The 49,390-nt window shown below is 70.1% G+C and carries 33 protein-coding genes and 10 pseudogenes; 16 read left to right on the top strand and 27 right to left on the bottom strand.

All coding sequences use genetic code 11. The annotated features are described in order from the left end of the window. Positions 1 to 627 precede the first annotated feature (627 nt). Together EEJ42_RS54125 and EEJ42_RS03470 are read left to right on the top strand one after the other, a co-directional pair. A pseudogene (locus tag EEJ42_RS54125) lies at positions 628 to 1,719 on the top strand (integrase core domain-containing protein). A 177-nt stretch (positions 1,720 to 1,896) separates the two neighbouring features. Beyond that, positions 1,897 to 2,052: pseudogene (locus EEJ42_RS03470) on the top strand (IS110 family transposase); the annotation flags it as partial. A gap of 62 nt (positions 2,053 to 2,114) precedes the next feature. Here the strand turns inward: EEJ42_RS03470 and EEJ42_RS03465 are convergent. Then, a pseudogene (locus EEJ42_RS03465) lies at positions 2,115 to 2,312 on the bottom strand (recombinase family protein); the annotation flags it as partial. Positions 2,313 to 2,541: 229 nt separating this feature from the next. After that, positions 2,542 to 3,132: a TetR family transcriptional regulator gene (locus EEJ42_RS03460; protein ID WP_123098549.1), complete on the bottom strand. Its 591-nt coding sequence runs from the start codon at positions 3,130 to 3,132 to the stop codon at positions 2,542 to 2,544. A gap of 73 nt (positions 3,133 to 3,205) precedes the next feature. Between EEJ42_RS03460 and EEJ42_RS03455 the strand changes: the two genes are divergently transcribed. The 5 genes and pseudogenes from EEJ42_RS03455 to EEJ42_RS03430 form a co-directional block, all read left to right on the top strand. Then, positions 3,206 to 4,006, top strand: a complete 801-nt coding sequence (locus tag EEJ42_RS03455) for an SDR family NAD(P)-dependent oxidoreductase (protein WP_123098548.1) — start codon at positions 3,206 to 3,208, stop codon at positions 4,004 to 4,006. Positions 4,007 to 4,138: 132 nt separating this feature from the next. Next, complete coding sequence (locus tag EEJ42_RS54445) at positions 4,139 to 4,657, top strand: maleylpyruvate isomerase N-terminal domain-containing protein (protein WP_123098547.1); 519 nt, start codon at positions 4,139 to 4,141, stop codon at positions 4,655 to 4,657. Then, positions 4,594 to 4,944, top strand: coding sequence for a hypothetical protein (locus EEJ42_RS03445; RefSeq protein ID WP_184502914.1), 351 nt, complete (start codon positions 4,594 to 4,596; stop codon positions 4,942 to 4,944). The genes EEJ42_RS54445 and EEJ42_RS03445 overlap by 64 nt, the downstream gene beginning before the upstream one ends. 799 nt (positions 4,945 to 5,743) lie before the next feature. Further along, positions 5,744 to 5,878, top strand: a pseudogene (locus EEJ42_RS03435) (IS5/IS1182 family transposase); the annotation flags it as partial. Between the two features lie 101 nt (positions 5,879 to 5,979). Next, positions 5,980 to 6,204 (top strand): annotated as a pseudogene (locus EEJ42_RS03430) (transposase); the annotation flags it as partial. A gap of 32 nt (positions 6,205 to 6,236) precedes the next feature. On the opposite strand, the gene EEJ42_RS03425 reads toward EEJ42_RS03430, so the two are convergent. Genes EEJ42_RS03425 through EEJ42_RS52330 form a run of 3 tightly spaced genes read right to left on the bottom strand, consistent with a single transcriptional unit; the run spans position 6,237 to position 7,199 of the window. Continuing rightward, positions 6,237 to 6,743, bottom strand: coding sequence for a transposase (locus EEJ42_RS03425; protein ID WP_246096004.1), 507 nt, complete (start codon positions 6,741 to 6,743; stop codon positions 6,237 to 6,239). A 19-nt stretch (positions 6,744 to 6,762) separates the two neighbouring features. Then, positions 6,763 to 7,101, bottom strand: a complete 339-nt coding sequence (locus tag EEJ42_RS03420; protein WP_246096003.1) for a helix-turn-helix domain-containing protein — start codon at positions 7,099 to 7,101, stop codon at positions 6,763 to 6,765. Next, on the bottom strand, positions 7,047 to 7,199 hold the full coding sequence (locus EEJ42_RS52330) for a helix-turn-helix domain-containing protein (protein WP_246096007.1): 153 nt from the start codon (positions 7,197 to 7,199) through the stop codon (positions 7,047 to 7,049). The genes EEJ42_RS03420 and EEJ42_RS52330 overlap by 55 nt, the downstream gene beginning before the upstream one ends. A 904-nt stretch (positions 7,200 to 8,103) precedes the next feature. Between EEJ42_RS52330 and EEJ42_RS03415 the strand changes: the two genes are divergently transcribed. Beyond that, entirely contained in the window at positions 8,104 to 10,152 is a 2,049-nt protein-coding gene (locus EEJ42_RS03415) for a cytochrome P450 (RefSeq protein ID WP_148081836.1), read from the top strand. Continuing rightward, complete coding sequence (locus tag EEJ42_RS03410; protein WP_123098544.1) at positions 10,149 to 10,976, top strand: class I SAM-dependent methyltransferase; 828 nt, start codon at positions 10,149 to 10,151, stop codon at positions 10,974 to 10,976. The genes EEJ42_RS03415 and EEJ42_RS03410 overlap by 4 nt, the downstream gene beginning before the upstream one ends. A 269-nt stretch (positions 10,977 to 11,245) precedes the next feature. Here the strand turns inward: EEJ42_RS03410 and EEJ42_RS03400 are convergent, their stop codons facing one another. Beyond that, positions 11,246 to 11,521: a hypothetical protein gene (locus EEJ42_RS03400; RefSeq protein ID WP_123098542.1), complete on the bottom strand. Its 276-nt coding sequence runs from the start codon at positions 11,519 to 11,521 to the stop codon at positions 11,246 to 11,248. Positions 11,522 to 12,102: 581 nt separating this feature from the next. Here EEJ42_RS03400 and EEJ42_RS03395 point away from each other — a divergent pair. Both EEJ42_RS03395 and EEJ42_RS54440 read left to right on the top strand, forming a co-directional pair. After that, positions 12,103 to 13,500, top strand: a pseudogene (locus tag EEJ42_RS03395) (ISL3 family transposase); the annotation flags it as partial. Positions 13,501 to 13,588: 88 nt separating this feature from the next. Continuing rightward, positions 13,589 to 13,759, top strand: a pseudogene (locus EEJ42_RS54440) (transposase); the annotation flags it as partial. Between the two features lie 468 nt (positions 13,760 to 14,227). Here EEJ42_RS54440 and EEJ42_RS03390 read toward each other — a convergent pair. From EEJ42_RS03390 to EEJ42_RS52320, 3 genes are all read right to left on the bottom strand, one after another. Beyond that, complete coding sequence (locus tag EEJ42_RS03390) at positions 14,228 to 14,992, bottom strand: tyrosine-type recombinase/integrase (RefSeq protein ID WP_184502913.1); 765 nt, start codon at positions 14,990 to 14,992, stop codon at positions 14,228 to 14,230. After that, positions 14,961 to 15,353 (bottom strand): site-specific integrase, encoded by a 393-nt coding sequence (locus tag EEJ42_RS03385; RefSeq protein ID WP_123098539.1) that lies wholly within the window; start codon positions 15,351 to 15,353, stop codon positions 14,961 to 14,963. Before EEJ42_RS03385 ends, EEJ42_RS03390 begins: the two co-directional genes overlap by 32 nt. A 720-nt stretch (positions 15,354 to 16,073) precedes the next feature. Continuing rightward, positions 16,074 to 16,433: a hypothetical protein gene (locus EEJ42_RS52320; RefSeq protein WP_246096002.1), complete on the bottom strand. Its 360-nt coding sequence runs from the start codon at positions 16,431 to 16,433 to the stop codon at positions 16,074 to 16,076. Between EEJ42_RS52320 and EEJ42_RS53720 the strand changes: the two genes are divergently transcribed. From EEJ42_RS53720 to EEJ42_RS03360, 4 genes and pseudogenes are all read left to right on the top strand, one after another. Continuing rightward, positions 16,432 to 16,554 carry a hypothetical protein gene (locus EEJ42_RS53720; protein ID WP_281291388.1) on the top strand — a complete coding sequence of 41 codons (123 nt, stop codon included), beginning with the start codon at positions 16,432 to 16,434 and terminating at the stop codon, positions 16,552 to 16,554. The genes EEJ42_RS52320 and EEJ42_RS53720 overlap by 2 nt on opposite strands. Positions 16,555 to 16,613: 59 nt before the next feature. After that, positions 16,614 to 17,804, top strand: a complete 1,191-nt coding sequence (locus EEJ42_RS03370; protein WP_123098538.1) for a S1 family peptidase — start codon at positions 16,614 to 16,616, stop codon at positions 17,802 to 17,804. A 192-nt stretch (positions 17,805 to 17,996) separates the two neighbouring features. Continuing rightward, positions 17,997 to 18,908 (top strand): hypothetical protein, encoded by a 912-nt coding sequence (locus EEJ42_RS03365; protein WP_123098537.1) that lies wholly within the window; start codon positions 17,997 to 17,999, stop codon positions 18,906 to 18,908. Between the two features lie 71 nt (positions 18,909 to 18,979). Continuing rightward, a pseudogene (locus EEJ42_RS03360) lies at positions 18,980 to 19,246 on the top strand (transposase); the annotation flags it as partial. A gap of 98 nt (positions 19,247 to 19,344) precedes the next feature. On the opposite strand, the gene EEJ42_RS03355 reads toward EEJ42_RS03360, so the two are convergent. The 7 genes and pseudogenes from EEJ42_RS03355 to EEJ42_RS03325 form a co-directional block, all read right to left on the bottom strand. Beyond that, a complete protein-coding gene (locus EEJ42_RS03355; RefSeq protein ID WP_123098536.1) occupies positions 19,345 to 20,886 on the bottom strand; it encodes an FAD-dependent monooxygenase in 1,542 nt (513 codons plus the stop codon). 64 nt (positions 20,887 to 20,950) lie between these two features. Next, positions 20,951 to 21,583 (bottom strand): TetR/AcrR family transcriptional regulator, encoded by a 633-nt coding sequence (locus tag EEJ42_RS03350; protein ID WP_123098535.1) that lies wholly within the window; start codon positions 21,581 to 21,583, stop codon positions 20,951 to 20,953. A 396-nt stretch (positions 21,584 to 21,979) separates the two neighbouring features. Beyond that, positions 21,980 to 22,798, bottom strand: coding sequence for an IS5 family transposase (locus EEJ42_RS03345; RefSeq protein WP_123098534.1), 819 nt, complete (start codon positions 22,796 to 22,798; stop codon positions 21,980 to 21,982). Between the two features lie 189 nt (positions 22,799 to 22,987). Continuing rightward, complete coding sequence (locus tag EEJ42_RS03340) at positions 22,988 to 24,121, bottom strand: integrase core domain-containing protein (protein WP_123098533.1); 1,134 nt, start codon at positions 24,119 to 24,121, stop codon at positions 22,988 to 22,990. Positions 24,122 to 24,185: 64 nt separating this feature from the next. Continuing rightward, a pseudogene (locus tag EEJ42_RS03335) lies at positions 24,186 to 24,329 on the bottom strand (TIGR03943 family putative permease subunit); the annotation flags it as partial. Continuing rightward, positions 24,326 to 25,285, bottom strand: a pseudogene (locus EEJ42_RS03330) (permease). The pseudogenes EEJ42_RS03335 and EEJ42_RS03330, both read right to left, overlap by 4 nt. A 220-nt stretch (positions 25,286 to 25,505) precedes the next feature. After that, positions 25,506 to 26,594, bottom strand: coding sequence for a saccharopine dehydrogenase NADP-binding domain-containing protein (locus EEJ42_RS03325; protein WP_123098532.1), 1,089 nt, complete (start codon positions 26,592 to 26,594; stop codon positions 25,506 to 25,508). Positions 26,595 to 26,692: 98 nt separating this feature from the next. On the opposite strand from EEJ42_RS03325, the gene EEJ42_RS03320 reads away from it, so the two are divergent. Beyond that, the gene (locus EEJ42_RS03320; protein WP_123098531.1) at positions 26,693 to 27,613 is read left to right on the top strand and encodes an NAD(P)/FAD-dependent oxidoreductase; all 921 of its coding nucleotides are present in this window, start codon (positions 26,693 to 26,695) and stop codon (positions 27,611 to 27,613) included. A 50-nt stretch (positions 27,614 to 27,663) separates the two neighbouring features. On the opposite strand, the gene EEJ42_RS03315 is transcribed toward EEJ42_RS03320, so the two are convergent. The 11 genes from EEJ42_RS03315 to EEJ42_RS03265 form a co-directional block, all read right to left on the bottom strand. Continuing rightward, positions 27,664 to 29,667, bottom strand: coding sequence for a condensation domain-containing protein (locus EEJ42_RS03315; RefSeq protein ID WP_123098530.1), 2,004 nt, complete (start codon positions 29,665 to 29,667; stop codon positions 27,664 to 27,666). Beyond that, positions 29,664 to 31,079, bottom strand: a complete 1,416-nt coding sequence (locus EEJ42_RS03310) for a class I SAM-dependent methyltransferase (RefSeq protein ID WP_123098529.1) — start codon at positions 31,077 to 31,079, stop codon at positions 29,664 to 29,666. Before EEJ42_RS03310 ends, EEJ42_RS03315 begins: the two co-directional genes overlap by 4 nt. After that, positions 31,076 to 32,467 carry a class I SAM-dependent methyltransferase gene (locus EEJ42_RS03305; RefSeq protein WP_123098528.1) on the bottom strand — a complete coding sequence of 464 codons (1,392 nt, stop codon included), beginning with the start codon at positions 32,465 to 32,467 and terminating at the stop codon, positions 31,076 to 31,078. Before EEJ42_RS03305 ends, EEJ42_RS03310 begins: the two co-directional genes overlap by 4 nt. Before the next feature lie 23 nt (positions 32,468 to 32,490). Next, complete coding sequence (locus tag EEJ42_RS03300; protein WP_123098527.1) at positions 32,491 to 33,954, bottom strand: ABC transporter ATP-binding protein; 1,464 nt, start codon at positions 33,952 to 33,954, stop codon at positions 32,491 to 32,493. Beyond that, positions 33,951 to 34,745 carry an ABC transporter permease gene (locus EEJ42_RS03295; RefSeq protein WP_221179312.1) on the bottom strand — a complete coding sequence of 265 codons (795 nt, stop codon included), beginning with the start codon at positions 34,743 to 34,745 and terminating at the stop codon, positions 33,951 to 33,953. Before EEJ42_RS03295 ends, EEJ42_RS03300 begins: the two co-directional genes overlap by 4 nt. A gap of 5 nt (positions 34,746 to 34,750) precedes the next feature. After that, complete coding sequence (locus EEJ42_RS03290) at positions 34,751 to 35,710, bottom strand: ABC transporter permease (RefSeq protein ID WP_123098525.1); 960 nt, start codon at positions 35,708 to 35,710, stop codon at positions 34,751 to 34,753. Continuing rightward, a complete protein-coding gene (locus EEJ42_RS03285; RefSeq protein WP_123098524.1) occupies positions 35,707 to 37,266 on the bottom strand; it encodes an ABC transporter substrate-binding protein in 1,560 nt (519 codons plus the stop codon). Before EEJ42_RS03285 ends, EEJ42_RS03290 begins: the two co-directional genes overlap by 4 nt. A 28-nt stretch (positions 37,267 to 37,294) precedes the next feature. Further along, positions 37,295 to 43,975 carry a type I polyketide synthase gene (locus EEJ42_RS03280; RefSeq protein WP_123098523.1) on the bottom strand — a complete coding sequence of 2,227 codons (6,681 nt, stop codon included), beginning with the start codon at positions 43,973 to 43,975 and terminating at the stop codon, positions 37,295 to 37,297. Further along, positions 43,972 to 47,943: a non-ribosomal peptide synthetase gene (locus EEJ42_RS03275; RefSeq protein WP_123098522.1), complete on the bottom strand. Its 3,972-nt coding sequence runs from the start codon at positions 47,941 to 47,943 to the stop codon at positions 43,972 to 43,974. The genes EEJ42_RS03280 and EEJ42_RS03275 overlap by 4 nt, the downstream gene beginning before the upstream one ends. Before the next feature lie 98 nt (positions 47,944 to 48,041). After that, positions 48,042 to 48,800 (bottom strand): class I SAM-dependent methyltransferase, encoded by a 759-nt coding sequence (locus EEJ42_RS03270; protein WP_221179311.1) that lies wholly within the window; start codon positions 48,798 to 48,800, stop codon positions 48,042 to 48,044. 106 nt (positions 48,801 to 48,906) lie between these two features. After that, a partial coding sequence (locus EEJ42_RS03265) for a GTP-binding protein (protein WP_148081835.1) occupies positions 48,907 to 49,390 on the bottom strand: 484 nt, incomplete at its 5' end.

The raw sequence follows: 49,390 nt of genomic DNA, 5'->3' as shown, positions 1-49,390 counted from the left end.
AGTACTGACTACCCACCTGGCACTACTTCCTCTGGAACCTCACGTCCCAGTCTCCAGGTGTCCAGTCACAAGGGGAAGCTTCAGAGTGCGGATTCGATCGGGCTGGGAACGTGGCGGTCGCCCTCCGGTACGACCGAGGATCGCAAACTTAGACCACGCAGGAAATTACTTGGTGTGGTGGTCGCTTTGTAGGGCTGGAATTGATGGTTGTGGCTGCGGTCGGCTTCGCCATTGCGGACGTCCCCGATTTCCTGCCTGCCGTGGTCAGCCTCGGCTCCCCGCGGTGGAGGCCCTGACTCGGTCACGCTGCTCGCCACTGATAAGACTGGCACCTGCTCGAGGGCCGGATGGTCGCGGAAGGGCTGCGGACGCCTTGGGTGAGGCGACCGTCACCGGCCCCGGCTGAGGCCCCGAGGGGCACCTCGTGTGCGACGGTCAACTTGACCGCGGGTGCCGTCCGAAGCGAGGGCCCGGGTCTCCCCGGTGATCACAGAGCGTCGTAACTCCACCATCACCAGAACCTCTTCGTGCTCTGCTGCCGAGTCACCCCTGAAGGGTGTCTCTATTGCCGTACGGTGGCTGACCTGGGGCTTTGAGATCTTCCGATTCTGGGCATGATTACTGATCGTGGGCCTGCGACTGCTCTATCTGATCTTCTACCGGCTACTGGGCTGCCTTCTTCTGCTGGGCCGTTCGTCCGCAGCGAGCAACGCCGAGGTCCTGGCGCTTCGTCATGAGGTCGCTTTGCTGCGCCGACAGGTTGAGCGGCCGCGGATCTCGTGGGCCGATCGTGCCGTGCTCTCCGCTCTTGCACGGCACCTGCCGCCCGCTCTACGCCGCCATCGGCTGGTCACCCCCGGCACGCTGCTGACCTGGCACCGCCGTCTGGTGCGCTGGAAATGGCGCCAAGCACCGGTCAGGCCCGGCCGGCCACCGTTGCCGGAAGAGATGGTCGCCCTCATCCAGCGCCTGGCGAGGGAGAACCCGACCTGGGGGTACGTCAGAATCCAAGGCGAGCTGCGACGGCTTGGTCATCGGGTCGCCGCTGCCACGATCCGACGCGTCCTGCGCCGCTCCGGTCTACCGCCCGCACCGCGGCGCGCATCCCAGCAGACCTGGCGTTGCTTCCTGCGCTCCCAGGCCCACACGCTGCTGGCTTGCGACTTCATGCACGTGGAGACCGTCTTCCTCAAACGTCTCTAGGTTTTCTTCGTTATGGAGATCGCCACCCGGCGCGTCCATGTCCTGGGCGTCACCGCCCGCCCCACCGGCGTTTGGGTCACCCAACTCGCCCGCAATCTGCTCATGGACTTTGAGGACAGAGCCGGGCACTTCCGGTTCCTTATCCGTGACCGGGACAGCAAGTTCACCGCCGCATTCGACGCAGTCTTCGCGTGCAACGGCACTGCCGTCATCCCGACTCCGCCGCAAAGCCCCCGATCAAACGCGTTCGCCGAACGATGGATACGCACAGCCCGCGCCGAATGCACCGACCGCCTCCTCATCACCGGGGAACGACACCTGCGCACGGTCCTCACTGCGTACGCCGAGCACTACAACACCGGGCGGCCCCACCGCAGTCTGGACCTACGCGCCCCGGACGACGACCCGAACATCATTCCTTTACCCGCTGGCACGGTCAGGCGCCGACAGGTACTCGGTGGACTGCTCAACGAGTACCACACCACGCAACAGGAAAGGCCCAGCTCAGCAGCTTGATCGGAATATTGACACCCTTCACCGAGAGCAACTACCTCCCTCGCCGACCACCACACTGCGCCGCTGACCGACTTGAAAACGCACGACGGCTGTTCCAGAGCCGTGTCCTTGGTGGCCTGATCAATGAGTACAGGTACGCGCCAATGACCAGCAGTGACGCGTTTCTGAACGGCACACCCGAACAGGGACTTCTACCTCAAGAAGCGCGGGCGAAGGACGCAAGCACGTTCAAGCCGTGATCGCGCTCGCCCGTCGACGCGCCAGCGTCCTGTGGGCACTCCTGCGCGACAATCGGGCATTCCCTCGGTTCCGCCGGTCGCGCAGGCAGCTTGACCGGTGGCGGACGCGTGGATGGAGCCAGCCCGTGCGGATCGGCCCAGCAGGCTGCCGCACGCCTTCAGCTCGGGGCGCACGTCGTTCTTGCCGGACCTCTTGTCGGCGAAGCTACGGCGGCAGCCCGCGACGTCGAGTGCGTCGACCTGGCAGTCGAGCTTCTGTCCGCCGGTCGACACCCGCGCGTAGCCGATCGGGATGTCGGTGAGGACGGCGCGTGAGGGGGTGATGAGTTCGGACGGTTCCAGGGGCGCGTTCATGCCCGGGGTCTCCTCAAGAAACGGTGCCCGGCTACATCCGTCAGCCCGACTCGCTCGCCAACACACTCCGCAACAACCCCCCTGCGTCGGCCTCCCCGAAGAGCCGTCCTGCCACACCCCCTCAGTTTCGTCCCCGGCCGTCTTTCTGTGCTCATGAGGTGCTCTGTGGGTTCTTGGCGGTCGCACGGGGCAGTAACGTCTTCGGTGTGCGGGCGGGCGTGGCCGCGTTTCAGGCGGGCCGGCGGATGGCGTGCACGGCTGTGTCGTAGAGGTCGAACAGGTCGACCCGCCCGCCGAGGCGCACCCACTCCTGGTTCGCTGCCTGGAGGCAGGTGATCGCCGTGGCCGCGATCGCGCGCGCTTGGAGGGCGCGGTGGTCGGAGTTGGGCAGTCGGGGCTCGATCAGTGGTGTGAGCAGGTCTTGCCAGCGCGCCTGCTTTTCGGCGTGGCCGGCGCGCAGCGACTCGTTGTCGAACAGGAGGGTGATTATCTCGAGCCGGTGCTCGGGGGTGGTCTCGATCTCCTCGATCACCTGGAATGCCGCGCGCAGCGACGCCCAGCAGTCCTCGTCGGCGGGGCGCTGCGCGAAGCGCTCCGCGATCAACTCGCCTTGTTCGGACAGGCCGCCGAGCGCGAGGTCTTCCTTGCTGGGGAAGTAGTTGAACAAGGTCCGCCGGGAGACGCCCGCTGCGGCGGCGACCTCCTCCAGTGTCGTGTTGTCGTACCCCTGGGCGGCGAACAGCTCGACAGCGGTTCGGGCGAGCAGGGATCGGACCACGGAGCGGGTCTGCTCACGAATGGATGTCTGTTTCCGGGCCATGCACCCATTGTACAAGCATTCATTCCATGTAGTTATTTGCACTCAGTGCAAAGTAGTGCCTAGGGTGTATGGCATGACAAGGATCGACTATCGCCATCAGACCGTCATCGTCACCGGGGCCAGCTCCGGCCTCGGCGCGGAGTTCGCGCACCAGTTGGCCCGCCGCGGCGCGAACCTCGTGCTCGTCGCACGCCGGGCGGACCGACTCCAGAGCCTGGCCGACGACCTCACCCGCACCCACGGCGTCACGGTGACCGTCATTGCCCGTGACCTCGGCCTGCCCGACGCCGGCCGCACACTGCGCGCCGAGCTCGAATCCCGCGGCATCTATGCCACCGGACTGGTCAACAACGCGGGCTTCGGCACCCACGACGCCTTCCGGGACGAGAATCCAGAGCGCCTGCAAAGCATGATCGCGCTGAACGTCGCCGCCCTCGTCGACCTCAGCCGCGCCTACATCGACCCGCTGACCTCCGTCGGCAACGGCTTCCTGATCAACGTCGCGAGCCTCCTGGGCTTCCAGCCGACCCCGTACCTGAGCGTTTACGGCGCCACCAAGGCATTCGTGCTCAGCTTCACCGAATCGCTGTGGGAGGAGACCCGCGGCACTGGCCTGCGCGTCCTCGCCGTGTGCCCTGGTGCGGTGGAGACCGAGTTCTTCGACGCTGCCGGCAGCCAGTCGGCCGACTACGGATCGAAACGGGCCACCGTCGACGACGTCGTGAAGACGGCCCTCGACACCCTCGACCGCCGCTCTGCACCGCCATCAGTCATCACCAACGGCCGCGGCCTCGCCCTCGCCAGCAAGATCCTGCCACGGCGCCTGGTCGTCCGCGCGATGGGGTGGATGGCACGACGCGCCATGCACGCGTAGCTCCACTCATCGCCAGACCGCCACGGGCGTGGGGACCATCGGTACAGCCGTGGCGCTCGGCACTTGATCTGGGGCGTCGATGGCGGGCGCGGACCCGGATGACACGGAGTTCCTCCGAGAGAAGAGAACGGCATGACCGATCGCCTCCCCGCAGCAGACCTGCGGAACATCGTCGCCGCCCTGCGCATCGAACGCACGGAGATGCTCGACTTCACCAGCAGCCTCAGCGATGAGGAATGGGCGGCACCCAGCGCCGCGGCGGGATGGCGCATCGCCGACATCGTCGCCCACATCGGCGCGACAGCAAGGAACTGCTACACGCCCCCCCGGACTGGATACGCTCCGCGCTACCAGCCTCGAACAACTCAACGAAGGCCCCGTCGACCGGCGACGCGGCTGGAGCCGGGCACAGGTCATGGCCGAGTACACCCGCGCCACCCGCCGAGCGACCACGCTCCTCGACCTCATCCGACGCACCCCCACCACCCGGCTACGCATACCGCTCATCGAACTCGGACGCTATCCCTTGGGCCTGTTGATCGGCGGCGCCCTCGTCTTCGACCACTGCACGCACCTGCGGCCACGACATGGCGCCAGCACTCGGCCGGCCCACGCCGCCCACCGACGCCGACCGGATGCGAGCGGTCCTGACGTGGATGCTCGCCGTGCTGAGCAATCAGGTCGGACAGGCGCCGGTCGCCGGGCTCGAGGCCCGTGTCGCCCTGACGCTCACCGGCCCCGGCGGCGGAACATGGTGGATCGATGAGGCAGGCGTGCTGGCCCCGTCCAACGGCCCGGTCGCCGCGCACATCACCACCCCCGCGCTGACCTTCCCCGACTGGGGCACCCAGCGGTCATCGTGGCGCGACCACGACGTGACCGTCACCGGCGACACCGAACTCGCCACCCATCTCCTCGACGCCGTCAACATCATCTGACCGCATCGTCCGGGTTGACTCGGTCATTGAGACTCCTCGCGAGGGGCCCGCTCCGCGCAGGCGGAGGTGTCCCGCTGGTGTGCGTGCCGGAGGTCCACGTGCTCACGTCCGCGCCGCGTACGCGGAGATGCACCGGGGACGACGCAGCGGATATCGGTGCAAACCGGGTCCGCTCCCTGCATGCGGAGATGCTCCGAACAACACCGACTCCGCCGTGCCTGGGACGAGTCCCCTCCGCGCCCGCCTGGATATTCCGTACGGTTGCCGATCATCGGAGTGAGCGCCCCGAGTCTGCTGCTCAGCGCGATCATAGCCCGCACGGGCATGCCGACCCACCCTGTGCCGCTCGAAAAGTCATCGTCGCAGGTGGGAGAGGTACGGTCAGTCCGCTGGGATGATGTCCTCCGTGATCGTGTCCTTGCTGTACAACGTGACCCGGAAGCTGCTGACCGTTCCATCGGTGCTCCTCCGTCGCGGGACGGCGGAGAACGCGGAACTGCTGGTGCTGCGGCACGAGAACGCGGTCCTGCGTCGCCAGCCGGCCGGGCCGGTCCGCTACGAGCCTGCCGACCGGTTCTGGTTCGCCGCTCTGTCCGGGCTGATACCCCGACGCCACTGGCGTGAGGTGTTCCCTGTCGGCCCCCGGCACTCTGCTGGCCTGGCACCGCAGGTTCATCGCCGCGAAGTGGGACTACACCGCGCGCCGACGCACCGGACGTCCACCCGCCCGGACAGCGATCCAGGTCCCACCTGGCGCGAGTTGCTGACCGCGCAAGCCGAGGGCATCATCGCGGCAGACGCCGAATCCGCCATCGCCCATCTCCACGGCCCGCGTCGCTTACGTGTGCGCTGGGAGTCCCGGGACGACATGCACGACGCCTTTCTCCAACTCGCTCAGTGCATGGCCCTCACCCGCAGACTCGCAGCTTTCTGAGAGGGCGATACGTGAGCTGATGTCCGGTTTGCGGTCGCCTGATCGTGTGGCTCTGCGGCGTCCGGCCTGGTCGGGCGGCTTGGCCGTGTCGGGGTGGCCGGGTGAGTGGACGCAAGCCGTACCCGAGCGACTTATCGGATGAGCAGTGGGCGTTGATTGAGCCGGTGATCGCGGCATGGAAGGCCGGGCACCGGTCGGTCGGCGGGCATAGGGGCCGGTACGAGATGCGGGAGATCGTGAACGCGCTCCTGTACCAAAGCCGGACCGGCTGCCAGTGGGACTACCTCCCGCACGACCTGCCGCCGCGCGGGGCGGTGTACTACTACTCAGGTTGAACTCGTACAGTCCGGCTGCGTGGTCACCAGGGTTCGATGATCAGGCCGGTCCCGGTGAGGCAGCCGTCGATCAGGTGGGGTCTAAACTGGATCTTCTTGAGCTTGCGTTTGACGATGCGGACGAGTCCACCGAGGTCGGTGGCGACGAAGTTGGCGATGGCGCGCTTGAGGAGCGACCACACGCCTTCGGCGGGGTTCAGTTCCGGTGCGTATGACGGCATCTGGAAGATCCGTAACCAGTCCTGGTGCTCCTCGGCGAATGCGGCGAGCTCCTTGGCCAGGTGGACGTTGAGATTGTCCCAGCACCACACGAGCGGGGCGTTCAGCTGCTGGTGGGCAGTGACGATCAGGTCCCGGTACTCGTGCCAGGCGAACGTCTTCGGCTCGCCCTTGCGGCCATGGTAGACGTGCAGCCGGTAGAAGAGGTGCGGGCGGCTGCCGGGCCGGAAGCAGACGGCGCCGGCGATGTTGACCCGGCCGTTTCCCCGGCCCGCACCCGCACCACCGGCCGTGCTCCTCGCGGTGCCCAAGTGCGGCCTTTCGGCGGTTTCAGCCCTTGGCCTGCCTCGTCCTCGAAGCAGATGTAGGCGACCAGGTCCGCCGCGGTCCTTTTAACCGCGGCCACACCTCGTCCTTCCACATCTTGATGGCCTCCTCGTCCCGCTCGATCGCCCGACGCACCGGGACCTGGCAGGACCAGCCGTGCCGTTTCAGCAGCTTGGCCACTCCCTGAACCGTGTAGACCTTGTGGAACAGCCTGCCGATCAGGGTCCTGATCCGGCCCAGCGTCCACCGCTGGTCATCACTGAAGCCATGAGCCAGCGGTCCCCGCTTCAGCTCCGCCTCCAGCCGATCCCACTCCCGCACCGACAGCCGCTCGCGGGACACGGCCCCTTCGACTTCAGCGCCGCCGCCCCGCCTTCGCACCAGGCCCTGCGCCACCCCCGGACCGTGCGCTCCGTGACCCGCAGATCTGCCGCGATCACCGTGGCCTCGGCCTTGCCCGAGTCGTCTGCACCGCAGTGATGCACGGTTTCGCCGACGCTGGCGGCCACCCGCGTCTCCTCGCGCGGCGACGCCGCCTATCCCGTCCCCGAGCGGGTTCTACGAGTCCACGGGCGACGCCGACCTGGGGTGCCGCCGACTGGCCGGGGATCAAAAAAACTAACTGATCAGTCCGGATTACTCACAGCGAAGATGCGACACAGCTTCTCACCCCACGCGCCCGGCTCGCCCACCCCACGCCCTTGCGCCGCGGACACTGACACCCACCACGGTGCAGTCGCGTAGCCCTCGGAAGGATCAGAAGTGCCGTTCTCAAGACAGCGCAGCTGAGTGGGGTGTACCGCTCCACGACAGCCGCACCGACTGCAGATACCACTCCACCGCAGTAAGCCCGCCCATCCTCAACAGCCCACCAGGGAAAAACCCCAACCTGACATGCCGTCACTGACACCAACCCACCGACACCAAACCGGCACATCGCACCGAGACACTCGCCACCGCATCTGCACTCGTACGAGTGAAGATGCTTCAGGGCTGCATGTGCACCCCTGGTCGATGGCGGCCTGAAGTCACGACCCCGGACGGCTCACCAAAGCCGTTGTCGCCGCGCAATGTAGGCCCCCGACTCGAAGAACGGAGAGGGCACGTCATGACCACCGTCGACAGCTCGATATTGAGCAGTCAGTTCTGGTTGCCCTGGTGGGATCGGTGACGGAGGAGCCAATGGCGAGCAGTGGTGTCACGGATCGTGTGATGTTCGACCTTCCGGATCTGTCGTTCCCCCTCACGGGCGCCTTCCCCCGTGATGACGCCCTTGACCTGGTGCGTGAGGTATGCGAGTGGAGTCACCTGCACGGGCTGGTAGGTCCGCGGGGGCGGGACCGAATGGAGACCTCCGGGATCCTGGATGTCGGGTTGGCGTTGACGGGAGGAGGGGAACAGGAGCGCGCGCTGCTGCTGATGCAGTGGTTCGTCTGGACGCTGGTGCTCGACGACCGGGTTGACGACGGGCAGTGGGCCGATGACGGCGTCCTGAAGCGGTTCGCGCAGCGGGCGCTGTGCGTTCTCCGTGGCCGGCATGATGCCGACGGCGCTGATGAGGACCCCATGCTGAAGGTCCTCGCGGAGGACCTTCTGCCGCGGACGCGTCGCCTGCTCGCCTCAGGTAAGGAAGCAGCCTTCGTCGGTCACGTGGGTCGTCACCTGGAAGCGCAGTGCCGGATGGTCGGCCATCGAGTGGGACAGGCGGACACGCTCGTGCTGACGCTGGAGGAATATCCGGCGTTCCGGGCCGATCTGTTCGGCGTGGACATCCTCTTCGACCTCATCGAGTTGGTGCACGAGCTGCAGCCGCCGAACACCGGCGTGCTGGGGGCCGGCGTCTCCCGATTGCGCGCTTGTGCCGGCGATGTCCTGGGCTGGGTGAACGACCTGTACTCCCTGGAGAAGGACCTGCTGCTGGGTGAGCACGCGAACTTGGTCAAGGTCGCCCACCGCCAGTGGGGCTGCTCCTGGCAGCAGGCTGTCGACGGGGTCCGTGACATGATCTGTGACCGGGTCTCGGCGTTCGAGAAGGAGAGATCGCAGCTCCCCGGGACGGGCGGGGAGGCGGCCGAGGTCCGGCGGCTCGCCGAGGTGCTGGCCGCAGCGATGGCTGACGTCCTGGCCTGGCACCAGACCTCCAGCCGCTACCACTGGCACGGCCGGCCCGTGGCGGCGGTCGACACCCGGCGCACTCCGCCGAGTCTGATGTGGACGCAGTTCGAGAGGGACCCTTTCCCCGTGTACGCGCGGCTGCGTGCGCATTTTCCCCTCATGCGCGATGAGCCCTTGGACGCATGGGTGGTCAGCCGTTACCGCGACGTCCGCGCCGCTCTGTGCGATCCGCGCTTCACCTCGGACAACTACTCCTGGCAGAGCGGTCCGATGGTGGGGCGCATCCTGCTGGAGATGAACGGCTCGGAACACACCGCGCACCGGGCGGTGATGTCCCCGGCCTTTCGTGGCCGTGCCCTGACCGCCCTGCGCGGGGCCGCCTTCGATGCTGCCGAGGAACTCGCCGGCCGGGCCGCTGAGGAGGTCCGCCTGCAGGGCAGCACCGACCTGGTCACCTCGTTCTGCCAGGGACTGCCTATCCGCGTCATGACGGCTGTCCTGGGCCTACCGGTCGACGACGCGCCGCGACTGCGGCCCTGGTACAACGCGGGCATGTCCTTCGTGGCCGACCACCGGCAGGACCCGGCCACCCTCCAGCGCGGCCTGGACGCCTCAAAAGCCCTTTTCGCCTACCTGGAACCGCATATCGACGCCCGGCGGGCCGAGCCCGGCGACGACCTCCTTTCGGCACTGTGCACGAGAGAGATCGACGGTCGGCTGCTGACCGACCGCGAGGTTCAGGGGACGTGCAGCCTTCTGCTGGCCGCCGGGGCCGACACCAGCGAGAAGGCCCTCGCTCTCTTCCTCACCAACCTCGTCGAACACCCCGATACGCAAACCGCCGTGGCGGACAGCCCGGACCTGCTGGAGGCAGCCTGGGCCGAGTCGCTACGCCGGGACCCGCCCACGCACGTCATCGTGCGCCAGACCGCTCAAGCCGTCGACCTACCCAGCGGCACCGTGCCGGCCGGCTCCACCGTCGCCTGCCTGCTGGCATCCGCCAACCGTGACCCCGAGTTCTTCTCGGACCCCGACCGTTTCGACGTCCACCGCCCCGAGCGGATAGACAGGGAATTCGCCGCTTCAGCCACCCACCTGGCCTTCGGCGCGGGCCGGCACTTCTGCCTCGGAGCCCACCTGGCCCGCCTTCTCGGCCAAACCGTCTCGGTCCTGCTCCGCCACTTGCCGGGACTGCAGTGGGCCGACGGCTTCACGCCCGTCCCACACGGGCTCATCAGCAGGACGACCCCCCACCTGAAGGTCACGGCCCGGCTATGACCCAGCACACCGATTCCTCCGATGAGCAACCACGGCGCCGCGGGTCGCAGGACTATCCCCAGGGCGTCTTCGCACACCGGATCACGACCGAACTCGACCGGCTCCTCACCCTGCAGGCTGACTGGGACGTCACGACCCAGCGCATCATCCGACGTCTGCACCCTGAGCCCGGCTGGGACTGCCTGGAGCTGGGCGCCGGAGCAGGATCCATCGCCCGCTGGCTGGCCGGTACCTGCTCCCATGGATGCACCACAGCCACCGACATCGACACCGGTTACCTGTCCGGCGACCTGCCCGGAAATCTGCACGTCCTGCGCCATGACGTCACCCGCGACGACTTCGCGCCGAGCAGCTTCGACCTCATCCATGCCCGGGCCCTGTTCGTCCACATCCCCGCCCGCCAGGAGATCCTGACCAAGGTCGCGCGCTGGCTCAGACCCGGTGGGTGGCTCGTCGTGGAGGACCCCGACGTCTTCCCCGCCCAGTCTTCACCCCACCCGCTCTTCCGCAAGGTCGCGCTCGCCGGCGCCGATCTCCTCAGCAGCACCCTGGGAACCGACTTGCGCTGGCCGAGGACCCAGCCCACCCCCCTCCTCCAGGCCGGACTCACCCAGCCCGGACTGCACATCGGTGTCGGGACCGTCGGTGACCACAGCCCGTCCCACCAGCTGTGGCAAGCCACCTTCAACCAGATCCGCCCCGCGCTCCTCGAACGGAACCTGCTCACTCCCGACGAGGCGGTAGAACTCGAAGTCCTCGTCACCTCCCCCACCTTTCTTGACGCCTGCCTGGCAACAGTTTCCGCATGGGCGCGACGTGCTTAGCCTCAACACCAGTGACTTAACTGGTCGTGGCTCTTGCTCTGGTTGCTGGGTTGATCGGGGCGGTGCGCCAGTGTGGAGCGATGGTGACGGCGTCTGCTGCGGAGCGGGTGGGCTGCGGCCAGGCGAAGTGCTCGTCTCGTTTGACCCCGAGTTGGACACCTTGCGCTTGACGACGCGAGGGTTGGAACGTTTGCAACGCCTCGCCGGATATCTGAACCGAATCAACGACTCAGGACACTAGGCGCCATGCCCCTTACCGGTGCTGTTGTTCAGGGGGTGTCGCCCGACCAGTTGAAGCGGCTCGGGTCGCCGGGGCGCGGGTCGTACAGCGCGCGGCCGCCGGGGAACTGCCCGAGCTCGGTGGGCAGGGCGACACCGGTGTCGATCTCATTCTGCGTCCAGCCGGTGACGTCCAGGAGCAGCCCGTCCAGCGGCCCGCCGACGAGTTCGACGTAGGTCTGCCCCGCCCTCGGGCTCGGATTAGGGTCGTCGTAACCGTGACCGTAGACCCGGCCGCGCAGCAGCTGCTCATCGTCGCCGTCCATGTCTTTCAGCGTTTCAGCCGCCACCGACAACGCCAGCGCCCGTCGCGGCGTCGGTCCGCTGACTGCGGCGTCGGTGGACTTCTGCCCGCAGTCGGCGCACACGGAGGTGCCAGGCCTCGCGCTCGGCCGCTTGTTGTGCGGCACGGCGACGTTCCTCCGCTCCGGGCGGCGGCCCGGCGGAGGCGATATCACCGCCCAGCCGCCCCCGTCTCGTATCTGGCCTCTTCGCCTCGGCTATCGCGCAGGGAAGAGGTGTCGTCGTCACAGGCCAGGATGCCCAAGGGGTCTGACGTGCAGGAATCAGCAGTGTCCGATTTGGGGGGGGCTCACACCTCCGGTCACACCTTCGGTCCCCCGCTCGGTGCAACCGCCCAGCCAACGGTTCAGCCAACCTTCGGTGCAACCCCCCAGTAAGGCGGGCGGGGCAGGGGTGGCTCCACACACCGGCATCGGCCGTTCCCACGCCTATCGCCGCTCGTGCAGACTGATGGGGCTCTCTGAAATTGGCTCTGTCCGCAGTTCCGTGAATCCCCAGGTCAGCGGCGGGAACGGGGGATCGTTTCAGCAGGGTGTTCCCTGCCATGGCGAGCAAGACGGTCGAGGATGTGCTGTTTCCCGGGATCGATGTGCGAGTGGAGCGCGTCAGCGACTCCCCCGGTGGCCTGGTGGTGGAGGCGATATCCACCGGTCGCCCGGGCCGGTGCCCGGACTGCCGAACACAGGCCAGGCGTGTGCACAGCTCGTACCAACGCACCCTGGCCGAGCGGCCGTTAGGATCCCGCCGGGTCGTGGTCCGGCTCCGGGGGCGCCGGTACTTCTGCGACCGCGGGAGTTGTTCCCGCAGGACGTTCGTCGAGCAGGTCGGCGGGCTGACCGAACGGCACCGCCGCTCCAGCGTCGGACTGGCGGGCTGGCTGCGGTCGATCGCGGTCGAGCTGGGTGGCCGTCCGGCCGCGCGGCTGTGCCGCCAACTGCGGCTGACCGCGGGCCGGACCCAGCTGCTGCGGCTGCTCAAGGCGCCGGCGGTGCCGGACCGCGCCCCTCGGGTGCTGGGGGTGGACGAGTTCGCCTTCCGCAAGGGCTGCACCTACGGCACCGTGCTGGTCGACGTCGAAGCTGGCCGGGTCGTGGACGTGCTGCCCGACCGTACCTCGGAGACGTTCGCGGTCTGGCTGGCCGAGCATCCCGGCGCCGAGATCATCTGCCGTGACCGGGCCACCGCCTACACCAAGGCGGTCAAGGAGTCCGCCCCGGATGCCTTGGAAGTTGCCGATCGATGGCACCTGCTGCAGAACCTGTCCGCCGCGGTGGAGAAGAGCTGCCACCAGCATCGCAACTGCCTGCGCAAACACAACGAAGAAGAGGAGACGGGGACCGACGTGCCGGGGCCGCCACCGATGCTGTTACCGCCCGCCGAACTGCCTCGCACCCAGATCATTGAGCGGACCCGCCACCGCTACGAGGATGTCCACCGCCTGCTGGAGAAGGGCTGGACGATCAGCGCCATCGCCCGGAGGCTGAACCTGAATCGCAAGACCGTGCGCCGCTTCCGCGACACCGACCTCGACCAGATGCTGGTCTCCGCCCGCGACCGACGGCCCAACGGTGTCCTGGAACCGTTCAAGGCCTACCTCAACGCCCGCTTCGCCCAAGCGCAGGGCCAGGTCAGCGGCACCCGTCTCTTCCTGGAGATCCGTGAACGTGGCTACCTCGGCAGCCGCCAGGTCGTCCGCAAGCACCTCGCCGCCCTGCGCGCGGGCACCGCCGAACCGGTCCGGGCCGACATCCCCGGCCCGCGGAAGATCACCTCCTGGATCATGCGCCCGCGCGACACGCTCACCGAGAGCCAGGAGGAGCGGCTGCTTCAGGTCCGGCTCGCCTGCCCGGACATCACCCGGGCCTGCGACCTCGCCCGCGCGTTCGCCGATCTGGTGCGTCACCAGCGCGGACACCTGCTGCCGCAGTGGATCCGCCAGACCGAGCAGGATGCTCCCAAGNCAGCGCGGACACCTGCTGCCGCAGTGGATCCGCCAGACCGAGCAGGATGCTCCCAAGCCGATGAGCGGATTCGCCGGCTTCCTCCGCCGGGACCTCGACGCCGTCACCGCCGGCCTCACCCTCCCCTGGAGTTCCGGAGCCGTCGAAGGACACGTAAACCGGGTGAAAACACTCAAGCGGGCCATGTATGGCCGAGCCTCGTTCGAACTCCTCCGGACTCGCATCCTCACGCAGCCATGACCTTCACGGAACTGCGGACAGAACCAGATTCAAATATCCCCATCAACCGGTCCTCCCCGTCACGACGCTGGAGGCAGTAAAGGAGCTCCGCCCGTACCGCTGCGGGGATGTCCCCGAGAGCGAACTGTGACCGGCCCGGTCGCTGGCTGTTCCCCACATTGGGCTGCCGCACAGCGGGCAGGGAGGGTATGCGGATCGCATCGAAGTCGGCCGGGTGACCGCGCCGTGCGCTGACGGCCCGGCATGCTTCGCAGCGGGATACCGGCGACTCGACCAACATGTCGCAGGCCGCCACCCGGCAGGGGAAAGCCCGGGTCCGCGGATTGTCGAGATCCGCAGTGAACAGCAGCGTGTCGGGATCCCACTCTCCCGCCCGCCACTGCGGGTCGAGCCGGTCGGTGAGCCAGGCCGTCCAGTCGGTCCGGGCGACCGGGCGCAAGGGCAGCTCGGCATAGTCGTGCGCGACGGTCATCGGCTTCCTCCGGCGGCTGCCACCAGAGCGACCGCTGCACGCAGATCGTCGTCGCTGGCGTGGAGGTAGACAGCCGTACTGGCCGCGGAGACGTGACCGAGCAGCGTCTGCACCACGTCAGGGTCGACTCCCGCACGGATCCAGGCGGTCGCCGCGGTGTGCCGCATCATGTGGGGCCGGGCCCGGAAGCCGCAACGGTCGCCGATCCGCTCGATGATCTGCTTGGCATTCGAATACGACATCGGCAACCCGACGTGTCGTGAGGCCAGATTCACGAACACGAAGTCGCATCCCGACGCCTGCTCGGCACCGTCGCGCTCGACGAGATGGTCCCGGTAAGCGTTCGCCACCCCCTTCTCGGCAGGAACATGCCGGTGCCTCCCGGATTTGGCGCGCGCACCATTGCTGTTGTTCTGGCGGGGCCTGACGTGCACGTGCGCCCCGGCGATCTGGCAGCCGAGGTGCTGGGAGTCAGGCAGGAAGTGCATGTCCTCCCGCCGCAGGCCAAGCGCCTCGCCGATGCGCAGGCCGGTCCCGAGGAACAGCATGAGCAGGAAGCGGTCGCGCGCGGTGCCGGCTGCCGAGAGGATCCGCTCGGCTTGTCCGGTGAGCAGGACGGCGGGTGGCAGCTCGATCTCGGCCGCTTTGAGGACACGGGCGTTGACGCGTCGGAACTGCCCGTCCTCGCCCTCATTGAAGCCCTTCGGCGTGTACTGGAGGAACTGGGGCTCACTGAGTACGGACGCGACCTCGGGAGCCACGTTGCCGGTGGCCGCGCACCAGCGCAGACACCCGCACGCGGGTACCCACCACAGCGTTGACCGTCTTACCCGTCGGCAGACGGTGGGTGCGAGGGTCCGGCGTCTGCTCGATGTGGAACTTGTAGCGCGCCATCTCGCCGAGTGACACGGTCTTCCAGTCGGCTCCGCGCCCGGAACACCAGTTCAGGAACCGCCCGACGCGGGGCGGATAGTTGCGCTGGGTCTGCGGCGAACGGTTCTTGGCACGCAGGTGGATGGAGTACTCAAGGCTCTCCGGATGGGCGATGTAGGTCTCCTCGTCAACGAGGAGCCAGGTGACCGCCCCGGTACTCGGGGAGATCGCCTTCACTGTTCTGAACATGCGGTGGTGCTCTCCTGCATCATCTGTAGCTCTCGTCCCTCACCGTATGTTCGGTAACAGTGAGGCACAGGGACGGCCTGCCACTGTGGCCCATGTGGCACGCAGTCTCGGAATGCATGCAGATAACCCGGGAAGTCGTGCTCGCCCGGGATGGCGAAGGCGTCGCCCAGGACGGGCAGTGGCGGGCGTCGGCTGGCAGCTGGCGCTCGGCGTACGACATCGTGGTGCTCGACGCGGCATCCAAGATCGACATTGACCACGTCGTGCCCCTGAAGGAAGCGTGGCGGTCCGGCGGCCCTCGCGAGCTACCACTGCACGTACGCGCGGGCCTGGATCTCGGTGAAGCACGCATACGACCTCACCACGGACCAGGACGAGCTTGCCGCGCTGACCGGCATGCTCAAAGCTGCAACTGACGCGCCTCGGCTCCTGGCGTACCATCAGCCCCCGGCGCGCCGGGGGCTGATTGGGTCGTACCGCCCGCCCGGCGTGACCGCGCGCGTCGCCGCCTGCGCCTGAGAAGCAGCTCCCGGCGCGCTGGCCTCGGCGGGCCGGAAGGCTCGCACGCCGCTGCCCCTGTGTCACTGGTGTGCCCTACCGCGGCATGGGGCGGCGAGCGCACGGCGGTGGTGGGCGATCACGGACCTGGGGCCGGTCAGGAGGCTGTCCGGGGTGAAGTGTGGCTGGGCGAGGTGGCGTTCGAGGGCGGGGAGGTAGTTTTCAGCGCACGGACGGGTGGGCGGAGTGGGCGTAGTGGTGGAGGTCGCCGTAGGGGAGCCAGGTTGCTGCGGCAAGGCGAGCCAGGAGGCGGTTGTTCGGGTAGAGCCGTAGGCACCGTCCGGCTTCCACCCAGGCCGGGGAGCCGGTGCGCGGTTCGGGGTCGAACCAGCGAGCGCCCAGGACCAGGCGGCCGGGCTGTGCGAGGCATGCGGCTACCGGCGCCGGACCGAGGCCCTGACAGGAGGCCGGCCTGATCGCGGCCGCCTGGTCCGCCGATCTGGACGACGCGGACGACGTCGCCGCCGTTGCCGCCCACGTCCGGCCGTCGGCCGACATCGCCACCGGCCAGGGCAAGTTCATGGAGCTGGTGGAGCCGGGCGAGCTGGCCTCGGAGCCGGTCGCGGCGGCGTCCGTGCTCGCCTTCTCCGCGCTCCAGGCGGTGGACGTTCGGCTGGGTCGGCGGTCAGGTTTTCGGCCGTAGTTTGCGCATTCACGTCAACATGCCGCTAGCAAGCGGAATTTTCATGTCCAATTCGCCAATTGGCAATCTCGTGTCGCCAGCCTCGCCCGAAGCGCGTCGATCATCAGGAATGCTTCTTCGAAAATGCGAGGTTTTACGTGCGAAGATGTCGTTACGCGTACCGAGGGTTAATCGCGGCGGCGGTTGGCGGCGTACTCACGCTGACCACCCTGACCGCCGCCCAAGCGGCGCCGGCACCGCTCACCGATCCGACCAAGGCGGCGGAGATTGCTGGGCACCTGGGCAACGAGCGCACGGCCGGCGTCTACTACCGGAACGAACGACTCGTTGTCGCGGTCACCGATGAGGCGGCGGCAGAAGCCGTGCGAAGCGCTGGGGCGGTAGCGGAGGTCGTCCCGCACAGCACGACCGAGCTCGAGGCTGTCAAAGCGAAACTGGATCAGCTGACAGGGATTCCCAACACTGCCTGGAGCATCGACCAGAGCAGCAACCGGGTAGACGTACAAATCTACGACGGGGTTTCCGACGCCGACAGGGCTCGAATTGAGAATTCCGTTTCCGCACATGAAGGTGCGGTCGAAATAACGGAACACTCTGGCAAGATCGAATCGAACGCCTACGCCATGCGCGGCGGCCTGGGTATAACAGCGGAAATAAACCCCGGCTGGATCACTACCTGCAGTGCCGGGTTCAACGTGCAGAACGCCAGCGGCAAGAAGTACATGATCACAGCCGGACATTGCATGGAGAACGGCGCTGTCAACTGGCGCCGTAGGAGCGGGGACATTCCTCTCGGAAGGGCCGTCGACTGGGCCTTTGGGAACGACACGGAGCAGTCCGACTACGGGGTAGTGGAGTACAGCAACAGCAACGTCACTCCGTACGGGACGATCCAGTACAAGGACGGCTCGGAAGGACAGATCTCACGCTCTGCCTCTGCGTTCGAGGGGGAGAAGGTGAAGCGCGTAGGGACCGTGAGTCAGGATCTGGTGGGCAAGGTGCTCGCGACGGACGTGACGGTCACCTACGACGATGGCATCACCCTCCGCCATATGGTCGAGGCGAGTAACTGCAGCATGTATGGCGACAGCGGAGGGCCCCTCTTCAGCGGCGAGACAGCCCTGGGCATCGATTCGGGCGGCAACTATGGCGACAAGCCCTGCGGAGACTCGGACTCCCAAGAGGATCGCGTCAGTTGGTACCAGCCGCTGTACACGGTGCTCCTCTGGGAAGGACTGAAGATCTATTAGGTCACGCACTATCCCTCGCCGCCTGCGGCATGGACGCAGATGCAGCAGGCGGCGCGGGAGGGGCGTGAGTGAACCCGGATGTGCCCGTGCGCGTCGAAGGTGTCGAGCGGGGCATCGCACGGCGTTGAGAATCTCCGCGTCATGTATTCAGTAGGGAATCCGTCGTCGCCCCTCAAAAAGAAAGAGGATTCCATGCATACGCGCACGAAGCGCCTCGTCAGCATGGGGCTGGCACCTCTCCTGAGCGCTTGCCTTCTTGTCGGCTGCGGCAATGATCAGAGTGCCGACGACGGCCGTGCGAATCATCAGTCGCCGCGGGAGCAGGAGGAGCGGGCCCGTCAGGTGGCCGACGCCTGGAGGGGATCCGCAGCCGCCGCTGCTTGGAGCCGGGGCTACTACCCGATGACCGACGTGGTGCAGAAGCCGGAATCCGGCTGGCACAGCACGGCGGATAAGCAGGCCTACGAGATGCAGAACTTCGTCCTGCATGGCAATCTGCCGACCTCCGCCCCCGGGCACGGGAAGGTGGACTGGGGAAACGGCAAGACTCTCACCCGCCCGTTGTGGGGGGCTGAGAAGGCGTATCAGTCGTTCGCCCGCAACCGCAGTGAAGGACCCCGGCTGACCGTGACGGGGGCGAGGCTCGGCACGACGACCATCATGACGAGCCGAGGCACGGCGTCCGTGCCCACTTGGCTCTTCACGCTGGAGGGCTACGACACCCCGCTCAAGCGTGTCGCCGTCGCTCCGTCAAAGCTTCCACGCTCGCCGATCGGACAAGCTCGGCAAGGGTCCGCAGACGGTCTCAGGGGTGTCGCCCGGCTGGCCGGAACGGCAATGGACGGCCGATCCATCACGGTGAAGGCCACACACGGTGCCTGCGATGACGGCCCCGTCGTCAAGGTGCTGGAGACAGGCGAGAGCGTCGTGCTGTACGCATCTGTCGCGGGGGCACGAAGCGGCCCCTGCAGCTCCGAGATGATCCAACAGAGCGTGGAGGTGCAGATACGGAAGCCGCTCGGTGACCGCATTCTCCTGGACGCCCTCAGCGGCCAGCCAGTGCCGCACGGAGATCCCGACGGGCTGTCACCCAGCTGGGCCTAAGGAGTCCTTGCAGAATGATCTTCGTGTGGCACGGTGGAGGGGTAGGTGACCTCGTTCCTCAGGGGGTGAGGGTGGCTCAGCCGAAGCCGTGGGAGATCAGTGATGAGCTGTGGGCGGTGATCGAGCCGCTCCTGCCCAGGCACGAACGCCGCTACCGGTATCCGGGCCGTAAGCGAATCGATGACCGCAAGACGCTGCAGGGGATCCTGTTCGTTCTCTACACGGGCATCCAGTGGGAGTTCCTGCCACAGGAGTTGGGCTTCGGCTCGGGGCCTACCTGCTGGCGGCGGCTGGCCGAGTGGCAGGCGGCCGGTGTCTGGGATGAGCTTCAGCGGGTCAGGCCGCTCAACACGCACCCGCGGGGTAGCGCACGTCTGCGGCTTGATCGGCGCCTGCAGGTCCGCGGCCGGGGCGCCGAGCATGGCTAGCGGGCAGCTCAGACCATGAACCAGCGCTGGATAGCCGCCCGCAGGTCGGCCAGCTCAGGTGGGTCGGGGCGGGGTGAGCCGCAGGCCCAGGCCACGTAGCCGTCAGGGCGGATCAGCAGGCCGGTGAGGCCAGCCGGGCCGCCCCGCGCGATGACGAGGTCGACGGCGTCCTGCCCTTCCGTCAGTGCTGTTGCCAGCGACTGATCCTCGGTCAAGTCGAGAAGCAACGGCCGGGCTCTCCAGGCGAGTTCGGCGAGCCGGACCTTCTCCGTCCCGGTGATCAGCTCCAGCTCCGGTGCGAAGTAGCCGACTGCGGGGTGGGGGTCGGTGATGCTCATGTCGTAGCGCACGTCGGTGCCCGCGGTGAGGTCGGCGAGGTGCTGGACGACGTGCTTTTGGGTGAGCAGCTCCGTGAAGAGTTCGCGTAGGGCGGTGGTATCGCTCCCCGGCGCGGTGAGCGCGGACTGCGCCTCCGCGTTGAGCACCATGCGGCGGGCGGCCTGACGGCGCTCGGTGTCGTAGGTGTCGAGCAGGCCCGGTGGGGCGGTGTCGCGCAGCGCCGCGGCGAGCTTCCAGCCGAGGTTGACGGCGTCCTGCATGCCGAGGTTCAGCCCGGGGCCACCGCCAGAGGTGTAGACGTGGGCGGCGTCGCCGACCAGAAAGACCCGGCGGTCGCGGAACCGGTCGGCGACCCGGGTGTTGCCGCCGGTCAGCCGTCGCAACACATGCGGGCCCGCTCCGTCCGGCGGGTTGAGCGGCAGGTCGACGCCGAGGACTCGCTGAACACTTGACTGCATTTCGGCCAGGGTCATCGCCTCGTCCGTGGCGGGCTGGTCCCACTCAGTGGTGCTGATTAGCGGCGGCTGGCCAGGGAACGGCGCGTAGGAGAAGCCGCCTTGGTCGGTGCGGTGGGGCAGGAAGGGCAGGACCGGCCCATGGCCGGGAATGGTGAGGGCGCCGTTGACCGGGTCGACCCAATCGGCCGGGACGATGGCGTGGGCGGTGCGGTTGGTGCGACGGTCGTAGCTGACGCCGGGGAAGGCGATCCCGGAGAGCTTGCGGATCACGCTGTGCGCGCCGTCTGCGCCGACCACGTAGCGGGCACGGAGCTGCTGGTCGCCGTCGGGGCCAGTGACGTCGAGGGTGACGGCGCCCTTGTCCTGGGTGACGGCGCTGACCCGGTGTCCGCGCCGTAAATCGACGCCGAGGGTATGGGCGCGCTCCTCCAGGACTTGGACGATGCGGTGCTGTGGAGCGGCCAGGCCGAAGACCGGGCTGGCGTCCAGCAGGCCGAGGTTGAGGCCCATGGCGGCGAACATGAAGTAGGCGGAGTTCGGCTGCGGGGGCTCCGGACTGCCGCTGAGCGGCTCGTACAGACCGCGATGGTCGACCAGGCGCACCACTTGGCCCAGCAGGCCGTTGGCCTTGGGTTCGGTGCTGGGGTGGAGGAGTTGCTCCAGCACGATCGGGCGGATGCCGGCCAGGCTCAGTTCGCAGGCCAGCATCAGCCCGTTCGGGCCGCCTCCCACGATGATCACGTCGGCTGTCACGGTCAGGTCTCCTTGGTGTGAACGGGTAAGGGGGCGCAGTAAGCGAGTTGGTCGCGGCCCTTCGCTACGGGACGGGCAGGCCAGCAGCGAGCTGCTCGAAAACCTGGGACAGGACCGCGCCGAGCGGCGCGGCTTCGTCGGCGCGCAGGCTGTGCTCGACGGCCACTGCGCTGCCGGCCGCGACCACGGCCGCGACCAGCTTCGGGTAGACGTCGCGTTCGGCGTCGGTGCCGGTGCACTGTGCGACGGCCTTGGCCAACTCCTGCTGGGCGGCGGCGTTGGCCTTGACAATCTCACCGGCCAGCGCGGGTTCGGCCAGCATCAGCCGCACCCCCTCGCGCCAACGCTCATTCTGCGGCGCGGAGTTGTCCTGCGGAACGAACTGGCCCAGGACGGCGTGGAGCAACGAGTCCCAGAGCGGTTCGCCGACTGGGCGGGCGAGCAGGTCGTCAGCGATGCGGAGCATCCGCTCCAGGTGGCTGGCGGCGATCGCCTCGGCCTTGCTGGCGAAGTAGTTGCGGAAGGTGCGGACGGAGACGTTGGCCTCGGCGGCGATCTGCTCGATGGTCACATCGGCCCAGCCGTTCAGGACGCAGAGCCGGATCGCCGCCTGACTCAGCGCGACCCTGGTCTGCCGCTTCTTGCGCTCGCGGAGTCCAAGCTGCCCGGTTATACGGGCCTCGTCTGCAGGTGCCATGCGAGTAGCGTAGAGAAAATCTTGCCGAGAAGGCAAGATTGCCAGGAAGGAAGTTTTTTGGACTGCCTGAGCGGGCTTCAACTCGCCGCCAACGTGGACGTCCTCGGCGTCGCCGCCGCAGTCATCTTCGCCAGGCTGGACGTACTGATCCTGACCGTGCGCCTGGCAACCCGGACAACCCTGGTGGCACCCCCGACTGCGAGACGACTCGCTCATAGAACGCGGCTTCCGCCTGTCCCCAGAAGGGCAGTACGACTTCTTCGAGATCAATCCGACGGGGCAGTTTCTGTTTCTGGAAGTGCATGACGAGAAGCTGGGAATCACGTCGGCGGTGGCCGATCTGCTTGCGACCCCCATTTCTGAGGCCCACAACGGCTCGACCTCTTAGGAGTGCTTTCAGAAAGCTGGGAGTTTGCGGGTGAGGACCATGCACTGAGCGAGTTGGAGGAACGCGTCGTGCATGTCGTCCCGGGACTCCCAGCGGACACGTAAGCGACGCGGGCCGTGGAGATGGGCGATGGCGGATTCGGCGACCCAGCGGACCCGGCCGAGCCCCGAGCCATGGGCCTGCCCGCGACGTGCGATCTTCGGGGTGATGTTCCGCTCGCGGAGCGGGCGGCGGTAAATGTCGTGGTCGTACCCGCGGTCGGCGTAAAGCGCACGCGGTTTGCGGCGGGGACGGCCCCGCTTGCCCCGTACCGGCGGCAGCCCATCGACCAGAGGCAGGAGCTGGGTGACGTCGTTGCGGTGGGCGCCGGTCAGTGACACCCGCAGCGGGATACCGTTCCCGTCGGTCAGGACATGGTGTTTCGAGCCCGGCCGTGCGCGGTCAACCGGACTCGGACCGACTTTTGGGCGGCTTCGCCCCCGCTTGGCCTGCACATGCGAGGCATCGATCGTGGCACGGGAGAAGTCCAGCCGGTCCGTCGCCCGCAACCGGTCCAACAGAACCTGTTGAAGCTCATCCCAGACACCGGCCACCTGCCACTCGGCCAGCCGCCGCCAGCAGGTAGGCCCCGAACCGATGCCCAACTCCTGCGGCAGGAACTCCCACTGGATGCCCGTGTAGAGAACGAACAGGATCCCCTGCAGCGTCTTGCGGTCATCGATCCGCTTACGGCCCGGATACCGGTAGCGGCGTTCGTGCCTGGGCAGGAGCGGCTCGATCACCGCCCACAGCTCATCACTGATCTCCCACGGCTTCGGCTGAGCCACCCTCACCCCCTGAGGAACGAGGTCACCTACCCCTCCACCGTGCCACACGAAGATCATTCTGCAAGGACTCCTAAGGGCAATTCTTCGGCTGGCCGAGCGTGCAGAGGGTCCAACGCGATCAGCAGCCGCCGGCCCGGCTTGCCTCGCGGCTGGACCCTCTGCCCGCTCGGCGGTGGAACGTGAAGGGTGTCAATATTCCGACCAGGCTGCTGAGCTGGGCGTTTCCTGTGGATGGTGAGGCAGTCGGGGTGGCAGGATGTGGTACTCGTTGAGCAGTCCGCCAAGTGCTTGGCGGCGCCTGACCGTGGCAGCGGGCAGGGGGATAACGTTCGGGTCGTCGGGTGCCCGTAGGCCGAGGCTGCGGTGGGACCGTCCCGCGTTGTAGTGCTCGGCGTACTGGGTGAGGACGGTGCGCAGGTGTCGTTCGCCGGTGATCAGGAGTCGGTCGGTGCACTCGGTACGGGCTGTGCGTATCCATCGTTCGGCGAACGCGTTGGACCGTGGGCTTTGTGGCGGTGTCGGGATGACGGCTGTGCCGTTGCCGGCGAGGACGGCGTCGAATGCGGCGGTGAACTTGCTGTCCCGGTCACGAATGAGGAACCGGAAGCACCCGGCCCTGTCGCCGAGGTCCATGAGCAGATTGCGGGCGAGTTGGGCGACCCATGCGCCGGTCGGGTGGGCGGTGACGCCCAGGACATGGACGCGCCGGGTGGCGATCTCCATGACGAAGAAGACATAGAGGCGCTTGAGGAAGACGGTCTCCACGTGCATGAAATCGCAGGCGAGCAGCGTGTGAGCCTGGGAGCGCAGGAAGGAGCGCCAGGTCTGCTGGGAGGCGCGCTGCGGTGCGGGCGGTGGACCGGAGCGGCGCAGGACGCGCCGGATCGTGGCGGCGGCGACCCGATGACCGAGCCGTCGCAGCTCACCTTGAATCCTGACGTACCCCCAGGTCGGGTTCTCTCGCGCCAAGCGCTGAATGGGCGCGACCGTCTCTTCCGGCAACGCTGGCCGACCGGGTCCGGCCGCCGTCTGGCGCCACTTCCAGCGCATCAAACGCCGGTGCCAGGTCAGCAGCGTGCCCGGAGTGACCAGCCGATAGCGGCGCGAGGCGGATGGCAGGTGCCGCGCGAGAGCGGAGAGCACGGCACGATCAGCCCATGAGAGCCGCGGCCGCTCGATCTGCCGACGCAGCACGGCGACCTCATGACGAAGCGCGAGGATCTCGGCGCTGTTCGCGGCGGTCGATCGGCCCAGCAAGAGCAAGCAGCCCAGTAGTCGACAGAAGATCAGGTAGAGCAGTCGCAGACCACAATCACTGATCATGCCCGTACTCGGGCGATCACAAAGCCCCAGGTCAACCACCGTACGGCAATAAAGACACCCTTCAGGTGGCGATCAGGACGGCGCTGGCCGCGAGCAGCAGCGGGCGCAGCCCGGCCTTGACGTAGCGCAGATGGAGGTCGGTGAAGCCAGCGTGCAGCACTGCCACGCCGAGGAGGAACAGCATGGCCGCATGTGCTTGCCGGTTCACAGCAGCACCGCCCCGATCAGAGCTGACACGAGGATGCGAGGGCGAAGGTGGCGGGGGCGAACCGCAGCGCGAAGCCGCGGCCGAACGTGCCGGCCTGCATGGCGAACAGCTTCAGGTCGACCATCGGTCCGACGACGAGGAACGCCAGCCGGGCGGTGAGCGGGAACTGGGACAGCGAGGCGGCCACGAACGCGTCGGCCTCGGAGCAGATCGACAGCACCACCGCGAGGATCGCCAGCGCCAGGATCGACACCATGGGGTTGCCGGCCGCCGTGTGCAGCCAGTTTGCCGGTAATGCGGCTTTGAGGGTGGCTGCGGCCATCGAGCCGACGACGAGGAAGCCGCCCGCGTGCATCACATCATGCCGTACGGATCCCCAGAACGCCGCCCCCTTGCCGAGGCCGTCGGTCGACGGGTGGGCCGGTGGGCGCAGCCAGTCGGTGCGGCCGAGCCGCTGCCACAGCCAGCCCATCGCGCACGCCACGAGCAGGCTTGCCACGAACCGGGCGAGCACCATGCGGGGTTCGTGGGGAAACGCGATGGCGGTGGTGGTCAGCACGATCGGGTCCCCGGCGCACGAGCGCCCCGGCCACCGGTACGGAGGCGCATTCGCAGCCGGGTAGGACCGCCCCGGCCATCCCGGCGGCCGGCACCGCCAGGGTGGGCCGCCTGGGTAGCGCGCGGGCGAAGAACGATGGCGGGACGCACACCGCGATGAGCGCCGACAGCAGTACACCCAGGACGAGGAAGGGCAGGGCCTGAAGGACCACCGCGACGAACACGGTCATCCAACTCTGCATCACCGGTGCGGACCATGCCTGGCGTACCGGTCCCTGCGCAGCGACGACGAGGACCAGGACCATGGTCAGGACGAGGGACGAGTTCAACCGCCGATCCCGCGGACGGTCCGCGTCTCGGTGGCCCACCCGGGCCGGAGCTTCTTCGGTGGTGGTCACGCCTGAGGTGCCTCCGGTACGGAAGGGCTTCGTGGGATGCCGTCCCTCCGTCTTCAGTACGTTGCTTCAGGCGCAACTTCTCAGTCTGATCATTGACTTTGGCCTCGAACGCAGTCGAATTTTGATGGCCTTCGGCGTCAACCGCAGTGTCTTGCGAGCACCGCCGTGCTCGGCGGTGCTCTGGCGGTGCGGTGAGAAGTGCTGGTGGGGGGGGTGGGGCTCAGGTGGTCTCGATGTGCGCTGCTGGGTCGGTCGAGAGTGCTTCGGTCGTCCCCCGAGGGTCGAGGACTTCGGCCGCGAAGTGGACGCCGGGTGGGATGCGGCCCTTGAGCAGCGCCTGCGCGGTAGCCGCCGTCAGGAAGCCGCTGAGCTCGTAGGAGTCTTCGGCGCGCAGCGTCAGGGTATGTGTGGGCGGGCCGTCCGTGGTGCCGGTCCACAGATGGAACTCCTGCCCGTACCAGGAGCCGTGGCGTCGCACGTCGTCGGCGGCGGCGGTCACGAGGTCCGTCGGGTCGGCGCTGCCCAGGGCCCAGGCCATGGCTAGTTCTTCGGGCAGCCGGTCACCGCCGAAGATCGTGTACCAGTTGACCTGGTCGATGCCGAGGGCGCGGGCCAGTCTCTCCGCCTCGGTGGACAGGAAGGGGAAGGCGTCCACCGGTTGGGGGAAGGCCACCAGGGAGAGGTCGCGCCGGGGTTCGAGTGTCCGCTGGCGGACGCCGCCCTCCCGCCAGGCGGCCGCGGGGGTGCCGTGTTCGGGGCCGTGGCTGAGCAGGACGTCACCCGCGGCGGCGGGAGTGAGGGACGCGACCCCGCCCAGGTAGGCGTCGAGGCGGACGGGATGGTCGGTGTCCGCGGCCAGGTGACGCGGCAGGAGCCCGGAAAGGCCCGGCAGCGCCCCGGCCGACAGGATCGCCGTCCGTCCGGCCGTGAGCCAGGCGCGCCAACCGCAGTCGGCCTGGAGGCGGATGGACACCGGATCGTCGCCCGCGGCGTCCACATAGTCAGCGCCGCCGCGCAGTGCGGCGCGGGCGACCGTGTCCAGGACGCGGTAGGAGGGGCCCGCGCAGTTGACGATCAGTCGGCAGCGGGCCGTGAAGAGGTCGAGGGAAGCGGGATCGTCGAGGTCGACGGCGAGTGCCTCGACCGGCGGGCCCGCGTGGTCGAGGGAGCGGACGAGGGCGGTGGCCCGCGCGGTGTCACGCCCCGCGACCAGCAGGGGGCCCGTGCCCGCCCGGTGCAGGCGGCGTACCACGGCGCTGCCGACGGCTCCGTAGCCGCCGAGCACGCCGATTGTCGTGATGGTGTTCATCGCGCGGTTTCCTCCGCTAGTCACTGGATGTATGTGAAAACGATAACTATTGTCATCTCGTCCGGTGGTGAATGCCGGGAATCAGCGAGGAGGAAGAGATGTACGACGTACTTGTGGTGGGCGGGGGTCCGGCCGGACTCAACGCGGCCCTGGTCTCGGGCCGCCAGTGTCGGCGGGTGCTGCTGGTGGACAGCGGAAGGCCGCGTAACGCTCCGGCCGCCGAGATGCACATGTTCCTCAGCCGCGACGGCTTCTCGCCCGTGGAACTGCGCAAGCTCGGACGGGAAGAGCTGTCGGCCTACCCCGGCGTGGAAATGGTGGAGGACGCCGTCACTTCCCTCGTGCCGACCGGCGGCGGCTTCGAGGCGACGCTCTCCGGGGGAGCGACGCACCGGGCTCGCAAGGTGGTCCTGGCCACCGGCCAGGTTGACCTCGTCGACGGGGTCGAGGGGCTCGCGGAGCGCTTCGGACGCGGAGTCTTCCACTGCCCGTTCTGCCACGGCTGGGAGACGCGCGGCAAGACGCTCGCCGTCATCGGTCGCGAACTGCCACAGGTCATGCTGGCGTTGTACGTCAAGGACCGGTTCAGCGACGACGTGGTGGTCTGCACGGACGGCCACCCCGTGCCCGAGCAGGCCGCGGACAAGCTCGCCGCCGCCGGTATCGAGGTCCGTGAGACGCCCCTGGCTCGTATCGAAGGCGAGGAGGACGCCCTGCGGCTGGTCTTCGCCGACGGCGAGGTGCTGGAACGCCAGGCCGTGTACCACCGGGCGCCCACCCGCCAGCACTCCGCCCTGGCCGAGCACCTGGGCTGCACGCTGTTGCCGGACGGCTGCGTACGGGTCGACGAGTTCCAGCGGACCTCTGTCGCCGGGGTGTACGCGGCCGGGGACACCGCCCGGATGGAGGCGTTGCCCGACGCGGTGACGTTCGTGATCGCCGGGGCGGCCGACGGTGCGCGAGCGGCCGTCTGGATCGACCAGGAACTGTTCCGGGAGGACGCCGGGCTCGGCGGCTGATGACACCCGTGGCGGGGGCCGGCCGACGCCGGCCCCCGGCCACGGCGCGGTCAGGGCTGATCGCCGGCCCCCTTGCGTACGGCAGCGGCGAGCCCCGCCACTGTCGGCCGCTCCAGGAAACGCCGGGGCGTCACTTGGGCCACCCCGTCCCGGGCCAGCGCCGCGAGCATCCGCACCGCCAGCAGCGAATCCCCGCCGAGGCCGAAGAAATCCGCCGCCCGGTCCTCCACGGAGCGGCCGAGCAGTGCGGTCCAGCGCCGGGCGATCTCCCGCTCTGTCTCGTCGCGTGGCGCGCCCGCCTCGTCGGCGGTGGCGGGAGCGGGCCCGGCCGGAACGGACAGCCGCCCGCCCCCGGCCCCCTCATCGGAAACGTCCAGGGCCTCCGGCAGTACGACCCGCGCGGACCAGCCCTCCTCGCCGACGAGGGACTCGACGGTGGTCATCACATCATCGAACATCCGGTCCACGTCCCGCGCTGCAAAGATCTCCTCCACCAGGGAGAAGACCACCACCAGCTCGTCCCGCAGCTCGAACAGCCGTACCTCCAGCGCCACCTGCGGGGTCCGCAGCTGCTGGTGGTGGCTCAGCAGGTCGATGGTACCCAGCGGTCCCGCGCTCCGGGGGACCTCGCTGCCGAGCGCGGCGTCCACCCCGAGGGTGCTCTGGAAGACGACGGGTGCCACCGGCCGCCGGGTGCCCCGCCTGCGGCCCAGTTCGCGGGAGACTTCCACCCCGGTCACCAGGTTGTGCGCCAGAGCGTCACTGACGTCCTGCTGGGTGCGGGCCGCCAGATCGGCGAAGACCGGGGACTCGGGCAGCTCCACCGGCATCAGCACCGTGGAGGAGAAGGCGCCCACCAGCCGTGGCACGTCCGGGTGGAGCGGGAGGCGGTTCAGCTGGAGGGTATTGAGCAGGAACCGCCGGTGTCCGCAGGCGCGCGCCACCGCGGCGGAGAAGGCCGTGAACATCGCGGCGGAGGGGGTCACACCGTGCCGGGCGCACTGTTCCCGCAGCGCCGCCCACCGCTCGGCGTCCAGTACGGCCTGCCGTGTGCCCATCAGCGTCGGCCGCACCTCGGCCGGATCGGCGGTAAGCGGCAACGCGGGCGGAAGGGGAAAGTCGTCGAGCCGGTCCCACCACCAGTCGCGGTCGGCCCGCCACTGCTCGGTCTCCGGGAGCCCTTCCAGGGTCGAGGCGTAGTCGCCGAAGTCGATCTCCAGCGGGGGGAGGACGGCGTTGTAGTCCGAGGCGAGGGCGAAGAGATCACGGTAGAACACCCCCGAAGACCAGCCGTCGATGATCAGAAGGCTGGTCGAGGAGTGCAACCGTGCTTTCCTTCCGGGCAGCAGCGTCAGTCGCATGTCGAGGCCGCAGCCGTGCGCCGGATCCGGGCCTTCGGTGCTCATCTCCCCTCGGATCGCGTCGAGTCGCGAGGCGATTTCGTTCTCGTCCATCTCTGTCAGGTCCGTCACCCGCAAGCGCGGCATGGCCTCGGGGTGGTCGAGCGGTAGGATCTTCTGCCGCCCGTCGGGCCGCACCCGCGCGCGCAGCACCGACTGGTGTTCGGCCAGCCGCTCCAGGGCGTCCTGGAGCGCTTCGCCGATCTCGTCGGGGTCGATGTCCAGCAGGCCGATGTCCACGTAGTGGTGGGCCGAGCGGTAGGACAGCTCCCATCCGCCCTGCTGGCCGACGAAGTACCCCTGCTGGAGCGGGAGAAGCGGGAAGGGCGCCTCGGGGTCGTCGCGCCGGTTCAGCTCCAGCGGCAGCGGGCGCAGCGACCCTGTCCCGGCGCTCCGCTCATGGATGAGGACGGCCAGGTGGGCGGCGCTGTGTTCGACACGGACGTCCGAGAGCGCCAGGGCCACGCCCAGCCGCTTGCGGATCAGGGCCGCCATGCGCACGGTCAGTACGGAGTCGCCGCCGAGGCTGAGGAAGGTCGCGTCTGCCGGGACGGAGGCCACATCGATCTCCAGTACGTCGGCCCACACCGCGCGGACGGCGTCGACGAGTGCGGCCGGCGCGGTGGCCTCGGCGGTGGCGGGGCTGGTGGTCAACGGAACGCTCCGATCTCGGTGGCGGTGGCAGGTGAAGGGACGGGGCGGTCCACGGCGTGGACTCGCACGGGACGGTCGGCCGCGGGGAGCCGGGTGGCGAGTACGGCCGAGACGCGGGCCGGGTCCGGGCGGTGGGCTCCGGTCCGGACCCGGCCTGCGAGCACCCGCTGCCCGGCGGTGGCCAGCGGGTGCCCGTCACCGGGGAGGGCGGGCAGTGGATCGAACCCGGCGGCGTCCAGCTGGTCCGTCCACTCCTCGGCGGTGAGGAACACCCGGTCCTGCCCGGCCCGCGGATCCGTGAACCAGCGCTCCTCGTCGGCGGCGGGCGACATGAGCAGATACATGGAGGTGAGTGCCTGGTAGTGCTCGCGGCAGGACTCGACGAGTACCAACAGGCCGTCAGGTTCGAGGAGTTCGCGGAGGCCCGCCAGGGCGCTGCCGATGTGGCGGGCGTTGTGCAGGACGTTGGCCGCCAGGATCACGTCCCGCGAACCCGCGGTCATCCCCTGGTCGGCCGGGGCCACGTTGATGTCCAAGACGGCGAACCGCAGTCCAGGGCGGCCCGCGAAGGCGGCTCGGGAGGAGCTGAGGAAGAAGCGCGACACGTCGGTGAACAGATAGTCGGTCTCGGTACCGGTGAGGGCGTCGAGCACGGGGGCGGTGGTCCCGCCCACCCCGGCGCCCACTTCCAGGATCCGCAGCGGTCCCGCCCCGCGGCGGGCCCGCGCCTCGCGGGCGACGAGCGCCGCCGCGGCGTGATTCGCCCACCGGCTCGGTACGTTGTCGCGGTAGTTGCCCTCGGCGGTGTCGGTCTCCCCGCCGGGGAAAAGCACACCCTGCAACCCCGTCTCGTCCCGCAGGAGCGCGGGAAGGCGGTCGGCCGCCGCGAGGAAGAAGCGCGTCATCGACGGCGGGTATCCCAGCCCCCGGCACGCCTCCTCCAGCGTGCGGCGGGCGCGTGCGTACTCCGCCCGGTCCGGCGCCACCAGATCCCGGTACCGGCCGGTTCGTGCGTCGTGGCCCAGCCGCTTTTCGGTGGCCAGCGTGGTGAGCCACCGCCGTACGATCCAGGCGTGCCGCGGGGCGGTGCCGAGCGCTTCCACCGCGTGTGCGGCGTCGTGTTCCCGGCCCTGGCGGAAGAGCCTCGCCCGGTCCAGTGTCCGGGCCATGGCCAGCAGCGCCACCTCGTCCAGCAGCCGGGTGAGCCGGGGCAGGGCCGTCAGGTCCCGCCCGGCCACGGAGGCGTCGCCCACGGCGATGACCTCGTCCACCGGGATGGGGTCCGGCGCCGCGCGGCGGGTGTCCCGCTGCCGCCCGGCAACCAGCAGGGTGCCACCCGATGTGCCGGGGACCCACTGCCAGGCGGCGGCCTCGGGCACCGTCTTCAGGGCAGCGGAGAGTAGTTGGTTCACGGTGCCATCTCCCCGATCTCGTCCTCGTCCGCGACGGTGATTCTGGGCGGCATGGTGCCCGGCGACATCCGTTGTACGTGGTCCCGCAGCACCTCCGGCAGCCTGCGGCGCACGAACGCCATCAGCGGTTCATGGGCCACCGGGTCCCATGCGACGGGTACGCCGGCGGTGGGTGGGGTTGCGGCGTACGCGCAGTCGGCCGGTGCGGCGACGGCGAGCATGTGCGGATCATCGGCGTCGAGGAGGACGGCGGCATCCAGGCCGTGCAACGCCCGGCGCAGGGCAAACGGCGTGACGGCCTCCGGAGCGTCGCTGAGCAGGGCGTTGGGTATCGACGACAAAATGGCCGGCCGCTCGCTCAGCGCGGCGCGCAGTGCCACCGGCAGCCCCTTGCCCTGGTGATCGGACCACCGGACCCGCCGTACCCCGTCGGCGCCGGGCACGGTCTGCGGTCGTACGCCGACATGCAGGACGAGGTCGTACCGGTAGCGGGTCAGTTCGGTGTTCAGCTCCATGGTGCGGGCGTGCACGCTCATCCGTACGGGCCTGCCGTGCGTCGCCACCATCGCCGTCACGGCTTCGGGGGCGAAGGACATTTCCTCGTCGGAGGCGATGGCGGCCTTCACCCGCACGTCGAAGGTGTCCGGGTCGGACTCGGGCGAACGGGTCCGCTCCAGCCAGGTGAAGTGGTCGGTGAGCAGCCCGGAGTGGCGGATATCGCCGACGATCACCGTGCCCGGGTCCGTGACCGCGCCCAGCGCCTCGTGCAGGACGGCCGCGAGGTAGTCGAGACTGGGGAAGCACTGGGTGACCGAGTTCAGCAGGACGCAGTCGGGGCGGACCTCCGCACCGAAGACGGCGTCCATCGCCCGCCGCACGTCCGCCGTCCCCGCCTCGTGGGCGGCGGCGCGGACGAACGCGGTGCCGGGCAGACCGGCTCGGCTCAGCCGGCCCACCGCGGCCGGCGCGACGTCGGTGCCCACGTAACCGTCCAGCCGCGCATGGAGGCGGTGGGCCAGCAGCCCGGTGCCGCAGCCCAGTTCCAGGATGCGGCGCGGCCGCTGGGACAGCACGAGGTCGACGGTGCGGTCCAGCCAGTCCCGCATGTGCTCGGTGGGGAGGGGCAGCCCGGTGTCCGACGCCCGCCAGCCGGACAGGTCCAGGTCGTCGGCGTGACGGCCCTGGGCGCCCTGGTACACCCAGTCGTAGACCTCGGCCCAATGGTCGAGGCATTCGTGCAGCAGCGACCCGGGGACGGGGCGCGCCGCTGTGGCGGACGGGTGCGGCCGAACCAGGATCCGGCCGTCCGGTGCGGCGCGCGCCCCGGCCACCCACGGGTGACCGGCGACGAGGGCAACTACCGGATCGACGGTCGCCTCAGTGGACATGGGTGTCCCTTCGCTTTGTTCGGTCATGACGTTCGTCCAGTGACGGTGGGAAGCGGATCAACCGGACCGTGGGGCACGAGCCGGCCGCCGCGCAGGTGCAGCACGTGGTCCGCGCGCTCCGCCACGGTGGGGTCGTGTGTGACCGCGAGCACAGCCATGCCATCGGCCCGGAGCCGGTCGAGCAGATCGAGCACGATCCGCACGGACGCCGCGTCGAGCGCCGAGGTGGGCTCGTCCAGCAGCAGGACGTCCGGGCGGGCGGCCAGGGCGCGCGCGAGCGCGGCCCGCTGCCGCTGGCCCCCGGACAGCCGGTGCGGGCGGTGGCCCGCCAGGTCCGCGGTGAGCCCGACGGCGGCCAGGAGTTCCGTCACGGTGGCGGCCGAGTCGGGTGCGTCGAGGCCGTGCAGCACCCGCAGCGGGCGGGCCACCGCACGGCCGATCCGATGCGCCGGGTTGAGTTCTCCGGCGGGATGCTGGCCTACGAGCTGGACGGCACGCAGCTCGTCTCGGCCGCGGCGGTGGGCCTCCGGCGCGAGCGCACGTCCGTGCAGCAGTACTTGGCCATTGGCGGCGGGGCGGCGACCGGCCAGGGCGTACAGCAGGCTGGTCTTGCCACTGCCGGAGGGGCCCAGCACCGTGGCCAACTGGCCCGGCACCAGGTTGAGATCGGCCCCCTTGATCAGCGATTCGCCGTCCGGCCGGATCACCCGGAGGCCCCGGGCGGCCAGCAGAGCGCCGTTGCCACGGGACTGCGGCTCCCCGATCCGTGGCCCGCTCCCGAGTGGCCCGGCGGGCACCGGAGCCGCGGTCGAGGGTGGTGACAGCCGCAGCTCGTGATCGGCGAGTTGGGAGACCAGTCCGGGGTCGTGGGTCACCAGGACGGTGCACCGGTCCGGTGCACCGCGCCGGGCGCGTACCACCTCGATCACCCGCTCTGCCGTGTCCCGGTCCATGGCGGAGGTGGGCTCGTCCAGCAGCAGGAGGCTCGGCCCGGCGGCCAGCGCACGGGCCAGCGCGACGCGCTGCGCCTGGCCGCCGGACAGCTCGCGCACCCGCCGATGCGCGAACTCCTCATCCAGGCCGAGGAGTTCCAGCGACTCGCGAACGAGCCGCGCCCGTTCCGTACGGGGCCCGGCCAACTCCTCGCCCACGATCCGTTCCACTCGCCAGCGCGGATGGAGTGCCAGGGCCGGGTCCTGGCCGACGTACCCGCAGTGGCCTCGCCGCCAGCGGCGGCCACCGGCTCCGGATGGGACCACATCGCCGTGCCAGCGCACCGTTCCCGCTGAGCGGCGCAGCCTCGCCGGGAGGGTGTCCATCAGCGCGTGCAGCAGTGTGCTCTTGCCCGCCCCGGATGGCCCGGTGATGGCGAGTACCTCCCCGGGGCCCACCCGTAGATCCGCGCTGTCCAACAGCACCGAGCCGTCCTCAGCACGGCACACCGTCAGGCCGCTGGCCTCCAGCAGGGCCGTGCCCTTCGCGGTCATGCCACACCCCCCATACGGCGGCCTGCGGCGCGGGCCGCCGAGGCCAGCAGCCAGGCGGTCAGGGCGAGTGGCACGGCAGGGGCGAGCAGCGCCGCGGGATTGAGCGACGCGCCCGGCAGGTTCTCGCTCAGCATCAAGGCCCAGTCCGGTGCGGGCGGCTGCGGACCGAGGCCGAGGACCGCGAGGGCGGTGGCCAGCTGGAGCGCGGTGACCAGCCGCAGTCCCGCGTCGGCCGCGATCAGGCCACTCATCGCCGGAAGGAGTTCACGCACCAGGACCGTCGGCGTCCGCTCGCCGCGTTCGATGGCGGACCGTACATAGCCGCTGTCCCGCACCTCCGCACACCGGGCCCCCACCACGCGCGCGGTCAGCGGCGCACCGCTGAGCACGGAGGCGACCACGACCGCCGTGGCACCGGGCAGCGCCACGGCCAGGACCAGGGCGAGGATCAGGGCGGGAACGGCCAGCAGCAGATCGCAGACCCAGCGCACGACCCGGCCCACCGCCGCCGCGCCCCACCCCGCGGCCAGTCCGAGGGCCACGCCGCACAGCAGTGCCGCGGCGGACGCGGCGAGTGAGACGGTGAGCAGCCGCGCGCCGCCGGAGACGACCCGGGAGAGTACGTCGCGCCCCAGCGCGTCGGCGCCAAGTGGCAGCCTGCTGGACGGGGGCGACCACGGGCCGGCCACCGGCCGCTCCGGATCGTACGGTGCGAGATGCCGCCCCAGCAGCACCAGGGCGACGAATGCCACCGCCGCGCCGGGCACGGCCAGGCCCCGGTCCAGCCGCATGCGGATCATGCTGCGCCACCCGCCGTCGCGACCGGGGCCACCGGGCGAGAACGGCCCGGCCGATGAGGGCCCGCCGGGTCCAGCAGATCTGCCATCGGCATGCCGAGCAGTACGACAAGAGCGGGTATCAGAGCAGCAGCCTGGACGACGGGGACGTCGCGCACGGCCACCGATGAGACCAGGAGACCGCCCATGCCCGGATAGCTGTATACCGTCTCCACCAGGGCGGTCCCGGCCGTCAGCCATCCGGTCATCAGCGCCAGCACCTGCACCGAGGGCACCAGCAGGAACGGCGCCACATGCCGGCACAGGACCAGCCACGCCGGCAGCCCCCGCGTCCGCGCGTCGGCGACGTGCGGCAGGCGCAGCACGTCGGTGAGCGCACCGCGCAGCAGGACGGTGGCGAAGGCCGCCGACGGCAGCGCCAGGGTCAGGGCGGGCAGAACCAGCGCCCGCGGCTGCGCCCAGGGTGAACTCCCGGGCGCAAGCGGCGACACGGCGGGCAGCCAGCCCAGCACTCCGGACATAACCGCGCCCAGCACGGCCGCGTACACGGCCTGCGGTACGGCGGCCAGTCCGGGCGCGAGCGTCCCGCCCCGGCCCCCGCGCAGAAACCCCACGGCCAGCGCGAGCGCGGTGAGCGCCACCGTGACGGTCAGCGTCGCGACGACGAGCGCGGCCGTCGCGGGCAGCCGCTCCGCAAGCAGACCGGCCACCGGCCTGCCGCTCGCCAGCGACTGGCCCAGATCGCCCCGGACCAGGTGCCCCAGCCACCGCAGATACCGGAAGGGCGCGGGCACATCCAGGCCGAGCCGCTCCCGCTCACGTGCCACGTCCTCCTCGGACGCCCGCCCCGTGCCCCGTACGTCCCCCACGTCGCCCGGCAGGATTTCGGTGGCGGCGAAGACCACGGCCGTGGCCGCGACGGCGAGCAGCGCGGTGCGGAGGAGAGCGCGCGGGATCATTTCGCCTTCCAGGCGCGGTCGATGAACATCCGCTGGAAGCCAGGCCCGTCGGGTAGGCCATGTACACCGGGCGCCGCCAGGTCCAGGCCGTCTCCGGTGCCCCACACCACGTATCCGCCGTCCCGCCACAGCTCCTTTTGGATACGCGCCAGCGCGGCGTTGCGTGCCCTGGAGTCCAGCGTCCCCATGGCCTGGGTGAAACCGGTGTCGAATGTCCGGCTGTGCCACACGGTCTCGTTGGTGGGGGAGTCGCTGAGCAGACCGACGCGCACCAGGTCGGCGAAGGAGATCCCGCCGTAGTAGCCGGTGTAGAAGTCCTTCTTGGCGTAGATCTTCGTCCAGTAGGTGTCCGCGGGCTCCACCTTGACCTCGGCATCAACGCCGATGTCCGCGAGCTGCTTGGCGTACAGGGTGGCCGCGGTGTCCATGCCCGGGTACGAGGTCGTGGTGTGCAGGGTGAGCTTCAGCCCGTGGGCGTGGCCGGCCTCCTTCAGCAGCCGTTTCGCGCGGGCCACGTCCCTGGTGCGCTGCTTGAGGTCCTTGGGGTACGACGGGTCGTAGGGGGTGGGCAGGTCGTTGGCGATCCGGCCGTAGCCGAGGAAGACGGTGTCGACCAGCGCCTTGCGGTCGGCGGCGAGCCGGAACGCTTCACGGACCTTGAGGTTGTCGAACGGCTTGGTGTCCAGCCGCATGATGAATGGGTATGCGGTGACGCCCTGACGGGTGACGACTCGCACCGGGGAGGAGGACTTGGCGCTTTTCACGGCGGCCGGGCTCACGCTGCCCGCGACATCCGCCTGGCCGGATGTCACGGCCGAGGCGCGGGCCTGTGGGTCGGCGACCGCGCGGATCTCGATGCGGTCCAGGTGCGGCCGCGTGCCCCACCATTCCTTGTTGCGGGTGAGGACGGCGGTCTGGGCGTCGGTCCCGGCCACTCGGTAGGGGCCCGAGCCGGGTCCGGGTTTGGAGAAGTCGGTGGTGCCGGCGGGCACCACGAAGCTGATGGATTCCAGGGCCTTGGGGGCCTCGGCCATCGGGGCGCGGGTGGCGAGCACGACGGTGTGGTCGTCGGGCGCGGTGGAGGACTTCAGGTCGAAGTCGGCCAGCCGTCCGTAGTTCTCGGCGGCCTTCTTGGCGATCCGGGTCAGTGAGTACAGCACGTCCTTGGCGCGTACCGGCCGTCCGTCGGTGAACTCGGCGTTCTCGCGCAGTCGGAACGTCCACCGGTCAAGGGCCTTGTTCGGCTTCCAGGACACGGCGAGCCGTGGCCGCGGCTCGCCGTTCGCCCCCGGGACCGTGAGCACGTCGTAGGTGAGGGCGAATCGCATGACGTCGGATTCGTTGCCGAGCCCGCCGTGCGGGTCGTCGCTCGTGGTGGCGGGGGAGCCCGCGACCACGTAGCGCAGGGTGCCGCCGTCGACGGGATGTGCGGAGGCGTCGTCGGGTGTGCCGGGCCCGGCGTCGGAGCCGCATCCGGCGAGCAGCAGGGACGCGGCAGAGGCGAAGGCGAGGAAGGCGGTCCGCGGCCCGCGTCTGGGCAGCGAGGAGTTGCGCATGGTTCGTCCGATCGAAGAGGCGGATGAGTCAGCGGGAGGCGAGGGCCGCGAGTGCCCGGTCCAGCAAGGAGACGATCGTTTTGACGGCGTTGCCGGTGAGCAGCGAGTAGTGGTGGCCCTCGACGACGGCCTCCTCGACGGGGCCCGCCGCATGGGGCCGCCAGCCGAGGGCGGGCAGGTCGGAGGCGTCGTCGACGCCCATGCCCACCGCCGCGTTGCGGGGGGACGGCTGGGAGGCCCGTACGAGCAGCAGCCGGGTATCCGGGTCGGACAGGTGTCCTGCGCGGTGGTCGCCCAGCGCGCGCAGATGTCGTTCGAAGACGGCCAGCCGTGTGTCGGCGGTGTCCCTCGGGCCGACCAGCCCGGCCCGGCGCATCCGCTCGGTGACCGTGGCGAGGAGTTCGCCGTGGGAGAGTTCGAGCAGGTCGTTCCCGCCGTCTGGCCCGAGCCCGAGGTCCGGGACGAGCTCCAGGCCGAGGAACGCCTCCAGCGAGTGCAGATAGCGGAGGGCGGCGATGGCGGTGTCCTCCCGGGGGTCGGCTCCGCCCAGCGGCCTGATCCGGTCCGGGGTATTGGAGTCGATCATCACGAGGAGGTCGGTGCGCTCCCCGCGTCGCTCCAGCGCGCAGGCCATCTCATGGGCCACGGTGCCGCCCATGGACCAGCCACCGAGCAGGTACGGCCCGTGCGGCTGGTAGGCGCGCACGGCCGACAGGTAGCGGTCGGCCATCGCCGGGATGTCCGCCGGGCCGGTGCCACCGGTCAGCGCGGGGTCGGTGAGGGCCACCAGCGGCCGACCGTCCTCGAGCAGCCGGGCGATGTCGCCGTAGCAGAGCACATCGCCGCCGGACGGATGCATGAGGAACAGTGGGCGGTCGCCGTCGCCGTCGCGCAGCAACAGTGCTGTCTCGCCCGGGTCCTGTCGAACCGTGGCCGCGGCCGGAAGCCGTGGCATGGCCGGACGTGGTTCGCGCGCCATGTCCCACGCCGAGGGATCGGTGGCCAGCCGTCCCACCGCAGCGATGTATCCGGCGAACGCCCGGTCCGCCTCGTCGGCGGGCAGCACGCTCTCCAGTACGTCCCACTGCATGAGCAATGCGCCGTGCTGCTCGATCACCTGGTGGTCCAGCCAGGTCTGCGGGGTGCTGCTCGCGCCGTACACGGGGGTGCCCGCCCAGTCCAGGTCGTGCCCGCCGGCCAGCGGTCCGGCCAGCCCCAGGGCGCTGGTGAAGACCACGGGCACGGATGCGGTGTGTCCCTCGCGCGAGGACTTCTCGGCCAGCAGGTCCAGGGCGGAGAACTCGCGGTGGTCCAGGTCGCGGAAGAGCGTGCGCTGGGCCTGGGTGGCGTCGTCGGCGAAGCTGCCGGGCCGGGAGCGGTCCACCTCGTGGAGCATCAGGGAGGTGAAGTCCCCGACCACCAGGTCGACATCCCGGTGCACCTCCGGCCGGTCGAACAGCGTCAGCGTGATGGCGAACCGCCCCTGCCCGGACCAGGCGGCGAGCGCGTCAGCGTACGCCGCGAGCAGGACCGCGGTGGGGGTGAGGCCGCGCCGCGCCGCCTCGGCCTTGAGCGCCTGCCACTGGTCGGGCTCCAGCCGGGCGCCGCGCCGGGCGAAGCGGGGCTGAGCCATGGGCGTGCCCGGTGTTTCCGACTGAGGATGGTGTACCGGGAGGTCCGGTGTGCCGGGCAGGGTGTCGAGTCTGGTCCGCCAGTAGGCGGCGGCCCGCTCCCGCGCCGGGCCCTGCGCGCGTTCCTCCAGGGCGGCGACGCAGTCGGCGAACGTCGTTCCGATGGCCGGGAGCCGCGCGCCGGGGTCCTCGTACAGGGTGCGCAGTTCGCGGTCCCAGATCAGGAAGCTGGCGGTGTCGCAGACGAGCACGTCCACGTTGAGGAAGAGCCGTACGACCCCGCCGGGCAGGCGGGCGGCGCGGATGTCGACCAGGGGCCACCGGCCGGGCCGGGGCTCGCGGTGGACCATGGTTTCCCTGATGCGGGCGAGCTTGTCGGCGCGTTCCTCGTTGCCGAGCCCGGAAAGGTCCCGCACGCGGATGCGGTAGCGGGGTACCCGGTCGAGAATCCTGTTGCGGCCCTCGGGTGTGACGATCGCGCGCAGCATCGGGTGGCGGGCGATCACGCGGTTCCAGGCGTCCTCGTAACGGGCCATGTCCAGACCGGGGCAGTCGTGTTCCAGATGGAACGAGCAGGGCACGTCCCCCAGCCGGTAGCCGCCCGAGCCGCCTACCCAGTACGCGTGCTGCACCCGAGTGAGCGGGAACTCCCGCGGCCCGTCGGCGTCGTGCTCGGTGTCGCGGTGGTGTTCCTCGCCGGAGCCCGCCGGACGCGGGGTGGGCGCCGGGGCCGCTCCGTCCGGCAGCAGCGCCGCCAGCGCGGCGACGGTCGGGTGCGACAGCAGGTCTTGGAGTCGCAGCTCGACGCCGTGCTCGTCGCGGAGCCGGGCCAGCATCCGGGTGGCCAGCAGGGAATGGCCGCCGAGGGTGAAGAAGTCCGCGTCCCGGTCGAGGACCGGGAACCCCAGCAGGTCCGACCACAGTCCGGCCATCGTCAGCTCCGGGCCGCCCCGGGGAGCTCTGCCGCTGTTCGCCCCGTCCCCCGGGGCGCCGTCCGCCGCGGGCCGGTGGCCCTCGGCCGGTGTGCCGGAGGTGCGCGTGTCCAGGTCGGCGGGGGAGACGGCTACCCATGCGGGTGCTCGGCCGCCGGTGGCCAGGGCGAGGAGCCGGTCCACGGAGCGCATGCCGTCCCGAAGGCCGATGGAGTGCCGTGCGGCCACGGTCCGTTCGCCCCCGTCCGGTCCGACCCGCCAGGCGTCCCAGGCGACGCTGATCCAGCGCGTACCACCGTTTGCCGCGCCCAGCTGCTCGGCCAGCGCGTCCAGATAGCGGTTGGCGGCGGCGTACGGCGCGATCCCCAGGCCGCCGACGACGGTCGTCGCCGACGACATCAGCAGGACGGTGGCGGGTCGCCTGTCCTCGGGCAACTCCTCCAGAGCCGCGCGCAGCGCCTCCGCGCCCGCGACCTTGGCGCGCGCGTGCGCCCGCACCACGTCCGGATCGACGGACCGCAGCGGCGCCACCTCCGCTGATGCCACCACCCCGGCGCCGTGCACGACGAGGGCGACACCGCCGTGTCGCTCGGCCACCTCCCGCAGCAGCGCCGCGGTGGCCGCCCTGTCACCGGCGTCGACCGCCCGTACCTCGACCTGGAGCCCGCGATCCGTCAGCCGTGCTACCGCGGCGGTCCGTTCCGCATCCCGGCTGTCCGGCGCGGGATCGGGCGCCAGCCCGGTGCGCCCGGTGACCACTACGCGCCACCCGGCCTCCGCCAGGTGTCCGGCCATGGCCAGGCCGACATCCCCCAGCCCGCCGATCAGCACGGCGGTGCCCGGTGCCGCACCGTCGCGTCCCTTGGGGGGACGGGGCTGCCACGGGGTCAGGGAGCGTATCCAGCGGTGTCCGCCGCGCAGTGCGGCCTCTATCCCGTTCCGTCCCCCGTACGACAGTTCCGCCGCCTCCTCGCATACGGCCCGTGCGCAGGCCGCGGGCCGCTCGTCGGACGGGAGGTCGAGGTTCCGCCAGCGCAGGCCGGGGAACTCCTGTGCCAGAACACGCGGGACGGCCGTGGCTGCCGCGCCGCCCGGATCGGGGTGGTCGGCGCTCTCCACCTGCTGGGCCGTGCGGCTGACGTGCAGCAGGCAGGCCCGGTCCGCCCACGGGGCGATGAGCCGGGCCAGTTCGGCGTGGCGCAGCACCCCGTCGGCCACCCGGTCGGTGGGGGTGGCGTCACCGTCGGACAGATCGAGCGCGATCACTCCAGCACAGGGAATCGAGGGGGCGGCGGCCACGTCGGCGGGGCTGATGGGCGATGCCCCGGCTGCGGCCAGTTCCGCGCGTACCGCGTCGACGACCGGATGGTCTTCCGGGCCGTCCACCAGCCAACGGCCCTCGAGCGACGGTGCGCCGTCCAGCGCCGGTGCGCGGCGCCACGAGGGCACGTGGAACGGCTCGTCCTCGTCCGGGCCGTCCAGTGCGTGCGTCACGGCAGCCTGTGGCGCGGGCGGATCGATCCACAGCCTGCGGCGTGCGAAGGGACGGCCCGGCAGGGCGACGCGCCGTCGACCGGGCCGGTGCAGGGCCTCGGGATCGAGCTGGGCGCCACGGGTCCACAGCTCGCCCGCTGCGGTCAGCAGCGCCGCCCGTTCACCGCCGCTTTCCTCCTGGCCGGGGAACGTGCTGAGGGTCGTGACGAGGTTCGGCGAGTGGTGGCGGCGGGCGAGGTGCAGCAGTCCGTCACCGGGCCCGGTCTGCACGACGATGGTGGGGCCATCCCCCAGCAGGGCCGTCAGCGCGTCGGAGAAGCGGACCGGGGACCGCAGATGGGACGCCCAGTGGTCCGCGCCGGGCGGGCTGTCGAGGTAGCGGCCGGTGAGCGTGGAGGCCAGGGGGATACGGGGCGCCCGCGCGTCCACCGTCGAGGCGGCGGCCCGCAGTTCGGGCAGGACAGGATCGACGAGCCGGGAGTGCGCGGCGGCAGCCAGACGCACACGCGCGACGCGCACTCCGTCGGCGGACAGCTGTGTCTCCACAGCCGTCACCGCGGCTTCTGGGCCGGAGACAACACAGGACTCCGGGGCGTTCACGGCGGCCAGGTCCAGCCCGGGATGGGCCGCCAGCAGGGCTGTGACGTCCTTCTCGGCGAACGGCACGGTGAGCATCGCCCCGCCCCCGGCAGTACGGGACATGCCCCGGGAGCGGACCTTCACCAACGCGGCGGCGTCGGCCGTGCTCAGGGCTCCGGCGACCACCGCGGCGGAATACTCGCCGACGCTGTGCCCTACCACCGCGTCCGGCCGCAGCCCCCACGCGTGCAGGACGCGCGCGGTGGCGAGGGAGACAGTGAACAGCGCCGGGAAGCCGTACGCGGGATCGTGGACGAGCCGTACGGCCTCCTCGTCATCACGGTCAGCCAGGAGCAGATCGGCCAACGGGGGAGCGCCGTCGCCGTCGAACAGGGCGGCGCACTCCTCGACGGTCTGGGCGAACACGGGCTCGTCCACCAGAAGTTCACGCCCCATCCCCGGGTACGGGGCGCCGCCCCCGGGGAAGGCCAGCACGATCCGGGGGACCGGGGCCGCCGCCGTACGGTGTTGTGCGGTCCGCAGGGCGCGGCCGTCGTCGGAGGGGTTGCCCGTGACGACCGCCGCGGCGCGGTGCGGCAACGGCGTACGACCGGTGTGCAGGGTGAACGAGGCGTCCGCCACCGGCAGGTCGCCCGCCGCGTCCAGGGCGTCCGCGGTCTGGGCCACGGTGCGTGCCAGGGCGTCGTCGCCGTGCGCGGACAGCATCATCAGCTGCGGTCGCGGATCGGGTTCGGCCGCCGGTCGCGGGGGTGCGCTGCCGAGCAGCACATGGCAGTTGGTGCCGCCTATGCCGAAGGAGCTGACGCCGGCGTAACGCGACCCGGGCCATTCCGTCGTCCGATCGACGACCGTGAACGGCGAATCGTCCAGCTCGAGGTCGGGATTGAGCGGTGTGGCGTCGAGGGTGGCCGGGAGGACTCCATGGTGCAGGGCGAGCACGGTCTTGGCGAATCCGGCGATCCCGGCAGCCGAGTTGGCGTGGCCGATGTTGCTCTTCACCGAGCCGAGAGCACACCAGGCGGGCCCATTTTGTCCGAACACCCGGCGCAGAGCAGTGAGTTCGACGAGATCGCCGAGCCGGGTCGCCGTGCCGTGCGCCTCCACGTAGCCCACCTGGTGTGGATCCAGGCCGGCCACGGTGAGCGCTTCGGAGATCACCCGGGCCTGGCCGCGCGGTGAGGGCGCGGTGAAACCGGTTTTGTCGGCGCCGTCATTGTTGACGGCGGAGCCGCACACCACCGCGAGCACCGGGTCACCGTCGGCGAGGGCATCTTCGAGACGGCGCAGGACGGCGACGCCCACGCCCTGCGTATGGACGATCCCGGTGCCGTCGGCGGAGAACGTGCGCACCCGCCCGTCGGCGGAGAAGATGCCGTCGGGCACGTGCAGATAGCCGTGCCCTTGAGGCACGATCAGGGAGATACCCCCGGCAAGCGCGGTGTCGCACTCGCCGGACAGCAGCGACTGCACGGCCAGGTGCACGGCGACCAGCGAGGTGGAGCAGGTGCTGCCGACCGCGACCGCCGGCCCGGTCAGGTCCAGGCGATGGGCCACGTGCAGCGGCAGATAGTCGGGCACGGTGGCCATGGCCGTCTGGAGGCTGCCGACCGGGTCCGTGGCCGCGACGTTGTAGCGGTGGGCGAGGTTGTGCATCAGATAGTCGCTGTGGGCCGAGCCAGCGAACACGCCGACGGCTCCCGCGCCGGTTCCGCCGCCGTGTCCGGCTCGTTCCAGGGCACGCGAGCACGCTTCCAGGAACAGCCGCTGCTGCGGGTCCATGAGGGCGGCCTCAAAGTCGCCGATCCCGAAGGGGACCGGGTCGAACCGGTCTTGGCTGTCGATGACCCCGCCAACCGGCACATACGCGGGATGAGTGCGCAGCCGCCGCGGCACGCCGCGGTCGGCCAGTTCACGTTCGGAGTGGCGGGTCAGGCCGTGGCGTGCGGAGACCAGCAGATCCCAGAATGCCTCGGTGTCGGGAGCGCCGGGGAACCGGCAATCCAGGGCGGTGACGGCGATGAGCGGCTCGCCGGAGCCGGAAGCGTCGCTCATCGGCCGACCTCGTGGGCCCGGGCACGGGCGGCGACGCGCGAGGAAAGGCGAGTCGATACGGGGGCCGTGGGGACGGCGGGCGTTTCCCCGCCCTCAGTACGGTCCGGGAGCCGAAGGCCGGTGATGTGGGTAGCGAGTGATGCCACCGTGGCGTGTTCGAACATGTCGGCGAGGGAGAGCCGGGGGGCGATGCTCTCGCGCAGCCTGCGATGAGTGAGGACGAGGGTGAGAGACGTCGCTCCCAGCGAGGTGAATGTGCTGCCTGCCTCCACCGGACCACCGGTCAGGTCGGCCAGGATCGTGGCGACCGCGTCCGTTACGGCAGGGTCGGCAACCGGAAGAATGTCCGTGGCGGTTTCGCGTGGCGGCGACGTCCGGCCGCTTGGGGAGGCGGAGCGGTCGGCTGTCGGCGCACTGGCAGTCGTGCCGGTGCCTTCCGGGACGACGGTGGGCGTCCGCAAGGCGATCTGTACCAGGCCGTCTGCGGGGAAACGTTCCTCCCATGCTGAGTCGCTGTCGGCGGTGATCTCCCGTATCCGCTCCAGCCAGCGCGCCGACGCGGCGAGTGCATCGGCCGGGGAGAGCCGTCCGGGCCGTACGACCAGCGCTGTCTCCAGCCCGAGCGCGGCCGCTTCCGCGACCGCCGAATCAGCCCATGCCATGGCGGGAGGGGCGGCCGACGGCGTGGCGGGAGTGGCCTGCGGGGGAGGCACCGTGGCCGGTGGCCCTTCGACCGTGGGCACCTCGTCGGTCCTGTAGGGGTTCTTGAGTGCCGCGTGGTCGATCTTGCCGTTGGCCGTGACGGGCAGTGCCTCAAGGACGACGAACCGGCTCGGGACCATGTAGTCGGGGAGCCGTTCGCGCAGCGCCTGGGTCAGTTCTTCGGTCGGCGGCGCGGCCTGCGACCCCTTCGGCGCCAGGTACGCCACCAGGCGCGGGCGGTCGTCCGGGCCGGGAACCGAGGACACGACGCATTGCCGGATGCCCGGGTGGCGGCTCAGAACCGCCTCAATCTCGCCCAGTTCGATGCGGTGCCCGCGGATCTTCACCTGACGGTCGGCGCGTCCCAGGAACTCGATGGTGCCGTCGGTGCGCCACTGTCCGAGGTCCCCGGTGCGGTACAGGCGCGTCCCCAGGACCGGATGGGGGGCGAAGCGTGCGGCACTCTGCTCCGGGTCCCCGATGTAGCCGCGGGCCAGTCCGTCGCCGCCGATGAACAGCTCGCCGGGTTCCCCGACGGGGCAGGGGCCGCCCCTCTCGTCGAGGATGTGGAAGGACTGGGCACGCAGGGCTCGGCCGTAGGGGATGCTGCGCCACTGGGGGGCGATATCGCCGACGGGGTAGGTGATGGACCAGATGGACGCCTCGGTGGCCCCGCCCAGACTCATGATGCGGGCCTGGGGGGCGAGTCGGCGCAGCCGGTCGGGAAGGGGCAGGGGTATCCAGTCGCCCGAGAGCATCACCAACCGCAGGTCGCCGAGGGCCGCCGTGGCCGCCTCCGGCTCGATTTCCGCGTACTCCACGAGCATTTCCAGGAGCGCGGGCGCGGTGTTCCAGACGGTGACGCCGTGGCGGTGGGCGAGTTCGAGCCAGTGCTGCGGATCGCGCTGCCGGGCGGGGTCGGGCAGGACCAGCGAACCGCCCGCGCCGAGCACACCGTAGATGTCGAAGACGGACAGGTCGAAGCTGAGCGCCGAGAGGGCCAGGACACGGTCCTCGGCCTCGATGCCGAAGCGATCGACCACGTCGTCGATGGTGGTGCGCGCGGCACGGTGCTGGATCTCCACGCCCTTGGGTGTGCCGCTGGAGCCCGAGGTGAAGATGACATAGGCCGTGCAATCCGAGGCTGGGCGCCCGGGTTCGTCCGGTCGGCCCGCCTCTTCCGCCTTCTGCCGGGCTCTGGGCCGTCCCGCCGCGGTGAGGCCGTGCACGGTGACGTCCTCGGGCCAGCCGGCCCGCACGCCCCGGCCGACGAGGGCGTGCCGTATCCCGGCCCGGGCGCAGGCCGCGGCGATGCGGGCCTGGGGCCAGGAAGGTTCGACGGGCAGGTAGCCCGCGCCGCAGGAGTTGACGGCCAGGACGGCGGCGACCTGGGCGGGACCCTTCTCACAGGCGACTGCGACCAGATCGCCGGGGCCCACGCCCTGCGCGGTGAGCAGGGCGGCGGTGGCGGCGGCGTTCTGGGCGAGACGGCCGTGTGTCGTCGTGCCACTGCCGCTGTGCAGGGCCGGGCGGTCGGGGTCCCGGCGGGCGGCGGCCGCGGCCGGGTCGTGCAGCAGCGGTCCCGCGTCGGGGAACGGGGTGACGTCGAGCGGGTCCTCCGAGAGAACGAACGGGTCCCATGCAACCCCCGGGTCCTTCCAGCCGGTCGCATCCGTCAGGCGGCGCAGGAGCCGTACGTAGGAGGCGAGCAAGGCGGGGACGTAGTCCGAGGGAAACGCGTCGTCGACGGCGTCCCAGGCGATCCGCAGGGCCCCGCCCTCGTCCCACACGATGTGGTCGAGCAGCACCTGCGGGGTCTGTGAGACGCCGAAGACCTCCTCACCGATCCACGCCGCCGAGGGGCCCTCATCCCCGGACAGCCCCACGCCGCTGGTGAAGACGATCGGGTAAGGCGGCGTTCCGCCGGTGTGACCGAGGTCCCGCAGGACCTCCACGCCCGAGACCGAGCGATGATCCAAGTCCTCCCAGAACCGGTGGTTGAGGTCAGCGGCGTATGCGGTGAACCCGGACCAGGAAGCGGGGTCGAAACGGGGCGTGGCCACCAGAGCCGTGGTGGTGAAGTCGCCCACGATCCGCTCGATGCCCTCGGGCTCGTCGGGACGGTCGAACAACGTGGTGTTGAGGCAGATCCGCTCTCCGGCGCCCCACCGGCCGAGGATGACGGCGAAGGCGGCCAGCAGCGCGGCGGTCGGGGTGACGCCGTGCTCGGAACATCGGGCCCGCAGCGCCTGCCACTCGGCGGCGGTGAGCCCGCCGGCGTGCCGGGTGAACCGGGGAGGTTCGATGGAGGCGGGATCGCGGAGTACCGGCAGTCGCGGCGAGGGCGGCAGGTCCGCCGCGCGCACCGCCCAGTAAGCCCTGTCCCGTTCGCGTCGGGCGGCCCATGCCGGGGAGGCGGCCTGCTCGCGGAGCAGGGTGGCGAAGTCGGTGGGAGGCTCCGGGAGTTGGTGAGCGGGGTTGGCGAGGAGCCGTCCCCACTGACGTATGAGCAGCATCCAGCCCGCCATGTCGGTGACCAGTACGTCGATGCCCACATGGAGGCGGGTGCGGCCGTCGGGCAGGAACGCCGCGTGCAGATCGAACAGCGGCCACTGTCCTGCGGGGCGCACCTGATGGGAACGCTCGTACCGCAGGGTGGCGAGTGTCTCGGCCACCTGGACCTGGGACGCGTCACGCAGGTCGGTGACACCGATACGGTACGGGCCGGGGAAGGGCAGGACACGCTGATGGCCGCGGTCATCCACGATCATGCGCAGCATCGGGTGGTGCTCGACGAGGCGGTTCCAGGCGGCCTCGAGCCGTGCCACGTCCTCGACCGGATCACCTGACGGGGGGAGGCGGTCGTATTCGTAGTAGTAGAAGGTGGCGACCCCGCCCAGGACGAATCCTTCCTCCCGGCCGACCAGGTAGGACTCCTGAATGGCGGTCAGAGGGAAAGGCTCCGCCGCCGGAGCCGGAGCCGGAGTTGGCGCCGTATCGCCGTGAGAGGTTTCTCCGCCGGTCCGCTCCGACAACCGTGCCGCGAGATCCTTCGCGGCCGCGTTTCCCAGGAAGGCGGTCAACGGGAGGTCGTGACCGGTGCGTTCGCGGATTCTGCGGCGCAACCGTACGGCGGTGAACGACTCCAGTCCCAGGGCCGTCAGCGGGGTCTCCGGAGCGATGTGGGCCGGTTGAGTGCCGAGGACCTCGGCGATGTAGTCGGTGACGTGCTCAAGTGCGGAGTCGGTACGTGCAGGCTGGCTCATCCGGTCTCCGTTGTCGCTAGAGAAGGGGGAAGTCCCCTGTTCCCGTAGAAGGAGGGGAGGGGGTACACCAGAGAAGCTAGATGAAAATGATTATCATATCAACCCTTGAACTCGGAACCTTCCGACGCCAAGGAAGCGACATACAGACCGAGATCGGGTTGACCGGCCGGGCGCAGGGACAGCCCGTGCTCGGCGAGTTCCCGGGCCAGCTCCGGTTCGTCCAGCACCCACCAGGCGTATTCCACCGTCACTTCGGACAGCGGTCGTCCCTGTCGCAGGGTGCGGTAGGTCATGTGCCAGGTGATCTGATGGTCGCCGCTGGGTTCGGCGCTCGCCCAGCCCTCGTAGGTGAGGTCGCCCATGGCGAGGTTCGCCATGAGGGACGGTGGGACGTGGGCGGGTGTGGTCGGCGGGGCGAGATTGAGGATCACGCGGCCCCCGGGGGCCAGGCGTGGGGCGACCCTTGCCCACAACTCCTGCCGCTGGCCCGGCGGGAGGTGTCCGATCATGTTCATGGCCAGCAAGGCGCGGATGCTGTCGGGGAGTGGGGTGTTCAGGGCGTCGCCCGAGTCCACGGTGACGCGTCGGCGTAGCCGCGCGTCCTCGTGGACCCGGGCGAGCAGGACCGCCCGCAGAGCCGGGGAGGGTTCGACGGCCAGGACCGGGGAGTCATCGGGGAGAGCGGCGCACGCGGCGCGGACGCCCCTCCCCGAACCGGCACCCAGATCGACAATCGTCCCCTCGACGGCATCGACACCTCCCAGCGCCTCGGCCAGTGAGGGGGCGAAGGCATCCCACGCATCAGCGATCATGATGTCGATGTACTCGGCTGACCGTTCGTAAGGGTCGTTCATCATCGGCTCCTCGTCGGAAAGCGATGGTGGATCAGTGTGAGGGGTGAACTGGACTCGGCCCGACCTCGCACGTGGTCCACCGCTCGGAGTCCGCCGAGTGTGCTGAGCTTCAGTGCGCCGGTAGGGGTTCGGCCTCGTGTGGACCGTGCTCGTGGTCACACGTCTCGTCGAGGCCGTAGGTCTCCCAGGCGGGGAAGGGGTCGTCCCAGGCCGACCAGCCTCGGGCGCCCAGCGCTTGCTCATCGTCGGTGAGCAGGCATGCTGACAGCGCGTGGTGCAGGGCGGCGGGGCGCAGGCCGGTGCCGATGAAGACGAGTTCCTGGCCGCGCTCGGCGGCTTCACCGGCCTCGCTGTGGCCGTCCCGTGCTCCGGAGGGCTCGAACCGGGCGACGGCGCCTGCCTGTGACCATAGTCCGGTTACCCGCGGGCGGGTGGCCAGCCAGAAGAAGCCTTTGGAGCGCAGGACGCTGCCGTAGGCCCCGGTGTCCAGGTCTGTGGCGACGAAGTCCCACAGCCGGGCGGGATGGAAGGGCCGGGTGGCCCGGAAGACGGTGCTGGAGATGCCGTATTCCTCGGTCTCCGGCACATGGTCG

The organism is Streptomyces botrytidirepellens (assembly GCF_003721215.1).
GTDB classification, from domain to species: domain Bacteria; phylum Actinomycetota; class Actinomycetes; order Streptomycetales; family Streptomycetaceae; genus Streptomyces; species Streptomyces himastatinicus.
The sequence above is the reverse complement of the archived record's forward strand: the minus strand, read 5'-3'. Positions and strand labels throughout refer to the sequence as shown.

What these genes read in the sequence shown, in the direction of transcription:
- EEJ42_RS54445 (WP_123098547.1), top strand. Translation starts at nt 4,139, where the DNA reads ATGACCGATCGCCTCCCCGCAGCAGACCTGCGGAACATCGTCGCCGCC.
- EEJ42_RS03410 (WP_123098544.1), top strand. Translation starts at nt 10,149, where the DNA reads ATGACCCAGCACACCGATTCCTCCGATGAGCAACCACGGCGCCGCGGG.
- EEJ42_RS03270 (WP_221179311.1), bottom strand. Translation starts at nt 48,800, where the DNA reads ATGATGAACGACCCTTACGAACGGTCAGCCGAGTACATCGACATCATG.
- EEJ42_RS03365 (WP_123098537.1), top strand. Translation starts at nt 17,997, where the DNA reads ATGCATACGCGCACGAAGCGCCTCGTCAGCATGGGGCTGGCACCTCTC.
- EEJ42_RS03445 (WP_184502914.1), top strand. Translation starts at nt 4,594, where the DNA reads ATGGCGCCAGCACTCGGCCGGCCCACGCCGCCCACCGACGCCGACCGG.
- EEJ42_RS03460 (WP_123098549.1), bottom strand. Translation starts at nt 3,132, where the DNA reads ATGGCCCGGAAACAGACATCCATTCGTGAGCAGACCCGCTCCGTGGTC.
- EEJ42_RS03295 (WP_221179312.1), bottom strand. Translation starts at nt 34,745, where the DNA reads ATGCGGCTGGACCGGGGCCTGGCCGTGCCCGGCGCGGCGGTGGCATTC.
- EEJ42_RS03300 (WP_123098527.1), bottom strand. Translation starts at nt 33,954, where the DNA reads ATGACCGCGAAGGGCACGGCCCTGCTGGAGGCCAGCGGCCTGACGGTG.
- EEJ42_RS03385 (WP_123098539.1), bottom strand. Translation starts at nt 15,353, where the DNA reads ATGTTCAGAACAGTGAAGGCGATCTCCCCGAGTACCGGGGCGGTCACC.
- EEJ42_RS03290 (WP_123098525.1), bottom strand. Translation starts at nt 35,710, where the DNA reads ATGATCCCGCGCGCTCTCCTCCGCACCGCGCTGCTCGCCGTCGCGGCC.
- EEJ42_RS52320 (WP_246096002.1), bottom strand. Translation starts at nt 16,433, where the DNA reads ATGAACTTGCCCTGGCCGGTGGCGATGTCGGCCGACGGCCGGACGTGG.
- EEJ42_RS03285 (WP_123098524.1), bottom strand. Translation starts at nt 37,266, where the DNA reads ATGCGCAACTCCTCGCTGCCCAGACGCGGGCCGCGGACCGCCTTCCTC.
- EEJ42_RS03280 (WP_123098523.1), bottom strand. Translation starts at nt 43,975, where the DNA reads ATGAGCGACGCTTCCGGCTCCGGCGAGCCGCTCATCGCCGTCACCGCC.
- EEJ42_RS03320 (WP_123098531.1), top strand. Translation starts at nt 26,693, where the DNA reads ATGTACGACGTACTTGTGGTGGGCGGGGGTCCGGCCGGACTCAACGCG.
- EEJ42_RS03350 (WP_123098535.1), bottom strand. Translation starts at nt 21,583, where the DNA reads ATGGCACCTGCAGACGAGGCCCGTATAACCGGGCAGCTTGGACTCCGC.
- EEJ42_RS03275 (WP_123098522.1), bottom strand. Translation starts at nt 47,943, where the DNA reads ATGAGCCAGCCTGCACGTACCGACTCCGCACTTGAGCACGTCACCGAC.
- EEJ42_RS03400 (WP_123098542.1), bottom strand. Translation starts at nt 11,521, where the DNA reads ATGGACGGCGACGATGAGCAGCTGCTGCGCGGCCGGGTCTACGGTCAC.
- EEJ42_RS03305 (WP_123098528.1), bottom strand. Translation starts at nt 32,467, where the DNA reads ATGTCCACTGAGGCGACCGTCGATCCGGTAGTTGCCCTCGTCGCCGGT.
- EEJ42_RS03415 (WP_148081836.1), top strand. Translation starts at nt 8,104, where the DNA reads ATGGAGACCTCCGGGATCCTGGATGTCGGGTTGGCGTTGACGGGAGGA.
- EEJ42_RS03325 (WP_123098532.1), bottom strand. Translation starts at nt 26,594, where the DNA reads ATGAACACCATCACGACAATCGGCGTGCTCGGCGGCTACGGAGCCGTC.
- EEJ42_RS53720 (WP_281291388.1), top strand. Translation starts at nt 16,432, where the DNA reads ATGGAGCTGGTGGAGCCGGGCGAGCTGGCCTCGGAGCCGGTCGCGGCG.
- EEJ42_RS03340 (WP_123098533.1), bottom strand. Translation starts at nt 24,121, where the DNA reads ATGATCAGTGATTGTGGTCTGCGACTGCTCTACCTGATCTTCTGTCGA.
- EEJ42_RS03455 (WP_123098548.1), top strand. Translation starts at nt 3,206, where the DNA reads ATGACAAGGATCGACTATCGCCATCAGACCGTCATCGTCACCGGGGCC.